The organism is Paraplanobispora takensis (assembly GCF_016863195.1).
Classification (GTDB): Bacteria; Actinomycetota; Actinomycetes; order Streptosporangiales; family Streptosporangiaceae; genus Planobispora; species Planobispora takensis.
Genome location: NZ_BOOK01000060.1, coordinates 1 through 44,131 on the forward strand (window position 1 = coordinate 1; position 44,131 = coordinate 44,131).

At 71.1% G+C, this 44,131-nt stretch carries 42 protein-coding genes and 1 pseudogene; 24 read left to right on the top strand and 19 right to left on the bottom strand.

The genetic code is table 11. From position 1 onward, the window contains the following. Positions 1–72: 72 nt before the first annotated feature. A complete protein-coding gene (locus Pta02_RS34590) occupies positions 73–1,155 on the bottom strand; it encodes an ABC transporter substrate-binding protein (protein ID WP_203879224.1) in 1,083 nt (360 codons plus the stop codon). Between the two features lie 274 nt (positions 1,156–1,429). On the opposite strand from Pta02_RS34590, the gene Pta02_RS34595 reads away from it, so the two are divergent. Further along, a complete protein-coding gene (locus Pta02_RS34595) occupies positions 1,430–2,242 on the top strand; it encodes a DeoR/GlpR family DNA-binding transcription regulator (protein ID WP_203879225.1) in 813 nt (270 codons plus the stop codon). Positions 2,243–2,369: 127 nt separating this feature from the next. Then, the gene (locus tag Pta02_RS34600; RefSeq protein WP_203879226.1) at positions 2,370–3,899 is read left to right on the top strand and encodes a sugar ABC transporter ATP-binding protein; all 1,530 of its coding nucleotides are present in this window, start codon (positions 2,370–2,372) and stop codon (positions 3,897–3,899) included. A 58-nt stretch (positions 3,900–3,957) separates the two neighbouring features. Here the strand turns inward: Pta02_RS34600 and Pta02_RS34605 are convergent, their stop codons facing one another. Beyond that, a complete protein-coding gene (locus Pta02_RS34605; protein ID WP_203879227.1) occupies positions 3,958–4,965 on the bottom strand; it encodes a LacI family DNA-binding transcriptional regulator in 1,008 nt (335 codons plus the stop codon). A 164-nt stretch (positions 4,966–5,129) separates the two neighbouring features. Here Pta02_RS34605 and arfA point away from each other — a divergent pair, with 164 nt between their 5' ends. From arfA to Pta02_RS34630, 5 genes are all read left to right on the top strand, one after another. Continuing rightward, positions 5,130–6,635 (top strand): arabinosylfuranosidase ArfA, encoded by a 1,506-nt coding sequence (gene arfA / locus Pta02_RS34610; RefSeq protein WP_203879228.1) that lies wholly within the window; start codon positions 5,130–5,132, stop codon positions 6,633–6,635. 3 nt (positions 6,636–6,638) lie between these two features. Next, positions 6,639–7,979, top strand: coding sequence for an extracellular solute-binding protein (locus Pta02_RS34615; RefSeq protein WP_203879229.1), 1,341 nt, complete (start codon positions 6,639–6,641; stop codon positions 7,977–7,979). 127 nt (positions 7,980–8,106) lie between these two features. After that, positions 8,107–9,045 carry a carbohydrate ABC transporter permease gene (locus Pta02_RS34620; RefSeq protein ID WP_203879230.1) on the top strand — a complete coding sequence of 313 codons (939 nt, stop codon included), beginning with the start codon at positions 8,107–8,109 and terminating at the stop codon, positions 9,043–9,045. Further along, positions 9,042–9,878, top strand: a complete 837-nt coding sequence (locus Pta02_RS34625) for a carbohydrate ABC transporter permease (protein WP_203879231.1) — start codon at positions 9,042–9,044, stop codon at positions 9,876–9,878. Before Pta02_RS34620 ends, Pta02_RS34625 begins: the two co-directional genes overlap by 4 nt. A gap of 20 nt (positions 9,879–9,898) precedes the next feature. Continuing rightward, entirely contained in the window at positions 9,899–10,876 is a 978-nt protein-coding gene (locus Pta02_RS34630; protein ID WP_203879232.1) for an aldo/keto reductase, read from the top strand. 85 nt (positions 10,877–10,961) lie between these two features. On the opposite strand, the gene Pta02_RS34635 is transcribed toward Pta02_RS34630, so the two are convergent. From Pta02_RS34635 to Pta02_RS34645, 3 genes are all read right to left on the bottom strand, one after another. Further along, complete coding sequence (locus Pta02_RS34635; protein WP_203879233.1) at positions 10,962–11,549, bottom strand: RDD family protein; 588 nt, start codon at positions 11,547–11,549, stop codon at positions 10,962–10,964. Positions 11,550–11,619: 70 nt separating this feature from the next. Continuing rightward, a complete protein-coding gene (locus tag Pta02_RS34640) occupies positions 11,620–12,951 on the bottom strand; it encodes a lanthionine synthetase LanC family protein (RefSeq protein WP_203879234.1) in 1,332 nt (443 codons plus the stop codon). Positions 12,952–13,149: 198 nt separating this feature from the next. Further along, positions 13,150–14,850, bottom strand: coding sequence for an alpha-amylase family glycosyl hydrolase (locus Pta02_RS34645; protein WP_239131466.1), 1,701 nt, complete (start codon positions 14,848–14,850; stop codon positions 13,150–13,152). A gap of 156 nt (positions 14,851–15,006) precedes the next feature. Between Pta02_RS34645 and Pta02_RS34650 the strand changes: the two genes are divergently transcribed. The 4 genes from Pta02_RS34650 (at position 15,007) to Pta02_RS34665 (ending at position 20,171) form a co-directional block, all read left to right on the top strand. Next, the gene (locus Pta02_RS34650) at positions 15,007–17,703 is read left to right on the top strand and encodes an MXAN_6230/SCO0854 family RING domain-containing protein (protein ID WP_203879236.1); all 2,697 of its coding nucleotides are present in this window, start codon (positions 15,007–15,009) and stop codon (positions 17,701–17,703) included. A gap of 121 nt (positions 17,704–17,824) precedes the next feature. Next, positions 17,825–18,709: a hypothetical protein gene (locus tag Pta02_RS34655; RefSeq protein WP_203879237.1), complete on the top strand. Its 885-nt coding sequence runs from the start codon at positions 17,825–17,827 to the stop codon at positions 18,707–18,709. 79 nt (positions 18,710–18,788) lie between these two features. Further along, positions 18,789–19,445, top strand: coding sequence for a hypothetical protein (locus Pta02_RS34660; RefSeq protein WP_203879238.1), 657 nt, complete (start codon positions 18,789–18,791; stop codon positions 19,443–19,445). A 258-nt stretch (positions 19,446–19,703) separates the two neighbouring features. Then, positions 19,704–20,171 carry a cupin domain-containing protein gene (locus tag Pta02_RS34665; protein WP_203879239.1) on the top strand — a complete coding sequence of 156 codons (468 nt, stop codon included), beginning with the start codon at positions 19,704–19,706 and terminating at the stop codon, positions 20,169–20,171. Between the two features lie 46 nt (positions 20,172–20,217). Here Pta02_RS34665 and Pta02_RS34670 read toward each other — a convergent pair whose 3' ends face one another. Then, entirely contained in the window at positions 20,218–20,523 is a 306-nt protein-coding gene (locus tag Pta02_RS34670; protein WP_203879240.1) for a hypothetical protein, read from the bottom strand. Positions 20,524–21,035: 512 nt separating this feature from the next. On the opposite strand from Pta02_RS34670, the gene Pta02_RS34675 reads away from it, so the two are divergent. Then, positions 21,036–21,782 (top strand): DUF4328 domain-containing protein, encoded by a 747-nt coding sequence (locus Pta02_RS34675; RefSeq protein ID WP_203879241.1) that lies wholly within the window; start codon positions 21,036–21,038, stop codon positions 21,780–21,782. A gap of 77 nt (positions 21,783–21,859) precedes the next feature. Here Pta02_RS34675 and Pta02_RS34680 read toward each other — a convergent pair whose 3' ends face one another. Beyond that, positions 21,860–22,264: a transposase gene (locus tag Pta02_RS34680; protein WP_203879242.1), complete on the bottom strand. Its 405-nt coding sequence runs from the start codon at positions 22,262–22,264 to the stop codon at positions 21,860–21,862. Between Pta02_RS34680 and Pta02_RS34685 the strand changes: the two genes are divergently transcribed. Beyond that, on the top strand, positions 22,251–22,523 hold the full coding sequence (locus Pta02_RS34685) for a hypothetical protein (protein ID WP_307837512.1): 273 nt from the start codon (positions 22,251–22,253) through the stop codon (positions 22,521–22,523). The two genes, Pta02_RS34680 and Pta02_RS34685, sit on opposite strands and share 14 nt — an antisense overlap. Here the strand turns inward: Pta02_RS34685 and Pta02_RS34690 are convergent, their stop codons facing one another. The 4 genes from Pta02_RS34690 to Pta02_RS34705 form a co-directional block, all read right to left on the bottom strand. Further along, positions 22,524–23,003 (bottom strand): barstar family protein, encoded by a 480-nt coding sequence (locus Pta02_RS34690; protein ID WP_203879260.1) that lies wholly within the window; start codon positions 23,001–23,003, stop codon positions 22,524–22,526. Beyond that, positions 22,969–24,315, bottom strand: a complete 1,347-nt coding sequence (locus tag Pta02_RS34695; RefSeq protein WP_203879243.1) for a S41 family peptidase — start codon at positions 24,313–24,315, stop codon at positions 22,969–22,971. Before Pta02_RS34695 ends, Pta02_RS34690 begins: the two co-directional genes overlap by 35 nt. A 220-nt stretch (positions 24,316–24,535) precedes the next feature. Continuing rightward, a complete protein-coding gene (locus Pta02_RS34700; protein WP_203879244.1) occupies positions 24,536–24,694 on the bottom strand; it encodes a hypothetical protein in 159 nt (52 codons plus the stop codon). 674 nt (positions 24,695–25,368) lie between these two features. Further along, positions 25,369–25,836: a hypothetical protein gene (locus Pta02_RS34705; RefSeq protein WP_203879245.1), complete on the bottom strand. Its 468-nt coding sequence runs from the start codon at positions 25,834–25,836 to the stop codon at positions 25,369–25,371. Positions 25,837–25,905: 69 nt separating this feature from the next. On the opposite strand from Pta02_RS34705, the gene Pta02_RS34710 reads away from it, so the two are divergent. The 4 genes and pseudogenes from Pta02_RS34710 (at position 25,906) to Pta02_RS34720 (ending at position 28,069) form a co-directional block, all read left to right on the top strand. Beyond that, positions 25,906–26,619: a hypothetical protein gene (locus tag Pta02_RS34710; protein WP_203879246.1), complete on the top strand. Its 714-nt coding sequence runs from the start codon at positions 25,906–25,908 to the stop codon at positions 26,617–26,619. Positions 26,620–26,647: 28 nt separating this feature from the next. Beyond that, positions 26,648–26,791: pseudogene (locus Pta02_RS42395) on the top strand (transposase); the annotation flags it as partial. Positions 26,792–26,817: 26 nt separating this feature from the next. Further along, positions 26,818–27,120, top strand: a complete 303-nt coding sequence (locus Pta02_RS42400; protein WP_373872431.1) for a hypothetical protein — start codon at positions 26,818–26,820, stop codon at positions 27,118–27,120. Between the two features lie 94 nt (positions 27,121–27,214). Next, a complete protein-coding gene (locus Pta02_RS34720) occupies positions 27,215–28,069 on the top strand; it encodes a leucine-rich repeat domain-containing protein (RefSeq protein WP_203879247.1) in 855 nt (284 codons plus the stop codon). Between the two features lie 86 nt (positions 28,070–28,155). On the opposite strand, the gene Pta02_RS34725 is transcribed toward Pta02_RS34720, so the two are convergent. Then, entirely contained in the window at positions 28,156–28,953 is a 798-nt protein-coding gene (locus Pta02_RS34725) for a maleylpyruvate isomerase family mycothiol-dependent enzyme (RefSeq protein WP_203879248.1), read from the bottom strand. 589 nt (positions 28,954–29,542) lie between these two features. On the opposite strand from Pta02_RS34725, the gene Pta02_RS34730 reads away from it, so the two are divergent. Then, positions 29,543–30,286, top strand: a complete 744-nt coding sequence (locus tag Pta02_RS34730) for a hypothetical protein (protein WP_203879249.1) — start codon at positions 29,543–29,545, stop codon at positions 30,284–30,286. A 144-nt stretch (positions 30,287–30,430) separates the two neighbouring features. Here the strand turns inward: Pta02_RS34730 and Pta02_RS34735 are convergent, their stop codons facing one another. Next, a complete protein-coding gene (locus tag Pta02_RS34735; RefSeq protein ID WP_203879250.1) occupies positions 30,431–32,383 on the bottom strand; it encodes an FHA domain-containing protein in 1,953 nt (650 codons plus the stop codon). A 411-nt stretch (positions 32,384–32,794) separates the two neighbouring features. Here Pta02_RS34735 and Pta02_RS34740 point away from each other — a divergent pair, with 411 nt between their 5' ends. Together Pta02_RS34740 and Pta02_RS34745 are read left to right on the top strand one after the other, a co-directional pair. Then, a complete protein-coding gene (locus Pta02_RS34740) occupies positions 32,795–33,871 on the top strand; it encodes a leucine-rich repeat domain-containing protein (RefSeq protein WP_373872432.1) in 1,077 nt (358 codons plus the stop codon). Positions 33,872–34,258: 387 nt separating this feature from the next. Then, positions 34,259–34,819 carry a hypothetical protein gene (locus Pta02_RS34745; RefSeq protein ID WP_203879252.1) on the top strand — a complete coding sequence of 187 codons (561 nt, stop codon included), beginning with the start codon at positions 34,259–34,261 and terminating at the stop codon, positions 34,817–34,819. A 75-nt stretch (positions 34,820–34,894) separates the two neighbouring features. Here Pta02_RS34745 and Pta02_RS34750 read toward each other — a convergent pair whose 3' ends face one another. The 3 genes from Pta02_RS34750 to Pta02_RS34760 are packed head-to-tail and all read right to left on the bottom strand — an operon-like array spanning position 34,895 to position 37,477. Next, positions 34,895–36,058 carry an acetyl-CoA C-acetyltransferase gene (locus Pta02_RS34750; RefSeq protein WP_203879253.1) on the bottom strand — a complete coding sequence of 388 codons (1,164 nt, stop codon included), beginning with the start codon at positions 36,056–36,058 and terminating at the stop codon, positions 34,895–34,897. 10 nt (positions 36,059–36,068) lie between these two features. Further along, positions 36,069–36,686 (bottom strand): TetR/AcrR family transcriptional regulator, encoded by a 618-nt coding sequence (locus tag Pta02_RS34755; RefSeq protein WP_203879254.1) that lies wholly within the window; start codon positions 36,684–36,686, stop codon positions 36,069–36,071. Between the two features lie 14 nt (positions 36,687–36,700). Continuing rightward, a complete protein-coding gene (locus tag Pta02_RS34760) occupies positions 36,701–37,477 on the bottom strand; it encodes an SDR family oxidoreductase (protein WP_203879255.1) in 777 nt (258 codons plus the stop codon). Between the two features lie 117 nt (positions 37,478–37,594). Between Pta02_RS34760 and Pta02_RS34765 the strand changes: the two genes are divergently transcribed. Both Pta02_RS34765 and Pta02_RS34770 read left to right on the top strand, forming a co-directional pair. Beyond that, complete coding sequence (locus Pta02_RS34765; RefSeq protein ID WP_203879262.1) at positions 37,595–38,722, top strand: acyl-CoA dehydrogenase family protein; 1,128 nt, start codon at positions 37,595–37,597, stop codon at positions 38,720–38,722. A gap of 34 nt (positions 38,723–38,756) precedes the next feature. Further along, positions 38,757–39,824 carry an acyl-CoA dehydrogenase family protein gene (locus tag Pta02_RS34770; protein ID WP_203879256.1) on the top strand — a complete coding sequence of 356 codons (1,068 nt, stop codon included), beginning with the start codon at positions 38,757–38,759 and terminating at the stop codon, positions 39,822–39,824. Between the two features lie 90 nt (positions 39,825–39,914). Here the strand turns inward: Pta02_RS34770 and Pta02_RS34775 are convergent, their stop codons facing one another. Further along, positions 39,915–40,358 (bottom strand): hypothetical protein, encoded by a 444-nt coding sequence (locus tag Pta02_RS34775; RefSeq protein WP_203879257.1) that lies wholly within the window; start codon positions 40,356–40,358, stop codon positions 39,915–39,917. A 282-nt stretch (positions 40,359–40,640) separates the two neighbouring features. Here Pta02_RS34775 and Pta02_RS34780 point away from each other — a divergent pair, with 282 nt between their 5' ends. After that, complete coding sequence (locus Pta02_RS34780) at positions 40,641–41,372, top strand: NPCBM/NEW2 domain-containing protein (protein ID WP_203879258.1); 732 nt, start codon at positions 40,641–40,643, stop codon at positions 41,370–41,372. Positions 41,373–41,465: 93 nt separating this feature from the next. Further along, on the top strand, positions 41,466–42,104 hold the full coding sequence (locus tag Pta02_RS34785; protein ID WP_203879259.1) for a DUF4234 domain-containing protein: 639 nt from the start codon (positions 41,466–41,468) through the stop codon (positions 42,102–42,104). 87 nt (positions 42,105–42,191) lie between these two features. Here the strand turns inward: Pta02_RS34785 and Pta02_RS34790 are convergent, their stop codons facing one another. After that, the gene (locus Pta02_RS34790) at positions 42,192–43,253 is read right to left on the bottom strand and encodes an NAD(P)H-dependent flavin oxidoreductase (protein WP_239131469.1); all 1,062 of its coding nucleotides are present in this window, start codon (positions 43,251–43,253) and stop codon (positions 42,192–42,194) included. A gap of 52 nt (positions 43,254–43,305) precedes the next feature. Then, positions 43,306–44,058 carry a CoA-transferase subunit beta gene (locus Pta02_RS34795; protein WP_203879264.1) on the bottom strand — a complete coding sequence of 251 codons (753 nt, stop codon included), beginning with the start codon at positions 44,056–44,058 and terminating at the stop codon, positions 43,306–43,308. Positions 44,059–44,131 lie beyond the last annotated feature (73 nt).

Below are 44,131 nucleotides of genomic sequence, written 5' to 3' on the forward strand. Positions count from 1 at the left end.
CCCGGGACTCAGTAGGCCCGGGACTCAGTAGGCCCGGGACTCAGTAGGCCCGGGACTCAGTAGGCCCGGGACTCAGTAGGCCTGGGACAGGGAGTCCTTGGCGTTGGACTCGTCGTACTCGCGGTCGGCGATGATGACCTTCTCCGGGATGCTCTCACCGTCGATGAACTTCTGGGCGGTCTCGAAGGCCAGGGCGCCGAAGCGCGGGTTGGACTCGACGACCCCGTAGATCCAGCCGTCGACGATGCCCTGTACCGCGCCGCGGGTGCCGTCGATGGAGACGATCTTGATGTCGCCGGCCTTCTTGCCCGCGCCCTTGAGCGCGGTGACCGCGCCCAGCGCCATCTCGTCGTTCTCGGCGTAGATGCCGTCGATGTCGGGGTTGGACTGGATCAGCTGCTCGGTGACCTGCTGGCCCTTCTCGCGGGCGAACTCCCCGGTCTGCTCGAAGGTGATCTCGATGTCCGGGGCCTTGGCCGCGATCTGGTCCTTGAAGCCCTGGGTCCGCTCGGTGGTGACGTTGTTGCCGGGGGCGCCGAGCAGGATGGCGACCTTGCCCCTGCCGTCCAGCGCCTTGATCATCTGGTCGGCGGCCCGCTTGCCCTGCTCGACGAAGTCCGAGCCGATGAAGGTCAGGTAGTCGGTGCAGTGCTTGGCGTTGATCTTCCGGTCGATCGTGATGATCGGCACCTTCTTGGCCGCGGCCTGCTGGAGCACCGGCTCCCAGCCGTCGGAGTTGAGCGGGGCGATCACCAGCAGCTGCGCGCCCTGGGCGATGAGCTGCTGCACGTCGCTGATCTGCTTGGAGAACTGCGACTGGGCGTTGGTGACCTTCAGGTTGGCGATGCCGAGCTCGGCCGCCTCATCCTTGATCGACTGGGTCTCGGCGATGCGGAACGGGTTGGCCTCCTTCTCCGACTGGGAGAACCCGACCACCGCGGTCTTCAGATCGAACTTGGCCGCGCCCTGCTGGGCGATCGTGCATCCGGCGCCGGTCGGCCCCGAGGGGGTCTTCACGACCTGCTGCTGGGCCTCCGAGCCGCCCGGGGCGGGCGACGCGGCGGTGTCCTCGGACTTCGCGCATCCCGAGGCGACGAGGACGGCGGCGGCGAGCAGTGCGGCGGCTCGGGCGCGACGGCCTGAGAACAAGGACATCTGTCCTCCTGGGGGGAAGAGAACCATCGGTTAGGTGATCACAGAGTGATAGGATTCCGCAACAAAGCGATAAAGAACGGGCCACTTAACAGTCACATTCGATCTAAACCGATCAAATAGCGGCAAGTCCTGATCACTTCTGATCGGCGAGGCCGACCGATCAGGCAGCTGGAGCCCCACCCCGGGGCGCCTTTCCGCGCCGACGTCATCCATCCGTAACCCGGCCTCCCTATGATCGAAGCTGATCAGGCACCAGTCGTGGGGTGAGCAGACAGTGACGGACGGCAAGACGCACGACACGGCCGAGAGCGCCCGGCCGGTGTTCGCCGCCGAGCGGCGCCAGCGCATCCTGGAGCTCGTGCGCGCCAACGGCGCCGTCTCCCTGCGCGACCTGGCCAGGGCCGTCGGGTCCTCGGAGGTCACCGTCCGCCGCGACGTGCGGATGCTGGAGGGCGAGGGACTGCTCGACCGCCACCACGGCGGCGCCACGCTGCCCGGCGAGCTGACCCGCGAGCCGACCTACTCGCAGAAGACCCAGCTGTCCGGGACCGAGAAGGCGGCCATCGCCGACCTGGCCGCCTCCCTGGTCGAGGACGGCGACGCCATCGCCATCGGCGCCGGCACCACCACCCAGGCCCTCGCCCGCCGCCTGGTCAGGCACACCGAGCTCGCCGTGGTCACCAACTCGCTCCTGGTCGCCCAGGCGCTGGCCGACTGCCCACGCGTCGAGGTGGTGATGACCGGCGGCACACTGCGCGGCTCCATCCACGCGCTGGTGGGCAGCCCGGCCGAGCAGGCGCTGGCCGGTCTGCGCGTGCGCCGGGCCTTCATCTCGGGCAACGGGCTGACCGCCGAGCGGGGCCTGTCCACCCCCAACCTCCAGGTCGCCAGTGTCGACCGGGCGATGGCCCGGGCCGCCGAGGACGTGGTGGTGCTCGCCGACCACACCAAGATCGGCGTCGACACGATGGTCCAGACCGTGCCCACCGAGGAGATCACCCACCTGGTGACCGACGACGACGCCCCGCGCGACGTGCTGGACGACCTGGCCTCACGCGGCGTGCGCCTGCACGTCGCCCGGGGCTGAACGCAGGCCGGGGTTAATCACTCTTGTCCGACTGTGATCGAAACGCCTTTCGTTTCTTTACGGGATCGTTTCATTCGTGGGTCACCATCGTGGCACGCTCCCCGGGGGCCGTCCATGGAGGGGTCATATGGCAGCCAGCATCCGGGCCGTCGAGGCGGCGGGCATCGTCAGGGACTTCCCCGGCGTCCGGGCGCTCGATCACGTCTCCTTCACGCTCGCTGCGGGCGAGGTCCACGGCCTCGTCGGGGAGAACGGCGCGGGCAAGTCCACGTTCATCAAGGTGCTGACCGGCGTGTACCGGCCGGACGCCGGCCGGCTGCGGCTGCGCGGCGAGGAGGTGCGCTTCTCCAGCCCCCTGGAGGCCCAGCGCGCCGGGATCTCCACCATCTACCAGGAGACCAACCTCATCCCGCAGATGAGCGTGGCGCGCAACCTGTTCCTGGGCCGCGAGCCGCGGGGCCGGTTCGGCCTCATCGACTTCGCCCGGATGCGGCGGCTGACCGAGGGGATCCTGCGGGAGTACGACCTGCGCCTGGACGTGCACCGGCCGCTGGGCGCCTTCGGGCCCGGCACCCAGCAGATGGTCGCCCTGGCCCGGGCCGTCGAGGCCGACGCTCGGGTGGTGGTCATGGACGAGCCCACCTCCTCGCTGGACTCCCGGGAGATCGCGACGCTCTTCGAGGTGATCGGGCGGCTGCGCGCGCAGGGCCGGTCGGTGATCTACGTCAGCCACCGGCTGGAGGAGCTCTACCGCATCTGCGACCGGGTCACCGTGCTGCGCGACGGCCGCGTCGTGCACACCGGCCCGGTCGCCGGCCTCGACCGCCTGCGCCTGGTCTCGCTGATGCTGGGCCGCAACCCGGCCGACATCGCCGAGCGGGGCACGACCAGCTTCACCGGCTCGCATCCGGAACCGGCCGACGCCCCCGTGCTGTGCGCCACCGACCTCGTGCGGGGCCCCGACCTGAAGGGGGTCTCGCTGGCCATCCGGCCCGGCGAGGTGGTGGGGCTGGGCGGCCTGGTCGGCTCGGGACGCAGCGAGACCGCCAAGGCCATCGCCGGCGCCCTGCCGCTGGACTCCGGCGAGGTGACGGTCGCCGGCCTGCCGGTGCGGGGCCGTACGGTCAGGAACGCCATCCGCGCCGGGATCAACCTGCTGCCGGAGAACCGCCGGACCGAGGGGCTGATCCCCTCGCTGTCGGTGCGGGAGAACATCGCGCTGGCCGCCCTGCCCCGGCTCTCGCGGGCGGGCATCGTCTCCGAGCACCGCATCGACCGCATCGTCGAGACGTTCGTCCGGCGGCTCGGCATCAAGGCGTCCGGTCCCGGCCAGCGGGTCAGCGAGCTGTCGGGCGGCAACCAGCAGAAGGTGCTGCTGGCCCGCTGGCTGGCGATGAACCCCAAGGTGCTGCTGCTGGACGAGCCCACCCGCGGCATCGACGTGGGCACCAAGGCCGAGGTCCAGTCCTTCATCGACGAACTGGCCGTGGAGGGACTGGCGGTCCTGCTGGTCTCCTCCGACCTGGAGGAGCTGGTGGAGGGCTCCGACCGCATCGTCGTGCTGCGCGACGGGGTCGTCGTGGCCGAGCTCAACGGCCCGGACGTCACCGCCGAGGTCGTCATGACGGCGATGGCGGACCCGGTCCCCCCGTCATGACGGTGCCGGCGGACTCGGTCCCCTTGCCATGACGGTGCCGGCGCACCCGGCCCGCCCGTCATGACGGCGACGGCGCCGCCGTGCTCTCCCGCACCATGAGCCGGTAGCCGGCCCGCACCTCCTGCGGCGCGTATCCCGCCCGGCCGTCGATGCGGCGCTTGAGCAGGTCCACCGCGATCCGGGCCAGCTCGTTCTTGTCCGGCGCCACGGTGGTCAGGGTGGGCGTGCTGTAACGGCCGTCCTCTATGTCGTCGAGCCCGGCCAGCGCGATGTCCCCGGGCACCCGCAGCCCGGACGACAGGATCGCCCGCATCGCCCCCAGGGCCAGCAGGTCGTTGAAGCAGAACACCGCGTCGGGCCGCTCGCGCTCCAGCAGCGCGGTCATCGCCGCGAACCCGTCGGCGCGGTGGTAGCGCTCGACCGTGGCCACCGTCTCCGGCATCCCGTGCGCGGCCATCGCCTGCCGGTAGCCGGCCAGCCGCAGCGGGGCCGTCCCGCTGATGGAGCTGTCCTGCGCGCCGAGCGCGGCCACCCGGGTGCGGCCCAGGCCGATCAGGTGCTCGGTGACGTCGCGGGCCGCCCGGACGTTGTCGATGGCCACGTGGTCGGCCGGACCGTCGTGGATGCGCTCGCCCAGCAGCACCAGCGCCGTGTCGTCGGTGCGGGCCGCGAGCTCGTCGGCGCCGATCGCGATGGGGCTGAAGATCAGGCCGTCCACCCGGTGGTCGCGGACCCCGTCGAGGATCTGCCGCTCCCGCTCCAGGTCGCCGTCGGTCTGCTCGATGATCACCAGCCACCGCCGCTCGGCCGCCGCGTCGATGACGAAGCGCGACAGCTCGGCGAAGTAGGGCGCGTCGAGTTCGGGCAGCGCCAGGGCGATCACGCCGGTCCGGCCCTGGCGGAGGTTGCGGGCCGAGAGGTTGGGCCGGTAGTCCAGGCGCGCGAGCGCCTCCTCCACCTTGGCCCGGGTCGCGGGCGCGACGTGCGCGTACCCGTTGACGACGTTGGAGACGGTCTTCACCGACACCCCAGCGAGGACCGCAACGTCACGCAGGCTCGTTCCCACCCGCTCTCACCTCCCCGGCCGTACGGCTGCCGCCAGCCGTACACGATGTAACGGCATCGATCGTAACGCCCCGATATCGACCTGCGGGAACCCTGTGTACAACGTTGGAACAACGTTGTACAAACTCCCTACCCGAAACATCGCGTTAACAGAGAGGTCGCGTCTTGACGACCAGCGCTCGTCTCACCCTTGATCCCGCATTCCGGATCGGACCGGTGGAGCCCCGGCTGTTCGGCTCGTTCGTCGAGCACATGGGCCGCTGCGTCTACACCGGCGTCTTCGAGCCGGGTCACCCGCTGGCCGACCCCGACGGTTTCCGCACCGACGTGCTGGAGCTGACCAGGGAACTCGGCGTGACGCTGGTCCGCTATCCCGGTGGCAACTTCGTCTCCAACTACCGCTGGGAGGACGGCGTCGGCCCCGTCGAGGACCGGCCGGCCCGGCTGGACCTGGCCTGGCGGAGCCTGGAGGGCAACGCCTTCGGGCTCAACGAGTTCATGTCCTGGGCGGCCAAGGCCGGGGTCGAGCCGATGATGGCGCTCAACCTGGGCACCCGCGGCGTGGCCGAGGCGCTGGAGCTGGTGGAGTACGCCAACTACCCGGGCGGCACGCGCCTTTCGGACCTGCGCCGCGCGCACGGCGTGGACAAGCCGCACGACGTGCGGCTGTGGTGCCTGGGCAACGAGCTGGACGGCCCCTGGCAGATGGGTCACAAGACCGCCCGGGAGTACGGCAGGCTCGCCGCCGAGACCGCGCGGGCGCTCAAGCGCTTCGACCAGGGCCTGTCCCTGGTGGCCTGCGGCAGCTCCAACAGCGGGATGCCGACCTTCGGCTCGTGGGAGGCCGAGGTCCTGGAGGCCACCTACGATATGGTCGACTACGTCTCGCTGCACGCCTACTACGACCCCTCCGACGGCGACGTCGACTCCTTCCTGGCCAGCGGCGCCGACATGGACCACATGATCCGCTCGATCGCCGCCACCGCCGACCACGTGGGCGCGAAGCTGCGCAGCCACAAGAAGATCAAGCTCTCCTTCGACGAGTGGAACGTCTGGTACCAGAGCCGCTTCCACGGCGAGTCCTCGCTGGAGTGGGCCGAGCACCCCCGGCTGATCGAGGACGACTACGACGTCACCGACGCGGTCGTGGTCGGCAGCCTGCTCATCACCCTGCTGCGCAACGCCGACCGGGTGGGCGTGGCCTGCCAGGCCCAGCTCGCCAACGTGATCGCGCCGATCAGGACCGAGCCGGGCGGCCCGGCCTGGCGCCAGACCATCTTCCACCCCTTCGCCCTGACCGCCCGGCACGCCCGGGGCGAGGTGCTGCGGGTGGAGCCCGAGTGCGCCTCGATCTCCACCGGCCGGTACGGCGAGGCGCCCGCGATCTGGGCCACCGCCACCCACGACGACGCCACCGGCGAGATCACGCTGTTCGCGGTCAACCGCGACCGGAACGCCCCCTGCGCGCTCGACGTCACGCTCCCGGCGGGACTCCTCCCGGTGGAGCACCTGGAGCTCGCCGACGAGGACCTGTCGGCGCGCAACTCCGCCGAGCACCCCGACCGCGTCGTCCCGCGCCCCGGCTCGGGCCTCCGCCTGGAGGACCGCCGAGCCTCTCTTACCCTTCCTCCGGTTTCGTGGAGTATTGTCCGTTTCGCCCCCCAGGAGTAAGACATGACCAGTTCCTTCTCCCGCCGCTCCTTCCTCGGCCTGTCCGGGGCGGTCGGTCTCACCGCCGCCCTGTCCGCCTGCGGTGGCGGCACCAAGATCGGATCGGGCTCCTCCACGCCCGCCTCGGCCGCGCCCACGTTCTCCGGAGGCGAGTACTCCGGCCCCAAGGTGACCCTCGACTACTGGAACGGCTTCACCGGCGGCGACGGCCCCCACATGCGGGCCATGGTCGAGGCCTTCAACAAGGAGTACTCCGGCCGCATCGAGGTCCGCAACATCACCCGGCGCTGGGAGGACCTCTACCCGGCGATGCCGACCGCCATCGCCGCGAACAAGGGTCCCGACGTCGCGATCATCCACAACGACTGGATCGGTACCTTCGCCGCCCGCCAGACGCTCATCCCGCTGGACGACGTGGTCGGCGCGCTGCAGCTGACCGAGGCGGACTTCATCCCGGCGGTGTGGAACGCCGGCGTCTACGGCGGCAAGCGCTACAGCGTCCCGCTGGACGTGCACAGCCTCGGCGACTACTGGAACAAGGGCCACCTGGAGAAGATCGGCCTGTCCGAGGCCCCCGCCGACAAGGCCGCCTACGAGGAGGCCCTGGCCAAGCTCAAGGAGGCCGGGATCGCCAACCCGTTCTGGATGCCGAACAAGTGGCCGGCACACCTGATGTTCATGAGCCTGCTGTGGCAGCACGGCGGGGAGCTCTACAGCGAGGACGGCGCCAAGGCCCTGTGGGGCTCCGCGCAGGGCGAGCAGGCGCTGACCTGGATGGTGGAGCAGATCGACAAGGGCTACAGCCCGGCCAAGGTCGCCATCGACACCCAGTACGCCGCCTTCAAGAACGACAAGGTCAGCTTCACCTGGGACGGCATCTGGCAGATCAACGACCTGAAGACCAACGCCAAGTCCCTGGAGTGGGGCCTGTCGCCGGTGCCGAACATCGGCGGCACCCCGGCCGTGTGGAGTGCCTCGCACAACTTCGTGCTCACCTCCCAGGCCGGCAAGGACCCCAACAAGGTGCAGGCCGCGAAGTTCTTCATCGACTCCATGAGCCGCCAGTCCACCGAGTGGGCCAAGGCCGGCATGATCCCGGCCCGCAACTCCGTGCGGGAGGACCCGGCCATCGCCGACCTGCCCCAGGTGGCCATGGCCAAGGACGTGGGCATCTTCCACTTCCTGCCGGCCCTGCCCGGCGTCGGCGACGTGCAGTCCAAGGCGCTGGAGCTGGCGGTGGCCAAGGCCGTGCTGAAGGAGGCCACCCCGGCCGAGGCGCTGAAGGAAGGTGTGGCGACGGCCGACAAGCTGCTGGCCGACAACAAGCGGAAGTACGGACAGTGATCACGCGGGCCGTACGAGCCGGACAGACCGTGCGGACCACGCAGGCCGCGCGGGCCCGATCGACCGTACGAGCAGGGCAGGCCGCACGGGCCCGATCGACCGCGCGGCCGTCCGGCCGGGAGGCGCGATGAGTGTGCTGACGAGGCCCAAGGGCCCGACCGGGGCGGCGGAGCCCGCCGCCCCGGCGGGGCGGGCGCGCAGGATGCGGCCGTGGACGCCGTACGCGTTCCTGGCGCCCTACCTCGCCCTGTTCGCCGTCTTCATGATCCTGCCGATCGGCTTCGGCTTCTGGACCAGCCTGCACGAGTGGGACATCAACCTGCCGGCCAAGCCGTTCGTCGGGCTGGAGAACTACGCCGAGCTGTTCGACCCCTCCAGCGTGGACGGGGGGCGCTTCTGGACGGCGATGCGGGCCACCGGGATCTTCACCCTGTTCTCGGTGCCGTTGCTGATCGTGCTGCCGCTGCTGGCGGCGCTGCTGATGAACGGCCGGTTCAGTGGCCGCAACCTCTACCGGGCCGTCTACTTCGCACCCTACGTGCTGGGCGTGGCGGTGGTGGGCTTCCTGTGGCGCTATCTGCTCGACGGCAACATCGGGCTGGTCAACCACTATCTCGGCCTCGACGTGCAGTGGACCACCGACGAGCCGCCCGTCTGGATCGCCCTGGTCGGGGTGACCGTGTGGTGGACCCTCGGTCTGAACGCGGTCATCTTCCTGGCCGGGCTCCAGGACATCCCGCGCGAGCTGCACGAGGCGGCGATGGTGGACGGCGCCTCGGCCTGGCGCAGGTTCCGGGCGGTCACCCTGCCCGGCCTGCGGCCGGTGACCGTGTTCGTGGTCAACGCCACGATCCTGGCCTCGGCCAACATGTTCGGCCAGGCCTACCTGATCACGGCGGGCGCCCCGGCCGACCGGACCAAGACCGCGATCTACCTCATCGCCGAGACCGGCCTGCGCCAGTTCGACATGGGCACCGCCTCGGCCATGAGCTTCATCCTCGCCGCCTTCCTGATGGCGGCCAGCGCCCTGGTGTTCGGGGCCTTCAGGGACAGGAGCGCGCGATGACCCGCGACACCCGCGGCCTGCGCCGCGCACTGCTGCACCTGGTCCTGGCGGTGATCGCGGCGCTCTATCTCAGCCCGCTGGTCTACATGCTCTCCACCTCGTTCAAGACCCGCGAGGGCGCCGGGTCCACCGACCCGCAGTGGATACCCGACCCGTTCACCACCGACGCCTACCGCGAGATCCTCAACAGCCCGGACAGCCCGATCCTGACCTGGTTCCTCAACAGCCTCATCGCGGCCACCGGCCACGCGGCGCTGGTGCTGGTCACCGCGGCCCCGGCGGCGTACGCGCTGGCCAGGCTCCGCTTCCGGGGCCGCAACGCGATCTTCGCCGTGGTCGTGGCGACGCTGTTCGTGCCGCCGGTGGTGCTGCTGATCCCCAACTTCCTGATCGTCAACGAGCTCGCCTGGGTGGACAGCCTCCCGGCGGTGATCGTCCCGGCCGCTGCGGGCGCGTTCGGGGTGTTCTTCCTGCGGCAGTTCTTCCTGACCCTGCCCGGCGAACTGGAGGAGGCCGCCGAGCTGGACGGGTGCAACCGCTGGCAGATCTTCACCTCCGTGGCCCTCCCGCTGGCCAAGCCCGCGCTGGTGACGCTGTTCCTGCTGTCCTTCCTGACCAACTGGAACGACTTCCTGTGGCCGATCTACGTCCTGCTCAGCCCGGAGTCGCTGACCCTGCCCGCGGGCCTGGGCAACTTCCAGGGCGCCAACAACATCCGCTACGACCTGCTGATGGCCGGGGCGGTGATCGCCAGCCTGCCGGTGATCGCGCTGTACCTGGTCGCCCAGCGCTGGGTGATCGAGGGCATCTCCCGGTCCGGGCTCAAGGGATGACGAAGACTACGATCGTGCACGTGGAACAACGCAAACTAGGCAGAACTGGCACAAAGGTCGGCGTCATCGGACTCGGCGCCTGGCAGCTGGGCGCCGACTGGGGCGAGGTCGGTGAGGACGAGGCGCTGGCCGTCCTCACCGCCGCGGTGGACTCGGGCGTCACCTTCATCGACACCGCCGACGTGTACGGCGACGGCCGCAGCGAGCGGATCGTCGGGCAGCTGATCAAGGACAGGCCGGGCCTGACCGTGGCCACCAAGATGGGCCGCCGCGTCCCCCAGGAGCCCTCGGCCTACACCCTGGACAACTTCCGCGCCTGGACCGACCGGTCCCGCGCCAACCTCGGCGTGGACACCCTGGACCTGGTCCAGCTGCACTGCCCGCCCACCCCCGTCTACTCCACCGACGCGGTCTTCGACGCCCTGGACACCCTCGTGCAGGAGCGGCGGATCGCGGCCTACGGAGTGAGCGTCGAGACCTGCGAGGAGGCGCTGACCGCCATCGCCCGGCCGGGCACGGCCACCGTGCAGATCATCCTCAACGCCTTCCGGCTCAAGCCGCTGGAGCGGGTGCTGCCCGCCGCGGCCGAGGCCGGGGTCGGCATCATCGCCCGGGTCCCGCTGGCCAGCGGCCTGCTGTCGGGCAAGTACCACGAGGGCACCGTCTTCGCCGCCGACGACCACCGCACCTTCAACCGGCACGGCGAGGCCTTCGACGTCGGCGAGACCTTCTCCGGCGTCGACTACGACACCGGCCTGCAGGCGGTGCGCCGCCTGGCCCCGCTGGTGCCCGAGGGGCTGACCACGGCCCAGTTCGCGCTGCGCTGGATCATCGACCAGCCCGGCGTGTCGGTGGTCATCCCCGGCGCCCGCAACGCCGGCCAGGCCCGCGCCAACGCCGCGGCCGCCGGCGCGGCGCCGCTGCCGGAGGAGACCCTGCGCGCCGTACGGGAGATCTACGACGAGCTGATCCGCCCGCAGGTCCACCACCGCTGGTGACCCGCAGCGCCCTTCGGCGTCCATGAGCGGCCCCCGCACCACGGCGAGAACGACACCCGCCGGGGCGGGGGCCCGCCGCCGGGTGTCACATCGCCGCCAGCACGGAGACCAGCGCGACGGTCCCGAAGAAGGCGAGCAGGATGCCCATCCCGGACAGGAAGCTCGGCCGGTTGACCCCCTGCTCGTCCTGCTCGTGGACGTCCACGACGACGGTTCCGGCGATCACGTCGTGCAGGCACCGCCGCCGGGGGTCGACGAAGATCCACAGCAGGTCGGCGGCGGCGACGGCCACGCCGAGGTACGGCGCCCACGTCAGGGCCGGGACGAGGACGTCGCGCAGGCCCGCACGGCGCGGGCCGGACGGCGCCCCGGTGGCGTGCGCCACGACCTTCAGCTGGCAGAAGCGCTTGCCGGGCGTCTGGCCCCACAGGGCGTGCTGGACCCCGAAGTAGGCGGCGCCCAGGGCGCAGACCGCGATCTCGGCGGACCATCCCGGGGCCGCGGGCGAGCGGCCGAGGAAGCGCTCACCCGGCACCACGACCTTCCCGGTGAGCAGGAAGGACGACGGCCCGGTCACGGCGAGGCAGAGCAGCGTGTCGACGATGGCCGCCGCGAGACGGTGCCGCCGGGCGGCCAGGAGCCACGTCGTCGGGGCCCGGGGGGTGGATGCCATGGGGGTCAGTGTGCCGTATGAGATCACATGTCCAGAAATTCCGGAAATGCAAATAAAAGCCGGGATGGAGTCAGGGGCGCAGAGTGGCGGCGGGGACGGGGATGGCGGGGAACGGGTTGTCGGGCAGGAGGATGACACGGTGCGCCCGATCGGCCAGGCCGGCGGTGTGCAGGTGCAGCAGCGCCGTCCCGATGCCGGCCGCCCCGATCATGTAGCCGGTGTCGGCCGTGACCTCCGCGGGCCGCAGCCGCCGGTAGGCCTGGTACCAGCGGTATCCCCGGCCGTCGTGGGCGGTGGCGTGGGCGATGAGGTCCCCGGCGAGCGTGCGGGCGAACTCGATGTACGGCTCCCGCCCGGTGGCGGCCCACAGCCCGACGAACAGCTCCACCAGTCCCGCGGCCCCGCAGCACTGGCAGGCGGTGTTCCAGTAGCCGGCCGTGCGCCGGCCGGGCACGCCGCTGTTCAGCACGCCGTGGGCCAGCCGCTCGGTCCAGTCCAGGTCGCCCGGGTCGCCGGTGACCCGGTGGAGCTCGTAGAACATCCGCGCCACGCCCGCCGAGCCCGAGCAGAACCCCAGATAGTGCAGGTCCCGGCCCTGCGGCAGGTGGTGCGGGACAGCGGCGCACCGGCCGGCCACCACGCTGACCGTGCGCACGAAGTCGGCGCCCCTGCGCGCGGCCTCCAGGAAGCCGTCCTCGCCGGTCATCCCGTACAGGCGGGCCAGCAGGAAGGCGGTGCCCGCCGTACCGGACAGAAAGCCGGGCGTGACCGCGTCGACGGGCAGGTCCTCGCAGTCGCCGAACAGGTGACCGGGCACCACCATGCGCGCGATGCGCCGGCCGGCCTCCGCGGCGACCTCCGTGTAGGCCGGGACGCCGAGGATGCCGGCCGCGTACAGCAGGCCGAGCGCGACCCCGCCGTCGCCCCGCTGCGCCGGGTCCCGCGACCAGCCCAGCCCCTCCTCCATCGGGCGCGCGGACTCGGCGACCCGGTCGGCGGCCGCCCTGGCCTGCTCGGTGAACTCCTCGTCCCCCGTCGCCCAGCCCGCCTCGGCCAGTGCGAAGACCGTGCCGGTCAGGCCGTGGTACAGCGACAGATCCGCCTGGTCGCGCCAGGTGGCCGCCAGGTAGCGCGCCCCGGCCCGGGCGTCCCGCAGGTATTCCTCGCGACCGGTCGTGGCGGCCAGCTCCAGGAAGAACAGCACGATTCCCGCCGCCCCGGCGTAGAGCGAGGCGGGCTCGTGGCTCATCGCCGGCCTTCCGTCCGGGTCGGGGTTGGCCAGCCAGTGCCGCCCGCGCCCCTCGTCGACGGCCGCCGACCGGATCCAGCGCGCCGCCATGACGGCGGCGTCCAGCGGCGACGCGTCGGGAGCGTCGGGCGGGGGAGTCTGATCCCGGCTCATGAGCGGATTATCCCATGCACCCGATAGGGAAAAGCGGTAACACGGATCCGCGGAGACGACGGATGACTCCGCCCATGCGGTGTCCGCTGGTCATCGGCGCTCCCACGTCCGGGATCGCGGCGCCCACCCCGATCCCCCCGAACCCCGCCACACCGTCCATGACACCAGCCTGCCGCACCGAAGTGAAGGGGCGCGCCGTCAACGCAGCAACCAGGCGGAAGTGTCGGGCGGCAGCAGGCCGTCGCCGGTCAGCGTACCGCTGGCCAGCAGGAGCCGTCCCGGCGGCAGCCGTACCGGGCCCTCGCCCATCGCCAGGACGAGGGTGAAGCGCCCGGCCCGGTCGGCCACCAGGGCGCCGTCGCCCTCCACGCTCCACTCCACCGCGTCGCCCGCCGTCAGGACGCCCTCGGCGTGCAGCTCGCGCCGGAGCCGGAGCGCGGAGCGGCACAGGTGCAGCGACGACGACGGGTCCGCCTCCTGCGCCTGCACCGACAGCCCGCCCCAGCCCGGCGGGACCGGCAGCCAGGGCGGCCGCGCACCGGGCGGGGAGAAACCGTGGGCGCCGGCCGGGTCGCGCCGCCACGGCAGGGGCACCCGGCAGCCGTCGCGGGAGACCCCCAGCCGCGGCCAGGCGGGGTCCCGGCGGTCCTGCGGCGCCACGTCCACCTGCGGAAGGCCCAGCTCCTGCCCCTGGTACAGGTAGGCCGCGCCGGGCAGCCCGAGCACCGCCAGCAGGGCCGCCCGCGCCCGCGCGGGACCGCGGGAGCGGCCGTGACGGTCCACGCCGCCCGCCGGATCCCGGACATGGCGGTCCGCGCCGTCTGCCGGATCCCGGACATGGCGGTCCGCGCCGTCTGCCGGATCCCGGACGCGGCCGTAGCGGCTCGCGCTGCGTTCCACGTCGTGGTTGTCGACCACCCAGGTCACCGGCGCCTTCAGCCCGCTCCCGGCGAGCAGGGCGCTCCCGGCGGCCTGCCAGGCCCGCGCGTCCCAGGGCGCGACCAGGAACGCGAAGGCGAAGGCCTGGTGCAGCTCGTCGGGCCGGGTGTAACGCCCCGCCCGGTCGGGTTCGAGGTTGACCTCGCCGATCAGTGCCCGCGGCGGATCACAGGAGTCGGCGATGGCCCGCCAGCGGCGGTAGACGTCGTGGACCTCCTCGCGGTCGCAGGCCAGCGGGTTGGCCCGCAGCCGCATCGGCTCCAGCGTCCCGGGGTGTTCGAGGTCGGGCAGCCCCTCGGCCTTGAACAGCCCGTGGGCGACGTCGATGCGCAGGCCGTCGGCGCCCCGGTCGAACCAGAACCGCACGACGTCGTCGAAGAAGGGGGCCGTGCGCGGGTCGCGCCAGTTCCAGTCGGGCTGCTCGGGGGCGTACAGGTGGAGGTACCACTCCCCCGGCGACCCGTCGGGCTCGGTCACCCGCGTCCAGGCGGAGCCGCCGAAGACGCTGGGCCAGTTGTTGGGCGGCTCCCCTCCGGCGGGTCCCCGGCCCTGGGCGAAGTGGAAGCGGGCGCGCTCCGGGCTGCCGGGGCCCGCCGCCAGCGCCGCCCGGAACAGAGGGTGCGCCACGGAGCAGTGGTTGGGCACCAGGTCGACGACGACCCTGAGCCCCAGGCGGCGCGCCTCGGCGACGAGCCCGTCGAAGGCGGCCAGGTCGCCGAAGAGCGGGTCGACGTCGCAGTAGTCGCTGACGTCGTAGCCGTGGTCGGCCTGCGGCGAGCGCTGGAACGGCGTCAGCCAGATCGCCTGCGCGCCCAGCTCGGCGACGTGGCCGAGCCCGCGGGTGATCCCGGCGAGGTCGCCGACCCCGTCGCCGTCGAGATCGGCGAACGACCGGGGATAGATCTGGTAGACGACGGAGTCGCGCCACCATGCTCCCCCTGCGGGGGCCTGCGGCGTCACCGGCGAGAAAAGAGACGGCATATAACCCGAATGCCCGGTACAGTCTGAATCCAGGGGCGGCTCCTGGACGTGCTTCCTTCTCATCCTCTCTTGAAAAGAAAGTAGCGCGTCCGCTCTCCGCCCCTTTTTCTTTTCCCGGGCGAGAGGGGGACCACGATGAACTGGCTGGCCGAGACACTGCTGCGGCGGCGCCGTCTGGTGGCCCCCGGCCTGCTGACGGGTCCCCGGCCGCACGAGTCGGAGCGGGGATCGCGCTGGTGGAAGGCGAAGGGCGCCGAGGGCTCGCGCCGGCAGGCCGCCGGGCCCGCCGTCGCCGACGGCCTGCTGGCCCTGGAGGCCGATCTGCTGCGGCTGGGCTTCCTGCTGTCGGCCCCGCTGCGCCGCCGCCTGGGCGAGCTGGACCGCCATGAGCTGGCCGACGCCGGCCACGCCCTGCTGCGGGCCGTCACCGCCGAGCTCGGCGGCCACGTGGAGCACGTCCCGCTGTTCCGCGGCTTCCCGGCGAGCGTGCCCGCCGACACCTTCGAGTTCTACGTGCGCCGCGTCTTCGCGCTTGTGCTGCAGGCGCCGCAGCGGCCGTGCGTGCTGTGCGGGGAGGTCGGCGCCGTCCACCCCGTCTCGCCCTGCGCGCATCTGGTCTGCCGTTCCTGCTGGGACGGCTCCGACTTCGCCGCCTGCCCCATCTGCCACCGCCGCGTCGACCCCGGCGACCCGTTCCTGCGGCCCGCCGACGACCCGGTGGCCGAGGCCGTGGCCAAGAACGAGCGCCTGCCGGAGCGCGTCGCCGTGCTGTGGCTGTGCGAGGACCCGGCCGGGGCCGCCCGCGACCTGCTCGGGGAGCTGCTGGAGCGGCAGACCCCGCCCCGCCCGGAGGACCGCGCGGCGGTCGCGGAGCTGGTGGGCGGCTTCTGGCCGAGCTCGGCGGGCTGGCTGCCGGAGAGGATCGCGGTCCGCGAGACCCGGGCGCTGGTCCTGGCGGCCGCCCTGTCGCACGGCGCCTCCGGCGACTCCGGCACCCCCGGCGCCGATGACGTCGACGTCCCCGGCACCGGCGAGCTGCTGGACCGCTACGCCGACAGCGCGACGGACGTGCTGCGCCTGCTGTACGTCCTCATGGGCGGCGACCCCGGCCTGCGCGCCCGCCCGTCCCGCCGTACCTCCTTGCCCCGCTCCCTGCGGCGGGCGCTGCTGGAGCGGATGGACCGGATGGCCGTACCGCACCTGGTGGAGGACCTGCACCGCCACCCCGAGGCCTGGAAGCACATGGCCGAGGTGCTGCACCCGTTCGAGCACCACCGGCGGCACCCGGACGCGGCGCTGGCCTTCGCCGCGCTGCGCGGCACCCGGCTGGACACCGGCACCCCGCTGGCCCGGGCGCTGCTCGCCCGCGCCGCCGTGCACCCCGACGTCGTCCGGTTCGACGGGGTACGGCTGCGCCCGCTCACCTTCGCCGGCCGCGTCGAGACGGCGCTGCGCGACGGCGACCACGCCGGGGCGCTCGGCCTGCTCGCCACGCGGCCCGGCGAACTGGTCCGCCGGATCGTGCACCTGGCCCGGCACGTCCCCGCCGGGCAGCTCGCCGCCGCGGTCACCGAGGCCGCGCCGAAGGTCTCCCCCGGCGTGCTGATCTCCGCGCTCGGCCAGCTCCGCACGCCGCCCGGCGGTTCCCGGGTCTTCCTGCCGCGCGGCGGCGCGGCCCGGATCTGGACACAGTCCGACGAGCGCCCGCCGATCGCCGCACCGGCCGTCGCCGCGGTCTCCTCGGCGATCATCGGCGAGATGCTGCGCCGCGCCGCCCTGCTGCCCCCGGTGGAGCGGGCGGTGCTGGACGGGGAGCTGTCGGACCTGCTGGCCCCGGCCGCCGAGCGCTCGGCTTCCTCGGCCCTGGTACGGCTGCCGCGGGGCAGCGTCCGGCCGATCCCCTCCGGGGAGCGGATCCGGCTGTTCCTGCACTGGGCCGAGCCCGAGGGCACCCGGGTCGACCTGGACCTGTCGGTGGCGCTGTTCGACGAGCGCTGGGAGTTCACCGGGCTGTGCGACTACACCAACCTGGTGCTGGGCGGGAAGGCCGCCGTGCACTCCGGCGACCTCACCTCCGCGCCCGAGCCGCTGGGCTCCTCTGAGTTCGTGGACCTGGACGTCGCGGCGCTGCGTGCGATCGGCGGGCGCTACGCGATCCCGATCGTCTTCAGCTACAACGACGTGCCCTTCGACCGGCTGGCGCGGGGCTTCGCCGGGTTCATGGAGACGCCCTCCGACGGATTGTTCGAGCCGCTGGCCGTACGGCAGCGCTTCGACCTGACCGGACCCGCCAAGATCCTGGTGCCGCTCGTCGCCGACCTGTGGTCCCGCACGATGCGCTGGGCCGACCTCAACCTGTCGGCCTCCGGGTCCTTCCACGACGTGGAGGAGTACCAGGAGCAGCTCGCCCGGCTGGGCTCGGCCCTGGAGGACGCCTTCGGCCTCGGCGACCGCGTCACCCTGTGGGAGGTGGCCTGCTGGCACGCCGCGGCCCGCGCCCGCGAGGTGGTCGTACGGCACGGTGACGGCCCGCCCGCCCGTTACCTGCGCGGCGCGGAGGAGGAGCCCGGTGACTTCGCCGCCCGGCTGACCGCCCTGGCCGGTCCGGAGGAGATTCCGCAGGGCGCGGAGGACCCGGAGACCGGCGGAGCCGACTTCGCCGCGGTCATCGAGGACGACCTCGACGCCGCCGACGGGGCGCAGGTCTACGCCCTGCACCCGGGCCGCCTCGACCCGGGCGGGGTCCGCCTGCTCGACGCCGCCGGCCTGCTCGCCCTGCTGTCCCCGGCGGACGTGCCGGCCCTGACCGCCGGCTCGCCCGGGCACGGATAGTCCCGGGAGAGGTCGCGCCGAACCCGGGGACATCCCCGGCCCGGACCCCGGGTCGCCCGGGCGGGCCCCGCCGTAGCGTCGTGACGGTCTCGCACGAGAAGGGATCATCATGATGCGACACATGCGGCTTGCCGTACTCCTGGCCGCCACGGGACTGTTCACGGCGCAGCTCGCGGCGGCGACGGCCGAGGCGGCCTCGGCGCCGGACGTGGAGCGGGTCTCGGCCAAGACCGGCGTGAGCTCCTCCAGTGAGAAGACCGCCCGGGCGCGCTGTCCCCGGGGCGAGTACGCCATCGGCGGCGGCGCCCTGATCCAGGGCGGCACCTCGGGACAGCCGCCCGACGCCCGGGCGCAGGTGGTCCTGACCCGCCTGCAGCCGGTGGCCCGGCGGCAGCACGGGCGCCTGGAGTCCTTCTTCGAGGCGAGCGCGCACGAGGACGGCAACGGCTTCCACGGCTCGTGGCGGCTGTCGGTGTACGCCGTCTGCGCCGACCCGCTGCCCGGCCTGACCTACGTGAGCTCCGCCAGCCCGGCCGGATCACCGCCGTCGCAGACCGAGATGGTGGCCTGCCCGAACGGCAAGGTGGCCGTCGGGGGCGGCGGGCGCATCGACGGCGGCAGGGGGCAGGTCGCCCTGACCGAGGCCGGCATCCAGGACGCCTTCACCTTCGCCAACGCCTACGAGGACGAGAACGGCTTCCAGGACCGGTGGAAGGTGACCGCCTACGGGGTGTGCGCCGACCAGCCGCCCGGTTACGTCGTCGAGGTCGTCGGGCAGCCGCAGGGCGACTCCGCCAGCGGCAAGACGGCCGACGTGACGTGCTCGGACGTGAACCAGCGGGTGTACGGCGTCGGCCTGGGCAACGGCGGGCAGCAGAACCAGGTCGTCCTGACCGGGATCGTCCCCTCCCCGGCCCAGAGCGGCGCCACCGGCGTCGCCACCGAGGATGAGAGCGGCACCCCTGCCGCCTGGGACATGGATGTCTTCCTCGTCTGCGTCGACTGACCGCGGGAGCGGCGGCTCCTTCACGGTGAAGCCCCCGGGACCGATGATGAGCTGGAATCTCCCGGCCGAGGAGGATGGGATGCTCCCGCCCGAAGACGACGTGACGACGGACGCCGACCAGTCTCCGGAGAACGTCCGGCTCGTCTACACGCAGCTCTGCCAGAGCTACCGCGAGATCGACACCGTGCGGATGAAACTGCTCGGGCTGCTCCCTCTGGCGACCGGTGCCGGGATCCTCTTCCTCCAGGGGGAACGGGTGCCCAGGGAGCTGGGCGGCATCGGGTGGTTCGGCCTGGCCGCCACGGCCGGGCTGTTCGCCTACGAGCTCCACGGCATCAAGAAATGCGGTCACATCATCCACGCCGGAGTGAGACTCGAGGAACGGATGGACGTCTACGGCCAGTTCCGGCGGCGTCCCCACGACATGGCGGGCTTCCTGAGCGAGCCCTTCGCGGCCGCCGTGATCTATCCCGCGAGCATGGCCGGCTGGCTGCACATCGCCCTGCGCGAGTCCGCCGCACGGGTCTGGTGGTCCGTCGGACTGTTCCTGGCGCTCATGGTCCTGTCATGGCTCCTCATCAAGGGAATGGAGTGGGACCTGGCAGAGAACGCGCAGGAGCCGTACGAGAGGAGGCCGCACTACGAGAACGTCCTGGCGCCGTGGCGGCTGGGCAGGCGCCTGCGGCGGCGGGTGACGGGCGGGTCCCGGCGCCCGCCCGATGAGAGGGGAGGATGAACCAGCCGGAGGCGGCGGTCCCGGCGGAGGCCGCGTGGGCCCGGATGGCTCCGGGCCCACGACGGCGTGCAGAGCATCGGTCAGTCGACGCGCCATGGTCCGGTCAACACGATCCGGTCGAAGTCGTATGGCACGGAGAAGGGACGGGACGGGTGAGGCGTGAGGGCAGTTCCCCGGGCCGTCGTCTCCAGGCCGTCGTCTCCGGGGCGGGGGCATCCGATGACGAAGCCCCGGTGGCCGCTCTGCCAGAATGCAGCGGTGATCGAATCAGAGGAAGTGGGTTCTCGTCCGTTGCTGCGCCGTCCCGGGGACGGTGAGCTGATCGCCGTCGCAGGAGTGGAGCACTTTTTCCGGCTGACCGGTGAACACACCGGTGGCCGGTTCGCATTCGAGGAGTTCACCCTGGCCCCGGGCGTCATCGGGGCCAGACCGCATGTCCACCACGGTCACGATGAGTACTTCTACGTCCTGGACGGCGAGCTGACCTTGCACGACGGCGACGGGGAGGTGACCGCAGGGCCGGGACACCTGCTGTCTGCGGTACGCGGCACCCCGCACGGGTTCCGCAATGCGAGCGCAAGCACGGTTCGCGGCCTGTGCCTGTACACCCCTGCGGGGTACGAGGGGTACTTCCGTGAGGTGCACGCCGCCGTGGCCGCGGGCGCCGAGGTGAGCGACGAACTCCTGGCCGAGTTCCGCGCCCGCTATCGCACCACCTCGCATTGACCCGCGAAGCCTGATCACTTCGATGGACGCGGGCTTCGCGGCCGAGTCAGGTTCTGGCGAACACCTCATAATGGTCGACGGTCCATTCCCGGTCGACGAGGAACGCGTCGTCGTCCGGGTAGAAGACCGCCGTGCCGGGGTCGTCGCCGGCGAACGTCCGGATCGCGTCCCACGTCTCCCACAGGGAGATCAGGAAGAACTCCGTTCTGTCGCCGTCGTCGCGCCTGGTGAAGTACGCGCCCAGATTGCCCGCGGTCGCGGTGTAACCGGCCAACCCGGTGCGCAGCAGGTATGCCTCGTATGCTGCGGCGTCACTCGAGCGCGTCCAGCCCCGCCATGTACGTACGATCATGCCCTCATGATGAGGCGATTGCAGGCTCCGGCGATAGGCCGGCGGCTACGGCCGGCCTGCGCAACCGGCCGAGGGCGACGCTGCGTTCCTCCGTCGGCTCGGTCGGCCTGGAGCCGGACGGCACCGTCGGCGTCCCGCCCGTCGACCAGCCGAACCTGACCGGCTGGTATCGGCACGGCCCCACGCCGGGTGAGATCGGCCCGGCGGTCATCCTCGGCCGTGTCGACACCACCACCGGGCCCGCGGTCTTTACCGGCCTGCACCAGCTGCGGCCCGGGACCCCATCGAGATCATCCGACGCGATGGCTGTAGGGTCACCTTCACCGTGGAGGGCAGCGAAGAAGCCCCCAAGCGGAATTTCCCCACCGGGCGGGTCTACGGCCGTCTCGGCCATGCCGGTCTGCGGTTGATCACCTGCGGCGGCGACTTCGATCCCCGGGCCCGCAGCTACACCGACAACATCATCGTCTATGCCGCGGCGCGCCGAGCGGCCGTACCAAATGAAGGACTCCATGTATCCCCCCGCCTCCTATCCCCCTTCCCCGTCCCCGCTTCCCGGTGCGCCGACCGGCTCGGGAATCGTCCGAATCCGGCCGATCCGCGGCCTGGCGATCGCGGTCGTCGTCATGCTGGGCGTCACCACCCTGACCGACCTGGCCGCCCTGGTGATCACCATTGACCGGGCCGTCCTGCTCTCGGCGCTCATCGACGCACCCGACACCGTCGATCTTGGCGCGGCCGATCTCAACGACCTGCTCTACACGGCCTCCAGCATCCCGCAGATGGCGACCTTCGCCACGACCGCGCTCCTGTTCATCCTCTGGCTGTTTCGCGCCCGCGCCAACGCCGAGGCCATGACGCCCATGCGCCACCACCGGCCGGCCGCCTGGATCGTCTTCGGCTGGATCGTCCCGGTGGTGAACCTGGTATTTCCCCAGCAGATCGTCGCCGACATCTGGACCGCCTCCCACCGGGGAGCCAACGGCCAGCCCTTGGCCGCCCACCTGGCCCACCCTGCTCCCCGCTCGGCGTGGCTGGTGCGGGCGTGGTGGCTGTCATGGCTGATCAGCATGGTCCTGTCCACCCTCGCCTACCGCGTGGCCGATGGCGAGGACCTGCACGCCTACCTGCTGACCGCGCAAATCGAGATCGTCTTCGCCCTCCCCACCGTGATCTGCGCGGTACTGGCCGCCATGATCGTCTGGAAGATCACCACAGTTCAAGAGCCCTCCTCGGCTGCTGTCGCAACGGCCGGATAAGCACTACTCGCGCCACAAGGTCGAGGTCATCGGCAAACCAGCAGGCAGACGGGCCGATGCCCTGGCCCCCAGGAGCGTTAGGTCGTGTCTGGCGATTCCGCGTGGCGGAGCCAGAGCATCAAGGACGCGATGACGGCACCTGCCAGATAGCGGCTGGCGAGCTTGTCGAAGCGGGTGGCCACGGCCCGCCACCGCTTGAGCTTGCCGAAGCACCGCTCAACCAGGTTGCGTCCCTTGTAGAGGGTTGAGTCGAAAGCGGGAGGGCGGCCCCTGAGGCGGCCCTTGCGCTTGCGGTTGGCGATCTGGTCGCGGCGCTCGGGAATGACCGCCTGGATGCCTCTGCGGCGTAGGTAGAGACGGATCTTCCGGGACGAGTAGCCCTTGTCGCTCATCAGGCGGTCGGGGCGGGTGCGCGGGCGGCCGATCCGGCGGCGCAGCCGAAAGCCGGCCATCACCGCCTCAAAGGCGGTGCAGGCGACCACGTTTCTCTTCCACAAGTACCGGCTCGACCTCGACGACCCCGACGAGGACGACACCTACAGCAAGTCTCTCTTGACTGCTCAACCGTACGACCTGCGGCATGCGGCCGTCTCGCTCTGGCTCAACGCCGGGGTAGCGGCTCCCAACGTGGCGGATCGGGCCGACCATGGCGTGGACGTGCTGCTCAAGGTCTACGCCAAGTGCCTCGACGGAGGAGAAGAGATCGCCAACCGGCGGATAGACAACGCGCTCGCGGCATGATCACGGATACGTCCAAGAAGGCTCATTCGGCACGGAGCCCTTCGTCCGCACCAAGGGGCCACCCCTGCCTCGCGCTGGCCCGTTCCGCCTCGGCGGGCTGCACGGCGGCATCGCACGGCCCGGGGCTCGGCGACGGTCCGCCCGATGCTCGACGCAGAGCGCGGGCAGGTGAGTCAGCGCCGCTCGACGGTGGATCCGCCGACGGCGAGGATGCCGAGCAGATCGGACACAGTAGTCGCCGGGGACCAGATGCCGGCGCGCGACCTGGGCGTGGTGCCAGATGAGATGAAAGGGCGCAGCAGCTGCCCATCCGCCCCGGAGGCAGTCGGCCGGCGCGTCGAGGTTCCAGCCGAAGTAGCCTCCGGGACCGTTGACCGCCTCACCGAGGGCGCAGGAGAAGCCCTCGATGTCGGTGACGAGGCGGCCATCGAGGCCGGCAAGGGCGTCAAAGAAGCGTGAGCGCCTTGGCCAGGCCCGGATCGCGCCCGGTGGCCAGGTCGAGGGCGGTCATGGGGGCGTAGTGGTCGACCGGTACGCCGATCGTGTCGATGATTTCGCGGGCCGGGCCCAGGTGGCGGACCTTGGGCAGGATCAGGACGCTGCCGTCGTCGAGGAGGTATCCCTCGCCGGGGCCGGAGACGGCCCCGGCCGTGCGGGTCCCCACCAGGGTGCCCAGACCGTTGCCCTTGACCGCCGCGCTGAAGTCATCGCAGGCCGAGGCACACGCGCGGTCGGTCAGGACGACCAGGCGCGAGCCGAGCAGGCGGACGCTGTCGTCGGTCCGGTTGGGCACACACTCGCCCTTGAGCGGGCAGAAGTAGCTGGTGACCTTGCCGTGCGCGAACGCGCCGAGCAACCGGGTCACCTCACGAGGTGACCCGCCGCCGTTGCCGCGCAGGTCGAGGACCACCGCCTCCGGCCTGCCCTGCAGCTTGGCGATGACCTGGTCAGCGGCGCCTTCGTAGAATCCGGGCAGCTGGACGTAGACGGCACCGCCGGGCAGCGTCTTCGACGTCACCTTCGGGGGCTGCCGGGTGATGGGGCCCTGCCTGATCTCGACGGTGCGAGTCCGTCCCGTCGTGGGGCGCTTGAGCGTGAGCCGTACCGGGTCAGCGGCGAAGAGGTCGATGATGTTGTGGTTGACGCTGTCCCCGATGAACGCCGGCACGCCGTTGACCTTGACCATGATGTCGCCGGGCCGGATGTCGGCCTTGGCGGCGGGGCTGCCGGCCAGGACCTTGGTGATGAACAGCGGCGGCCGGGCCGCCGGGTCGAACTGCGGGCCCTGCTGGGCCGACACGCCTGCGATGCCTGTCCCGACCGGCCCGCCTTGCGGTGGCGGGGTCGGCCTGACCCAGCGGGCGTGGTTGTCGTGCAGTCCGGCGACCATGCCGGTGATCGCGGCGCGCAACGCGGCGGGATCACCGGTGCCCAGGACCTTCGCGAAGGCGGCCCAGTCGGTGTCGCGGTTGCCGGTCAGGGCGGGCAGCCGGAGGTCGGCCCGGTCGGCGCCGCGCCGGATCAAATCCTGGGTGTAGGCGGCCAGGGCGCTCTTCAGCAGCGCCCTGGAATCCATGACCGGGCCGCTGTAGTAGTGCTCCAGTACGCACAGGTACGCCTGCCGGAGCGTGTTCACCGAGGTCGGCGGCACCGATTGCGGCGGTGGCCCGGTGATGGCGGCGCAATCGGTGCCGGGGGTGGAGACCGGCTGGGGGGTCGGGGCGGATGCAGCTGCGGACATGGAGATGGAGCAGGCCGCCGCCAACACGGCGGCGCAGAGGGTTCTGATCATGGCCGCCAGCATGGCCGGGGGCCGGTTACACGGCGGTTACCGCCATTGGTGCAGGAACGTCGGCATGCGGGTTCTGGTGGTTGAAGGCGAACGCAATCTGGCCGTTCCCGCACGGTACCGGCCCGTAGAGCAGGGCGGGAGTCCTGCTCCGCCGTACCCGATCCGCCGTGCCGTACGTTCTCGCTCCAGTGTTCCCCACGGGCCGTCTCCGGACTGGCCGTCAGGCCGGTCGGTACCGTTTGAGGATGGCGGCCTGTATCTTGAGGAGCCTGCCGAATCCGTAGCTCAGAACGGCAGAGATGATGCCGCTCACGAGCACGGCGACCGCCATCGGCCACAGGTTGATGTCCTGGCCATAGAGCCGGTCCTCGCTCTGCATGCCGATGATGAGAAGGCGATAGCGGAAATCAGGCCGAGGACCAGGCCGAGTGCCTCCAGCACCGTGCCGAATGCGTGGCCTCGCGCCGGCGTCACGTACTCGATCTGTTCCGGTGGTGCCGGGATGCCGGTGCCCGGTTGCCAGCCTGTCTGGTGATGGGGTGGTCGTGCTGCGGGCTCCGGCCAGCCCCTTCCGGGTGCAGGTTGACCCTCTTCGGGCTGTTCAGCGCTCATGTGTCCCCCGATCATGATGCGTACACGGCAATGACAGGAAACCGGCCTGGCCGGGTATGGCCACCCATTTCACCCAGTCTGTCACCCTCCGTCGCCGACTCCTCGCAGGGAAACCGGGCGAGCAGGCCGCGGATCTTGCGTGTGCCGGCCCGGTGATCTCCTCGGGAAGGGGGGCGGCCCTGCCCGGCGCGGGAATCGCCTCCGCCCTGCAGGGGTGGTCTGCGCCGACAGGAGCCACCGCTTCTCCGGTTCACCGCCTTGAGGTCCGGATCCGGCCGATCCGGCGGCGTCCAGGTCGGCCATGACCCGCCACAGCGGCTCCGCCGGCAGGCCCGTGGACGGCTGCCTGCGCGAGGGGTGCGCAGGCGGTTGGATGCCGACGAATTCGAAGGAGCGGGCGAAGCCGGCGATGCCCCGTACGACACCGGTGACCGATCAAGGTCAGCAGTGGAAGCTCCCGTCGAACGAGTAGTGGTAGTACTTCCGATCCTTTAGCGGGGTGACCGCACCGAACTGGTTGTTGCACCCGACCGTGACCGTGCTTTCGGCGAGGAGGTCATCACCGGAAGTGTCATCCTCCCATACCTGGATCGTTATTCTACTGCCCACCTCATAGGTGAGGGGATAGGAAGACCGGAGGTCGACTATTCCACCCTCGTCGGATTCGTTGACGTCGACCGTGCCGTCGGTCGGGGCATAACGCCGAGAGGATCCATTCTGCACGACCTTGATGAAGACCTCGTCGCCGTTGCTCCAGGTCCCCTCCTCATCCACGTCGTGGACATACAGGGTGAGGCCGAATCCGAGCTGGGGTGCGGCGGCGCTCGCCGAGGTCGCGCCGGCAAGAACCAGCGACCCGACAAGGCCCGCCAGGGACAGAAGAGTTCCAGGCTTAGAACGTACGAGCACGCTTTCCCCTTTTCTCGTTCGATCGGTCGCGATCAAGATTTCCGCATTTCCCTTGGAGGAGACTTGCGGATGACTTGGATTGGTCCGGCGGAGAATCGGCCTTCAGGAAATCCCGAATTTCGGAAGAAAGAATTCTGCTGTACCGGGCAGCCACCGGTCTCGGCCTCGACAAGGCGCTGCCCGGTCGCTGCCGAGGACGCCGACGCGCCGACCGCGAAAATCGCCGGACAAGGCCGGTGGAAGCCCACCTCCCCCGCGGTCAACGACTATGTGCGCAGCGCCGAGGCCCGGCGCGACAATCCCATGGGCCGGGCCGGATTCTCACGTCTGTTCGGACTTTGGCTCGTCTACCCGCCGGCACAGGACGGTTTCGCCGACGGCTGGCAGCATCGGGCCGCCCGGCTGACCGAGATGTTCCGACAGACCTACGCCGAGGCGCGCACCGAGGAGTTCGACTGGAAAGTCGAGCCGGACGGGGACTGGTCGATGATCGGCAGTCTCGTCGTGTTCGCGTTCAGCGAGAACGGTGATGCCCTGCTGTGGGACACCAGGGGGCGGGTCAACGGCGAGTTCGACGTCTACTGCAGCGCCCGGCTCGACTCGCTGCACCGGCTCGGCGCCTCCCTGGATGAGGCCCTTCCCCGGCTGCGTGAGCTGAGTCAGCCATTCGCCGACCGCGCGGCGGCAGACGTCGAATGTCTGACGCCTGCCCTGCCGTGCGACGCCCCGCCTTTGAACACCGCTGCCTTCGGGGCGAATGTTGCCGGCTGCGACACTGGATGATCGCTACATCCACTGACAGCGGGCCCGCATCCCCTCCGAGGTCGGGCACCGGCCCGAATGGCAGCTGGTCTTGGACATGCTCGATGAGCTGCGGGGCTGGGGACCGATCCCGCCCCTGGTGGTGATCGACGGGGGCTACAGCCAAGACGCAGCGTTCCGACTGGGCCTGGAAGATCGCACCATTGTTCACCTGGCGGTATCCGCTCCGACACCGCGGTGCTGCCCGGGGCGGCCCGGCGCATCAACGTGCCGTGGACGGGCCCCGGGCGACCACCGCTCGTGCGCTATCGCGACCCACCGGTCTCGGTCGCGCAGATCATTACTGAAGCCGGACGCGCTACCCGGCGCCGGGTGCTCTGGCACACCGGGTCCAAGGGCCCGCTGTCGGCCTCCTGCTTCGTCGCGCTGTTCGATTTGGGCGCGCAGTCGGAGCCCGGGATGTTGACCCTGCGACTGGACTGTCCCATGATCTGCAACCCGTTTCCAAGTGCTGATCATTAGGGTCACCGCCGGCCCTGGGACCGAAGGGCGGGCGGACCGGCGTACCCGTGCCGGATCCGGGCTGTGGGCAACGATGCGGACTACGGAGGCCCCGATGAAGCCGCAAAACGGTCAGGAGATCGCCGCTGAGCGAATCGACAGGTGTCTGCACGACGGAATGACCAGCCTTGATCTGTCCGGACTTTTCCTGTCCTCGGTGCCCGAATCGCTCAGGGCTCTGACCCACCTCACCGCACTCGATCTGAGCGGGAACGTGCTGGCCGGCCTGCCCGGGTGGTTCGAGGATCTCACCGCTCTGACGCGATTGGACCTGAGCCGCAACGAGCTGACCGCTCTGCCTGAGTCGTTCGGCGGTCTCACCGCTCTCACCGAACTCAGGCTGGGCTACAACAGGCTCACCGTCGTCCCCGAAGGGCTGGGAAGCCTTCCCGCTCTCACCGTACTGGACCTGAGGAGCAACCGGTTGACCACTCTCCCCGAATCGCCGGGAGAGTTCCCCGCCCTCACCGTGCTGGACCTGAGCGGCAATCGATTGGCTGATCTGCCCGAGCCGTGGACGGGCCTGTCTGCTCTCACCGTGCTGGACCTGAGCTACAACCGGCGGCTGACCGCCCTCCCGCCGCTGGACGGCCTCACCGCTCTGCGCTGGCTCAATCTGAGCTCCAACCGGTTCACCGTTCTCCCCGAGGGACTGACGACCCTTCCCGCTCTCGCCGTGCTGGACTTGAGCCACAACAAGCTGGTCACCTTCCCTGAGTCGCTGCGGACCCTCACCACTTTGACCACACTCGACCTGTGCCATATCGGACTGACCGCCCTCCCTGAATCGTCGGAGGGCTTTTCCGCGCTCACCGAACTCGACATACGTGGTAACCGGTTGACCGCTCTGCCTACCTGGCGAAGGGATATTCGCGTCGAAACCAACTTCGGGTCCCACTATCCCTTCTGAGGCCGGAACCCCTACCTGGGCTGCCGCAGCCTTGGTATGGCGAGCTGCCGCACCGGACGCCGCCGGACAACCGCCCCCGCTACGTCCTAGTGCTCCGGCTCCCAGGCGCGGAGCAGGTCGAGCAGCCCCGCGTCTCCGTCAACGTGCAAGGAGTCGGCCGGGATACGGTCGTACAAGTAGAGGACCAGCTCACTGGCCGTGCCATGGATGGAGGCACCGGCTGCGTCGGAGTCCTCGCCGGTCGCGGCAGTGGGCGCGGGGATGCGGGTGGAGCGTGCGCCGTCGCCGTCGACCGTGAGGCGCCAGGAGCGGCCCTCGGCGGTGTGGAAGTCGAAGGCCGTGGGCTTGTGCGGCCAGGCGCTGGGCGTGGCGACGCAGGTGAACAGGAACTCCTCGACACCGTCGAGGGCGATCTCGGCCCGCAGCGGCTGCGGGGCGCCCCCGGTGAGCTGGGCGTCGTAGGTGTGCACCGCGCTCTCCTGGACCCGGTGCCGGGCGACTCCGCCAGAGGTCCGCGGCGTCTGCAGGGCACTCCACCACGCCCAGCAGCCGGCGTCCGGGCCCGCCTCCCGCAGAGCGCTCAGCAGAAGCTGCGTCGAGGCGGCCAGCCAGGCCAGCAGGGCCTCACGCTCCCGCGGCACTTCCAAAGCGGCGCGCGCAGCGGCGGCCTCGGCCGGGGGAGCGTCGGCAGGCCCCGCGCCGACGATGGCGGCCCAGAAGCGGTCTCCCCCACCCAGGTGCTTCACCAGATCGAACAGCGTCCACTCGGGACAGGTCGGCACCTGTGCGTCGAGACTGGGCGCCGCGGCGACAGCGGAACGGAAGGCGGCCGACCGTTCGTCGATCAGTTGCAGCAGGTCAGGGAACTCAAGATTCTTTTCCACCCCGAATGTCTATCACCGTGTTCCGGTGATCGGACAGCGATTTTCACCGTCGCCGCCGGTTGGCCATTGCGGACGTCGTCCTCGCCTCCCACCGCCCGGGGGACAAGCTGCGCGCTACTGCGAGGACGCTGGTGGCGGCGGTACGCCCGGCGTCGTGCCTGTGAGTGCTCCGGCCTCGCCGTGCTGGAGACCGCGGTCGCCGACGGCCCGTCAGGAGCCGGACGGCAGAGGAGGACGGACCCTGAAAGCCGCAGCGGGTGATCCCCCTTCCCGAGCCGGGTGCGGGCGTCCTGTACGGGATCTGGGACGGGTGCGCCTTCGATGGAAGACTGCACGCATGCGCTCGACCATGGTCGCCATCCTCGTGTGGATGGTGCTGCGTCGCCGGAGGGGGATGCGGCCCACGGGCCCTGATTCAGCGGCACGACACGAACGCGCACGGGAAGGTGAACGGCCAGGACAGTGGCGGCCGGGCCATCACACCGGTTCCGCCGATCCCACGCGGCGCCCCGCCGATGTCGAGCCTCCGCCCGCACCGGTCTCTTCCCCGCCGGCGGGTCCGAGTAGACCGCGGATAGCGGGCCGCCTGGTGGCCTTCGTCCTGTTCACGCTCGCGGCCGGTGGTTTCGGGTGGCTGGCGTCGCCCATCATCCCCGACCCCGATTACACGGGGGACATCGGCTTCACCATCGAGTCCGACGCGAAACCCAGGTCACTCAAGATCACGGTGAGTATGGGAGCGGCCTGGGTGAATCTCCGAGTCGTTCTCGACTTCCCCGTGCCGACCGCCTACTGCGTTCCCGTCACGGTCGTGCTCAGAGGGGACGCCCGGCTCGACGACATCGGCACCCCCTACCCGTGGAGCACCCTGATCGACCGAGTCGAGGAGCGGGGTGACGACCAGTACATCATCGGCTCGGTGTGCTCGAACGTGGGCTATGTGATGGACTTCGGAGGGCGGCCGCACAAGCGTGCGGTGCGATCCAACTACCAGGTGACCGTGGTCGAGGGCCCTGCCGTCCATTGGGGCAGGTACCTGCCTGGCACCGAGGGCAGCGTGGAATGGATGTTCCTGGAACTCGCGGACGCCCGGCCCAGCGCATACAAGGTCGAGACCGCCTCGGTCGGTTTCGTGCCGTCCGAGCTGGTGTGGCGAAGCAGCGAACAGAGGGATACACCGCGCCCGTTCGCCACGCTCACCGATATCGCCGGAGACGAATGGGGCGACCGGCTCTTCTTCATCGCCGGAATCGTCGGCGGCCTGGCGGTGTCCATCCTGATCTCCGCCGTCGACCGCCGGGCGGACGCCCCCGCGACCGGAGGTCAGGCGTAGAGGGCACCGGTGTGATCTGTCCAGTTCTTGCAGTGGAAGACGAGGGTGCCGAGCTGCTCGCTTGGCGCGCGGGCCTCAAGGCGGTGACCGGCCTCGAGTTCCTGCTGCCTCCCAGCGATCCGGAACCCTCCCGGTGAGAACCGATCACCGTTGTGCGAGTGCTCTGACGGTTCCCCTGTCCATCACCTTCGTGTGCTCATCACGCTCGCGAGCCAGCCGTGGCGCCCACAGTGGTTCCCTCCGGTCGCCGTCCGCGGGCTCCTGACGGTAGAAGATGTCGATGTCGACCTCTTCGCCGCCCATGACCAGGGTGTCCCACGCACCACTGACGACCAGGGTGCGCAGGGTCTCACCGGACAGCTTGCCGAGGTGAGCGCGGAGGGAGGCGTCGTCGGGCAGGCCGGTGACGCGCTGCGCCAGGCGGGTCCGGACACGCCGCAGCCGCTCCATGAGCACCTCGACGTCGGCATCCCGCCCCGCCTGCGCGTCCTCGCCCTCGCCCGCCAGGGCCGTGGCGACGGTGTCCTTGATGGCCCGGGTGACGCCGTGCTCATCGGTGGTGACCATCGCCTGCCAGGCGCGGCTCTTGTGCCGGTACTGCAGCATCGCCATGGCCGCCTCGTGCCGGATGAAGTCCGCATCGCGGAAGGGCTGCCCGCGCCATGCCCGGCTGAGCGAGCGGGCCAGCGAGATGGCCGAGGCCAATCCGCTGTTGAGGCCGCGACCCGGCCAGAAGTGGATGGCGTTGGCCGCGTCGCCGAGCAGGAAGCCGTACGTGCCCGGCGTGGACGCGGTCGGCGCGTGCAGGCGCGCGGTGAACCGCGGCCGCTGCACCATGTCGAGCCGGAAAGCGGTGACGGCGCTCAGGTCACTCTCCCGCACGCCGAACATGACCAGCCCGTCCCTGACCCGCCGCCACAGGGCGGAGCCCTTGAGCAAGGCGGGCAGGAACAGCGTGCCGTGGGTGGAGCAGCGGAACTCGCCGTGGTCGTTGCGTCCCATCATGCAGGGGCTGGCGGCGACGCACTGCTCGAAGACGTGACGGACGGGATCGATCCCGATGACCTCCCTGGCCTCCTCGTCGGTGAGGCGCATGTTGAGGAAGCCCTCGCCGTCCAGGGCGTTCAGGAGGAAACGGTTCTGGGCCACGGTCAGCAGGACGCTCATGGCGTCGGGCAGGCCGGACCTCACCCGTAATCCCAGCACGACGTCCTGCAGGTGCCGGCCGTCCAGGGAGTAGATGGAGCTGTCCGCGGTGCCGAACTTGCCGGCGAAGTGCTCCCGCGTGCGCGAGCGCCCACCCTCGCAGATGGCCAGTACGTGCTCCTGTTTCACGCTCTGGTCGTGCTCCTCGGGCGAGAAGCGGGCGGGGACGAGCCGGATGCGACCGGGCTTGTCGCCGGCCATCTCCAGCAGCCTGTCCTCGATGGCGGCGATGCGGAGGTTGCGCGGCGCGTGGCCGCCGATGGAGTCCGGGCCGGCGGGCCACATCTCGGAGTACGCCCCGGGGGTGAACAGCCGCTCCTGCACCGATGCGGGGAGATTCAGGTACTGGCGGCTCTGGACCGTGACGACCTGCCGGCGGCGGACGTTGCCCTCGGCCTGCCCCTTCCACACGATCCGCGAGTCCTCCTCCATCCAGCGCCCGTCGTAGACGGTGACGGCGACCCGTGGACCCATGAGGTCCTCCAGCAGGAGCGCCAGGCTCAGTCCGACGGGACCGCCGCCCGAGATCGACACCCTCAAGACCGGAACCGATGGGTCGAGGAGCGTGGCGGCCTCATCAGTGACCTCGTCGGCGGTCTCGTCGGCGGCCAGGAAGCGGAAGCGCTCTTCGCCGATCATGATCAGGTCGCCCGGCCGGAGCACGTGTGATGTCACGCGCACGCCGTTGACCAGGGTTCCGTTCCGGCTGCCCAGGTCGTGCAGGACATAGCGCCCGCCCTCGTGCCGCACTCGCGCGTGGCAGCGTGAAGCGCGTCTGCTGGCGATCACCACGCTGGAGTCGGGCCTGCGGCCGAAGGTGGTGGGCGTGTCGCCGAGCGCGAAGCGTTGACCGCGGAGCGGGCCGTCGTCTCCGACGATGACAGGAGGCATGGGTCTCATCGTGAGCGAGCGCGCCCAGCCGTACCACTGAAAAATACGCTCACGGCTCCAGCCCGTCTGTCACTGCAGCAGTGAAGCCGTCGCCGAGAAGAAGGGCGAGTCGAGATCGAGCTCCTCGCGACGGTCGAAGCGCACCGGCGGCGGACTGGCAGGCCGCCCGGGGGCTGGTCGCGCCGCTGTTCTCTTCACAGCTGCACGGCGTGGCCTTGTCCTCCACCGGTCCGCGGCCTGCCAATGATCCACAAGTCGCCCACCAGTACCGGTTCCTAGCCTTGCCTTCGTCCTTCGCGCTCGAAGCGGCAGGACGCGAGCAGACCAGAGGCAGGCGCGACACCGGAAGGGACAGCCTTGAACGATGCCCGGTACAGCGAGAGAGTCATCGCCCAGGCGATCGCTGAGCGTATGGGCGAGGGGTCGACAGTCCTCGACCTGACCGGGCTCGAACTCCGCGTGTTACCCGAATCCCTGGGCGAGCTCACTCACCTGACCGGGTTGGACCTGTCCAACAACCGGTTGACCTCCTTACCGCAGTCCCTGGGTAACCTCACTCGGCTGATCTGGTTGGATGCGGATTCCAACCAGTTGACCGCTCTGCCGGAGTCCCTGGGTGACCTCACCCACCTGACCAGGCTGGATGTGAGCAACAACCGGCTGACCGCCCTGCCGGAGTCACTGGGCGACCTCACCGGCCTCGATGCGCTCACCGCGCGCGGAAACATGCTGGCCGGCCTGCCGGAGTCGCTGGGCAGGCTGGTCAACCTCAACTGGCTCAGCCTGGAGTACAACCGGCTGACCTCCTTGCCGGAATCGCTGGGCGAACTCACCAACCTCGACTACCTGTTCGTGATCGACAACCGGTTGACCGCCCTGCCGCAATCACTGGGCGACCTCACCCACCTGACCGAACTGGACCTGAGCCACAACCGGCTGACGGCTTTGCCGGAGACGCTGGGCGAACTCACCGACCTGCGCCGCCTCAACCTGTCCGACAACCGGCTGACTGCTTTGCCGGAGTCACTGGGCGACCTCACCCACCTGACCGAACTGGACCTGAGCCACAACCGGCTGACCGCCCTGCCGGAGACGCTGGGCGAACTCACCGACCTGCGCCGCCTCAACCTGTCCGACAACCGGCTGACCGCCCTGCCGGAGTCACTGGGCAACCTCACCAGGCTCACTCACCTGCGGGCGCGCGGTCCTTTGCTCACCGCCTTCCAGCTGATCTCCGTGCCGGAGTCGCTGGGCGAACTCACCCGCCTGCGCCGCCTCGATCTGTCCAACAACCGGCTGACCGCCCTGCCCCAATCACTGGGCGACCTCACCGAACTGACCGAACTGGACCTGGGCTACAACCGGCTGACCCGCGTACCGGAGACGCTGGGCGGCCTTACCCACCTGACCCGGCTGAATCTCTACGGCAACCTGCTGACCGGCCTGCCCGGGTCGCTGAAACCGCTGGTGGACATCACGCGCCTGTGACCTGCGACGACTCGCGCCATCACGTCGCGGCGAGACCCCCGTCGTGGTCCGCACCGAGACCGGCCAGAAGCTCACCCTGGTCGGCATCAACGCAGGCGCCGGAACCCTCGGATTGCGGGTCGTGCCGCCCGGTACGCAGGCGAGCGTCGCCGACCGGCCCGGCGACGCCGAACCTGAGGCGCACGGCAATCCCTGTGCGGAGCCGCCGGCCGGAGCCGGACACCGGCCTGCCATTGACTCCCTCTGCCCAGGTGGGAGGGTGAAGTCCTACCCTGACGGAAGAGGACGCCGATGTCCCACACCCAGGCCCAAGGCCCCGCCGCGCAAACACAGGCCATCCTGAGGGAACTGGCCAACGTCCATCAGAAGGCCCAGGCGGATCACAAGGTGGGGCAGCCTGGGCTGTACTCCCGGATCCTGGTGATCGTCGACGGCACGGCCCCCGTCGAGAACGAGTACGACAGCTGCTACATGACCCCGATCGCGCCGCCCGGCTCCGGTCAGGGCTACTACACCCTCACGGCGCCCCAAGGCACCGAAGGCGCCGAACGCCCTGCGGACATCAGCGTGGACGAGGCCAAGCTCTCGCAGGGCGACAGCGAGGTCGCCGCCCTGCTCGACGCCTACGAGTGGATCACCACGGCAGGCTTCCAGGCAGCGACCGAGAGCATCCGCATCGTGCTGGTCAGCAACATCGGGCCGTGCAACGCGTGCAAGGCCCGCCTCCAGATCTTCTACAACGACGTCCTCACCGCGGCCAGCGACGCGACGAGCAAGGCCTCCATCACGGTGGAAAGCATCTACGACACCGGCGACGCGTTCTTCGACACGGAGCGGGGTAACAGGATCGCCACGACGTACGGCTATCGGAACGCGACGAAAACGCCGTACGACATTTCGGGCCAGAAGGGTTCGTACTGGCAGTACGTCCTTCCCCGGCCGTACTGACCGTCGTTGCCGCTCGTCGAGGTCGCCAGGCAGGCCAGGGCCCGGCGGGGAGTGACCGGCCCGCGTCTCAGGAGGTCACAGGCGTTCGATGACGGTCACGTTGGCCTGGCCGCCGCCCTCGCACATGGTCTGCAGGCCGTACCGGCCGCCGGTGCGCTCCAGTTCGTGCAGGAGCGAGGTCATCAGCCGGGCTCCGGTGGCGCCGAGGGGGTGGCCCAGGGCGATCGCGCCGCCGTTGGGGTTGACCTTCGCCGGGTCGGCTCCCGTCTCCTTCAGCCAGGCCAGCACGACCGGGGCGAACGCCTCGTTGATCTCCACGGTGTCGATGTCGCCGATCGCCATGCCGGCCTTCTTCAGCGCGTGGGCCGTGGCGGGGATCGGCGCCGACAGCATCCGGATGGGGTCCTCGCCGCGCGCCGACAGGTGGTGGACGCGGGCGCGGGGCCGCAGGCCGTGGTCGCGTACGGCCTGCTCCGAGGCGATCAGCAGGGCCGCCGCGCCGTCGGAGATCTGCGAGGCCATCGCCGCGGTGAGCCGCCCGCCGTCCACCAGGGTCTTCAGCCCGGCCATCTTCTCCGGGGTGGTGTCCCGGCGCGGTCCCTCGTCGTGCTCGGCTCCCTCCAGGGGCGCGATCTCACGCGTGAAGCGTCCCTCGTCGATCGCCCGGATCGCCCGCCGGTGCGACTCGTAGGCGAAGGCCTCCATGTCCGGCCGGGACAGGCCCCAGTGCTCGGCGATCATCTCGGCGCCGCGGAACTGGGAGACCTCCTGCTCGCCGTACCGCTCCCGCCAGCCCCTGGATCCGGTGAACGGGCTGTCGAAGCCGAGCGCCTGCCCGGCGGTCATGGCGTAGCCGATGGGGATCTGCGACATGCTCTGCACTCCCCCGGCGACCACGAGGTCGGCGGTGCCGGACAGCACCGCCTGCGCCGCGAAGTGCACCGCCTGCTGGGAGGAGCCGCACTGGCGGTCGACGGTGACGCCCGGCACCTCCTCGGGCAGCCCGGCGGCCAGCCAGCAGGTGCGGGCGATGTCACCGGCCTGCGGGCCGACGGTGTCCACGCACCCGAAGATCACGTCCTCCACCGCGGCCGGGTCGATCCCGGAGCGCGTCATCAGGGCGGTCAGCGCGTGCGCGCCCAGGTCGGCGGGGTGCACGCCGGACAGGCCGCCGCCGCGCCTGCCCACGGGGGTGCGCACCGCCTCGACGATGTAAGCCTCGGATGCGGAACGGGCCATCGGTGACTCCTCAGGTCGACAGGATCCCTTCCAGGACCATCGCGATGTACTGCCTTGCGATCTCCTCCGCCGGCAGCGGGCCGTCGCCGCGGTACCAGCCCGCCGCCAGCCAGACCGTGTCGCGGATGAACCGGTAGATCAGCCCGGTGTCGAGGTCGGCGCGGAACTCGCCGTCCAGGACGCCCCGGTCGAGCACGGCCAGCCACGTCTCCCTGAAGCGCCGCTGGGACTCCTGCAGGTAACCGAAGCGCGGGTTGGCCGCCAGATGCTTGGACTCGTTCTGGTAGATCACGACCGCCGGGCGGTAGCGGTCGATCATCCGGAAGGACTCGGCGACGAGTTCCTGGAACGTCTCACGCGCGCCGAGCCCCGAGCCGAGCACCCGGTCGTAGGCCGCCCACATGTCGGTGAGGAACGTCGAGAGGATCTCGTCGACCATCGACTCCTTGGAGTCGAAGTGGTAGTAGAGGCTGCCGCCGAGGATGCCTGCGGCGTCGGCCACCTCGCGGACCGTGGTGGCGGCGTACCCCCGCGACGCGAACACCTCCGCCGCCGTGGCCAGCAGCCCGGCCCGCCGCTCGGCGCGGGCGGCCGCGGTGCTCTCGGAGTCTCGGCGTCGTGGGCTCATGGGACGTGGACCTCTCAGGGGTGCCGGCTGGAGACGGAGACGACCTCGCCCGTCATGTACGAGGAGTAGTCGCTGGCGAGGAAGACGATAACGTTGGCCACCTCCCACGGCTCCGCGGCCCGCCCGAGCGCCTCCTTCGCGGTGAGCTCGGCCAGCAGTTCCTCGGTGGTCACCTTGGCCAGGTTCGGATGCATGGCCAGCGAGGGTGCCACCGCGTTGACCCGCACGCCGTACGGCGCCGCCTCCACGGCCGCGCACCTGGTCAGCGCCATGACCCCGGCCTTGGCCGCCGCGTAGTGGGCCTGGCCCTCCTGCGCCCGCCAGCCGACCACCGAGGCGTTGTTGACGATCACGCCTCGCCCCCGCGGTTGCATGAGCGCCAGCGCGGCCCGGGTGCAGCGCATCGTGCCGGTCAGCGTGACGTCGAGGACCCGGTGCCACTGCTCGTCGGTCATCTCGGCGAGCTTGGCGGTGCCGCCGAGCCCGGCGTTGTTGACGACCACGTCCACCGGCCCCAGACGCTCCTCGGCGGCGGCGAACAGGGCGCGGACCTGCTCCTCGGAGGTCACGTCGCACGGCTGCGCGGCCACCGCGTCCGGGCCGAACTCCTTCTCCAGGACGGCCAGGCTCTCCGCCAGCCGCCGCCGGTGGGCGTCGCTGACCAGCACGCGGGCGCCCTCCTCCAGCAGGCGGCGGGCGCAGGCCCCGCCGATGCCGGTGCCGGCGGCGGCGGTCACCACCGCCACCCGGTCACGCAACAGGCCGTGGCCCGGGACGTAGGACGGCTTCACACCCTCTCCTCCCTGAGCGTCGCATGGTTTACTCTACCAAACAGTTGTTAGAAAGAATCAGGGCGGGCGCCGTACTCCTCCGCCCGGACGGATCGACGAGTGGGAAGGCGGTCGCCGATGGACCTCGACCTGTCGTCCGTGGAGCCGTTCCGCGCCGAGGTGCGGGACTGGCTGCGCGCCCACGTGCCCGACCCGCCGCTGCCCTCACTGGAGACCGAGGAGGGCTTCGCCGCCCACCGCGCCTGGGAGAGCGAGCTGGCCGGGGCCGGGCTCTCGGTCGTCTCCTGGCCCGGGCGGTACGGCGGGCGGGACGCCACTCCGCTGGAGTGGCTGGTCTTCGAGGAGGAGTACTACGCGGCCGGGGCGCCGGGCCGGGTCAGCCAGAACGGCATCAACCTGCTGGCGCCCACGCTGTTCCGGCACGGCACCCCCGAGCAGCTCGACCGGGTCCTGCCGCCGATGGCCTCCGGCGAGGAGATCTGGGCCCAGGCGTGGTCCGAGCCGGGCGCGGGCAGCGATCTGGCCGCCCTGCGCGCCACCGCGACCCGGACGGACGGCGGCTGGCTGCTCAACGGGCAGAAGACCTGGAGCTCGCGTGCGGCCTTCGCCGACCGCGGCTTCGGCCTGTTCCGCTCCGACCACGAGGCCGGGCGGCACCGCGGCCTGACGTACGTGATGTTCGCGCTGGAGGCCGAGGGGGTCACCCGGCGGCCGATCGGCCGCATCGACGGCAAGCCCGCCTTCGCCGAGCTGTTCCTCGACGACGTGTTCGTCGCCGACCGCGACGTCATCGGCGCACCCGGCGAGGGCTGGAAGGTGGCGATGAGCACGGCGGGCAACGAGCGCGGCCTCACGCTGCGCAGCCCCGGCCGCTTCCTGGCCGCCGCCGACCGGCTGCTCGCGCTCTGGCGTGAGCGCGCCGACCCCGCCGACACGGCGCTGCGCGACCGGGTGGCCGAGGTCTGGATCAAGGCGCGGGCCTACCGGCTCAAGGGCTTCGAGACGATCTCGCGCACCGAGGACGTCGGCGCCGAGGCCAGCATCAACAAGATCTTCTGGTCCGAGCTGGACGTGGCGCTGCACGAGACCGCGCTCGACCTGCTGGGCCCGGACGGCGAGCTCGACGGCGACTGGCTGGAGGGATACGTGTTCTCCCTGGCCGGTCCGATCTACGCCGGGACCAACGAGATCCAGCGCAACGTCGTCGCCGAGCGGGTGCTCGGGCTGCCCAGGGACCGGTCGTGATCCCGGGGCGGGACGCGGGGAAGGGGAGGCAGCGGTGAAGTTCGTCCTCGACGCCGAGCAGCGGCTGTTCGGCGAGACCCTGGACAAGCTGCTGGCCGGGGCGGGCACGCCGGGCGCGGTACGGGCCTGGGCCGCCGGGCAGCCGGGGCCCGGCCTGGCCCTGTGGCGCTCACTCGCCGGGGCCGGGGTCTTCGCGCTGGCCGTACCCGAGAGCGCGGGCGGGGCCGGGCCGCTGCCGGTGGAGCTGGTGACCGCCTTCCACGAACTCGGCCGGCACGCCGCGCCCGGACCGCTGGCCGAGACCGTCGCCGCGGCCGTCCTGCTCGACCGGCTCGGCGGCGGGACAGCCGCCCGGGGAAGCCCCGGATCCCGCGGTCCCGGCACCGCGGGATCCGGTGAGGACCGCGACCGCGGACTCGCGGGATCCGCCGCCGGATGGCTGCCGCGGATCGCCGAGGGCGGGGCCGTCGTCTCGCTCGCGCTGCCCCCGGCCGTGCCGTACGCGCTGGACGCCGACGTCGCCGATCTCGTCCTGGTCGTGGACGGCGACGAACTGCGCGAGGCCGCGCCCGGGACGGCGATGACCTCCCTGGACCCGGCCCGGCGGCTGTTCCCGGTCACCGCGGGTGCGGTGCTGGCCTCCGGCCCGCAGGTACGGCGGGCGGCCGCGGCGGCCTGCGACATGGGCGCGCTGGCCTGCGCCGCCCAATCGGTCGGGGTGGGGCGGCGGCTGCTGGAGGTCACGGTGGAGTACGCCGCCGCGCGACGGCAGTTCGGCCGGCCGATCGGGGAGTTCCAGGCGGTCAAGCACCACCTCGCCGGCGTGCTCGTGGACCTGGAGTACGCCCGGCCGCTGGTCCACGGCGCGGCCCTGTCGTACGGCTCGCCGGACTTCCCGCGCGAGGTGTCGGCCGCCAAGGCCGCGGCCTCGGAGGCCGCCTACGCGGCGGCCAGGATCGCCCTGCAGGTGCACGGTGCGATCGGCTACACCGACGAGTACGACGCGAGCCTGTGGATCCGCAAGGCCCGCGCCCTGTACTCGGCCTGGGGCTCCCCCGCCGGCCACCGCGCCCGCGTGATCGCCTCCCTGACGACCGGCTGATCTCCTGACGACCGGCTGCCCCCTGGCGGGCGGCCGGCCCGCTGCGGCCCTCGGCCGGAGCCCGAGGGCCGCGTGAGGGTGCGGCGCGGCTCAGTCGGTCTCGCAGGAGATCTCCACCTCGGCGATGCAGCTGTCGGCGCCGGTGCCGGCGTCGGCGGTGTCGAAGCCCAGCTCTCCGCTGATGACGTCGTTGCCGCCGAAGGTGCGCATCGTGTCGGTGCCCGGGCCCCCGGCGACGATGTCCTGGTTCGGCCCGCCGAAGTAGTCGTCGTTCCCGTCGTCCAGGAAGACCGTCACGGGCAGGGCCGAGAGGCCGGTGTCGTTCCTGACGACGTCACGGCCGCCGCGGGTCCTGATCAGGGCCTTGGTGACGCCGCTGCGCGGGCAGCGCACGGCGTTGTTGATCTTCGTGCACACAGAGTTGGGAGCCAGCGTGTCATTGAGGTTGACCACCTCGATGAAGCTCCCGTTGACGCTCATCGTGATGGTGTCGGACACGTCGGTGCCGTTGATGAAGAGCTGCCCGCCCGCCAATTCACCACAAATACCTTAAGTCGGAAATTTTCATTCATTTCTTGATTAAGAATTTTTGTCGTGAGATTTGAGCCGGAAACGCGCTATACCCCATAATGCAGGCGTTATCAAAGCGAGACATCTCACAGGTATTCCTGTGCAACACCGCACGCGTCCCATACCACGAAAGAGTGCATTCTCATCCCGAATAATGCGATGGCCGGCCGGGTGCCGCTCACGGGGAACCGGAAATTGCGGCCGCCTTCGCGTCCCGGCACGGGCCGGTGAGGAACGAGGCACGCCGTGACGACAGAGAACATCATCGACAGCACCGAGAACGAGAGGAACCGGGCGCACAGCCGGGGAAACGTCTGGATCACCTCGGCCACGGCGCTCGTCACCGCCGCCCTCACCCTGGCCGGCACCATCGCGGGGATCTACTTCTCCCCCCGCGACGTCGCCGGACGGGTCGCGCCGAACGCGGCGGTCACCGCGACGGCCGTCCGGTCGGTGTTCCACACGGTCACGGCCACCGCCACGGTCACCGCGACCCCCGCGGAGGCGGCGGAGCCCGCCACCGCGGAGCCGTCCGGCGGCACCGGAGGGGACGGGACGGCGGGAGGCGCGTCCGTCCATCTGGCCGAACTGAAGGACGCCGTCACCGCACGGCAGGGCAGTTCGGGCGCCGGGGCCTACAAAGTCAACGGCCATTCGTATTTGCACAGCATCGGAATGGAGATATGGTCCGCCGGCTACACCTCGTGGGCCGAGTACACCCTTGACGGGTCATATCGAACATTCAGCACCACTCTCGGCCTCAACGACGAACTGGCCACCGACTCGTCCGTCGAGTTCGTCATTTCCGGAAACGGGCGGGTGCTGTACCGCAAGACCGTGAAATACACCCAGCGGGTGAAGGCCGACGTGGACGTCACCGGTCTGGTGAAGCTGCGCCTGGCCGTGGCCCGCGTCGGCGGGAAGACCGACGCCCATCTCGGAGGAGCCGTCTTCGGCGACGCGACACTGAGCCGCTGAGCCGCTGAGCCGCCGACGGGATGGATCCCGTCCACCCCCGCCCCTTCACCGTCCGAACCACACCAGCCGTCCGAACCACACCAGGGAGGAAGAATGAACGACCAGCCCCGCCACCGCGCCGGTTCCCGAACCATCGCCACGGACGCCGCGCCGCCGGCCGTACACCCCGACCTCACCGCGCATCCCGACCTCACCGCGCATCCCGACCTCACCGCGCACTCCGAGCCCGCCGCGCGAGCGGCCGCGCGGCCGGAGACGGCGGCCCGGCCGGTCGAGCACTCCGAGGCGACCGCCCCGCCGGTCGAGTGGCCCGCCGTCCGGCCCGTCTCCACCGGTCTGCAGATGAAGCGCCGCAACCCGTTCGGGGCCTGGCTCGGCCTGCCGCTGATCACCTTCGGGTTCTACGTCTTCATCTGGTACTACCTCGTCCACAGCGAGCTGGCCGACTTCGACCGGCGTCGCGTCATCAGTCCCTCCTCCGCCCTCATGGCGCTCATCTTCGGGTGGGTCACCGCGGGCGTCTGGACGATGGTCAGCTTCTACACCGCGGGTAAGAAGATCGCGAATGCCCAGCGGGCCGCCGGCCTCGCCCCCACCTGCAGCGGCGGCCTCGGGCTCGCACTGTCGTTCGTCTTCGGCCTCGGCGTCCTGTACTACCAGAGCGAGCTGAACAAGGTCGTACGGGCCAACGAGACCACTCCCCCCGGCCACGAGGTGCCGCTGTACGCCTGACGGCGACCGGTTCGCGGAGGCCGCCGAGACGGCACAGGACGACGGGCCCGAGGAGATCCGCTCCGAGTGAAGCGCGACCGCAGGAGATCAGGCCGTCAGGTGCGTGTTCAGGCCGCGCAGGATGCCGGCGGCGCGGGTGACGACGGCGTCGATCAGTTCCTCGCAGGAGGGCAGGTCCTCGATGACGGCCACCACCTGGCCGGAGGCCATCACTCCCAGGTCGGGGCGGCCCTCCACCATCGCCGCCCTGAGCAGCATGGGCGTGTTGGCGGCCATCAGGACCTGGGACCAGGTCAGTTCCCTGCCGTGTCTCATGGCCAGCCCGTCGCGGATCACGGCGGGCCAGGTCATCCCCGAGATCCGGCGGAACCTGGCGGCGTTGCGCACCGCGCGGGCCAGGCCGGACAGCCGGCCCGAGCGTTCCAGGCCGTCCACCAGCGGCGTGCGCAGCACCCGGTGCGGCATGCCGTCCACCTGGCGGGTGACCACGGTCTCCGACATGCCCAGGTAGAAGCGCTTGACCTCCTCGGGGACCGAGCTGTCGGAGGTCAGCAGGAACCTGGTGCCCATGGCCACGCCCGCCGCGCCGTACGCCAGCGCCGCGGCCAGGCCGCGCCCGTCGAAGAAGCCGCCCGCGGCGATCACCGGGATGCCGACCGCGTCGACGATCTGCGGGAGCAGCAGCGTGGTGGCGACGGGCCCGGTGTGGCCGCCGCCCTCGCCGCCCTGGACCAGTACGGCGTCGGCGCCCCAGGCCGCCACCTTCTCGGCGTGCCGCCGGGCCCCGACCGACGGGATCACCACGACGCCCGCCTCCTTCAGCCTGTCGATCAGCTCCCGGCGGGGGGCCAGGGCGAACGAGGCGACCTTCACCCCGCTCTTGATCAGCAGGTCGACGCGATCGCCCGCGTCGGCGGCGTCGGCGCGTAGGTTCACCCCGAAGGGCGCCTCGGTGCGCGAGCGGACCTCCTCGACGGCGGCGGCCAGCTGCTCCAGGGTCATGGTGGCCGAGGCGAGGATGCCCAGGCCGCCGGCCTCGGCCACCGCGGAGACCAGCCGCGGGCCGGCCACCCAGCCCATCCCGGTCTGCACGACCGGGTGGCGGACCCCGGCCAGCCGCGTCAGCGGCGTGTCCAGCACCTGATCGATCACGGTCGTCCCTCCCCGGCCTGCGCAGCGCCCGCGCCGGGCGCCCGCCCGGTCATGCCCGCACCTCCCGTTCGCGCAGGGCCTTGGGGTCGAGGACCTCGCGGATCAGCCGGAGCTCCTCATCGGTCGGCGTCCGGGTCGGGGGCACCTCGCCCTCGATCGCCGGCTCGAAGCCGGTGGCGGCCAGGACCTGCTCGACCTCCACTCCGGGGTGGACCGAGACCAGCCGCATCGACCCGTCGGGCGTGCCGAAGTCGAAGACCCCCAAATCGGTCACGACCCGGCGCAGGTCATGGAAACGGGAGGCGCGGGCGCCCAGTTCGGCCGCCCGGTCGCCTCCGACGCCGCTGACCGTGTCCACCTTCGGCACGAACACACGGGGCGAGTGCCGGGGGATCCAGTAGCTGGTCGGGTCGCAGATCGTGTTGCCGGGGGCGCCGCGCACGCCGAGCAGTTGTGAGGCCGGGCGCTCCCACGCGCCGATCGCCGAGATGTTGGTGTTGCCGTACCGGTCGATCTGAGAGGCGCCCATCATCACGTGCCGGCGCCCGTTCTGCACCAGCCACAGGTGCTCGCGGAACGGCAGCCACCCCTCGACCGGTCCCGCGGGCGCCCCGATCGGCACCGGTCCGGCGGTGAGCAGCGCGCCGCCGTCGGTGGTCAGCAGGCCGGGCTCGAAGGTGAGCCGGGCCAGGCGCGCCCCCAGGATGGAGCAGGTGCCCATCGCCGCGGCCAGGATCTCCCCGTCCCCGCGCCAGGCCTCGGCACAGGCCACCACGCAGATCTCCGCCCGGGTCGCGCTCATCGGGCCTCCCTCCCCGTACGGCTGCGCGGGGCCCGCTCCCCCGCCGTCCGGCTGCGCCCGCGGGTCGCGCTCA

Excerpts from the sequence above, each read along its gene's own strand:
- Pta02_RS34720 (WP_203879247.1), top strand. The coding sequence starts at position 27,215 with ATGAAGCCGCAAAACGGTCAGGAGATCGCCGCTGAGCGAATCGACAGG.
- Pta02_RS34650 (WP_203879236.1), top strand. The coding sequence starts at position 15,007 with ATGAACTGGCTGGCCGAGACACTGCTGCGGCGGCGCCGTCTGGTGGCC.
- Pta02_RS34735 (WP_203879250.1), bottom strand. The coding sequence starts at position 32,383 with ATGCCTCCTGTCATCGTCGGAGACGACGGCCCGCTCCGCGGTCAACGC.
- Pta02_RS34600 (WP_203879226.1), top strand. The coding sequence starts at position 2,370 with ATGGCAGCCAGCATCCGGGCCGTCGAGGCGGCGGGCATCGTCAGGGAC.
- Pta02_RS34655 (WP_203879237.1), top strand. The coding sequence starts at position 17,825 with ATGCGGCTTGCCGTACTCCTGGCCGCCACGGGACTGTTCACGGCGCAG.
- Pta02_RS34755 (WP_203879254.1), bottom strand. The coding sequence starts at position 36,686 with ATGAGCCCACGACGCCGAGACTCCGAGAGCACCGCGGCCGCCCGCGCC.
- Pta02_RS34710 (WP_203879246.1), top strand. The coding sequence starts at position 25,906 with ATGACTTGGATTGGTCCGGCGGAGAATCGGCCTTCAGGAAATCCCGAA.
- Pta02_RS34675 (WP_203879241.1), top strand. The coding sequence starts at position 21,036 with ATGTATCCCCCCGCCTCCTATCCCCCTTCCCCGTCCCCGCTTCCCGGT.
- Pta02_RS34785 (WP_203879259.1), top strand. The coding sequence starts at position 41,466 with ATGAACGACCAGCCCCGCCACCGCGCCGGTTCCCGAACCATCGCCACG.
- Pta02_RS34740 (WP_373872432.1), top strand. The coding sequence starts at position 32,795 with ATGGGCGAGGGGTCGACAGTCCTCGACCTGACCGGGCTCGAACTCCGC.
- Pta02_RS34670 (WP_203879240.1), bottom strand. The coding sequence starts at position 20,523 with ATGATCGTACGTACATGGCGGGGCTGGACGCGCTCGAGTGACGCCGCA.
- Pta02_RS34625 (WP_203879231.1), top strand. The coding sequence starts at position 9,042 with ATGACCCGCGACACCCGCGGCCTGCGCCGCGCACTGCTGCACCTGGTC.
- Pta02_RS34620 (WP_203879230.1), top strand. The coding sequence starts at position 8,107 with ATGAGTGTGCTGACGAGGCCCAAGGGCCCGACCGGGGCGGCGGAGCCC.
- Pta02_RS34765 (WP_203879262.1), top strand. The coding sequence starts at position 37,595 with ATGGACCTCGACCTGTCGTCCGTGGAGCCGTTCCGCGCCGAGGTGCGG.
- Pta02_RS34615 (WP_203879229.1), top strand. The coding sequence starts at position 6,639 with ATGACCAGTTCCTTCTCCCGCCGCTCCTTCCTCGGCCTGTCCGGGGCG.
- Pta02_RS34750 (WP_203879253.1), bottom strand. The coding sequence starts at position 36,058 with ATGGCCCGTTCCGCATCCGAGGCTTACATCGTCGAGGCGGTGCGCACC.
- Pta02_RS34640 (WP_203879234.1), bottom strand. The coding sequence starts at position 12,951 with ATGAGCCGGGATCAGACTCCCCCGCCCGACGCTCCCGACGCGTCGCCG.
- Pta02_RS34700 (WP_203879244.1), bottom strand. The coding sequence starts at position 24,694 with ATGCAGAGCGAGGACCGGCTCTATGGCCAGGACATCAACCTGTGGCCG.
- Pta02_RS34590 (WP_203879224.1), bottom strand. The coding sequence starts at position 1,155 with ATGTCCTTGTTCTCAGGCCGTCGCGCCCGAGCCGCCGCACTGCTCGCC.
- Pta02_RS34695 (WP_203879243.1), bottom strand. The coding sequence starts at position 24,315 with ATGATCAGAACCCTCTGCGCCGCCGTGTTGGCGGCGGCCTGCTCCATC.
- Pta02_RS34660 (WP_203879238.1), top strand. The coding sequence starts at position 18,789 with ATGCTCCCGCCCGAAGACGACGTGACGACGGACGCCGACCAGTCTCCG.
- Pta02_RS34795 (WP_203879264.1), bottom strand. The coding sequence starts at position 44,058 with ATGAGCGCGACCCGGGCGGAGATCTGCGTGGTGGCCTGTGCCGAGGCC.
- Pta02_RS34635 (WP_203879233.1), bottom strand. The coding sequence starts at position 11,549 with ATGGCATCCACCCCCCGGGCCCCGACGACGTGGCTCCTGGCCGCCCGG.